General features: G+C 63.5%; 53 protein-coding genes, 1 tRNA gene and 1 pseudogene (1 of these 55 cut by a window edge). 27 read left to right on the top strand and 28 right to left on the bottom strand.

Annotation, left to right across the window (positions count from 1 at the left end; genetic code table 11):
* From IB279_RS02240 to IB279_RS02210, 7 genes are all read right to left on the bottom strand, one after another.
* A protein-coding gene (locus IB279_RS02240; RefSeq protein ID WP_060607157.1) for a sensor histidine kinase KdpD crosses the window boundary here: on the bottom strand, positions 1–1,408 show its 5' portion. 1,289 nt of this gene lie to the left of the window's left edge; the window shows 1,408 of its 2,697 coding nt (coding positions 1–1,408); the start codon lies at positions 1,406–1,408; its stop codon lies beyond the left edge, outside the window.
* An 82-nt stretch (positions 1,409–1,490) separates the two neighbouring features.
* The gene (kdpC, locus tag IB279_RS02235) at positions 1,491–2,060 is read right to left on the bottom strand and encodes a potassium-transporting ATPase subunit KdpC (protein ID WP_060581843.1); all 570 of its coding nucleotides are present in this window, start codon (positions 2,058–2,060) and stop codon (positions 1,491–1,493) included.
* Between the two features lie 2 nt (positions 2,061–2,062).
* The gene (gene kdpB / locus IB279_RS02230; protein WP_113187513.1) at positions 2,063–4,180 is read right to left on the bottom strand and encodes a potassium-transporting ATPase subunit KdpB; all 2,118 of its coding nucleotides are present in this window, start codon (positions 4,178–4,180) and stop codon (positions 2,063–2,065) included.
* A 13-nt stretch (positions 4,181–4,193) separates the two neighbouring features.
* Positions 4,194–5,903: a potassium-transporting ATPase subunit KdpA gene (gene kdpA, locus IB279_RS02225; protein WP_089043221.1), complete on the bottom strand. Its 1,710-nt coding sequence runs from the start codon at positions 5,901–5,903 to the stop codon at positions 4,194–4,196.
* 86 nt (positions 5,904–5,989) lie between these two features.
* The gene (kdpF, locus tag IB279_RS38100; RefSeq protein WP_034797217.1) at positions 5,990–6,076 is read right to left on the bottom strand and encodes a K(+)-transporting ATPase subunit F; all 87 of its coding nucleotides are present in this window, start codon (positions 6,074–6,076) and stop codon (positions 5,990–5,992) included.
* A gap of 326 nt (positions 6,077–6,402) precedes the next feature.
* A complete protein-coding gene (locus IB279_RS02215; RefSeq protein WP_060522370.1) occupies positions 6,403–7,563 on the bottom strand; it encodes an AI-2E family transporter in 1,161 nt (386 codons plus the stop codon).
* Between the two features lie 188 nt (positions 7,564–7,751).
* Positions 7,752–8,987 (bottom strand): MFS transporter, encoded by a 1,236-nt coding sequence (locus tag IB279_RS02210; protein WP_060581841.1) that lies wholly within the window; start codon positions 8,985–8,987, stop codon positions 7,752–7,754.
* Positions 8,988–9,323: 336 nt separating this feature from the next.
* On the opposite strand from IB279_RS02210, the gene IB279_RS02205 reads away from it, so the two are divergent.
* From IB279_RS02205 to IB279_RS02190, 4 genes are all read left to right on the top strand, one after another.
* A complete protein-coding gene (locus tag IB279_RS02205; RefSeq protein WP_113187514.1) occupies positions 9,324–11,024 on the top strand; it encodes a long-chain fatty acid--CoA ligase in 1,701 nt (566 codons plus the stop codon).
* 139 nt (positions 11,025–11,163) lie between these two features.
* Positions 11,164–12,789: a glucose-6-phosphate isomerase gene (pgi, locus tag IB279_RS02200; RefSeq protein ID WP_113187515.1), complete on the top strand. Its 1,626-nt coding sequence runs from the start codon at positions 11,164–11,166 to the stop codon at positions 12,787–12,789.
* A gap of 559 nt (positions 12,790–13,348) precedes the next feature.
* Positions 13,349–13,903, top strand: a complete 555-nt coding sequence (locus tag IB279_RS02195; RefSeq protein ID WP_034797227.1) for a DUF2975 domain-containing protein — start codon at positions 13,349–13,351, stop codon at positions 13,901–13,903.
* Between the two features lie 3 nt (positions 13,904–13,906).
* Positions 13,907–14,119, top strand: coding sequence for a helix-turn-helix transcriptional regulator (locus IB279_RS02190; RefSeq protein ID WP_034797229.1), 213 nt, complete (start codon positions 13,907–13,909; stop codon positions 14,117–14,119).
* Positions 14,120–14,122: 3 nt separating this feature from the next.
* Here IB279_RS02190 and IB279_RS02185 read toward each other — a convergent pair whose 3' ends face one another.
* The 7 genes from IB279_RS02185 to IB279_RS02155 all read right to left on the bottom strand — a co-directional run bounded on the left by IB279_RS02185 (position 14,123) and on the right by IB279_RS02155 (position 20,794).
* Complete coding sequence (locus IB279_RS02185) at positions 14,123–15,049, bottom strand: carbohydrate kinase (RefSeq protein ID WP_060581836.1); 927 nt, start codon at positions 15,047–15,049, stop codon at positions 14,123–14,125.
* A gap of 92 nt (positions 15,050–15,141) precedes the next feature.
* Entirely contained in the window at positions 15,142–15,834 is a 693-nt protein-coding gene (locus IB279_RS02180; RefSeq protein ID WP_113187516.1) for an orotate phosphoribosyltransferase, read from the bottom strand.
* A gap of 27 nt (positions 15,835–15,861) precedes the next feature.
* On the bottom strand, positions 15,862–16,899 hold the full coding sequence (pyrC, locus tag IB279_RS02175; RefSeq protein ID WP_034797236.1) for a dihydroorotase: 1,038 nt from the start codon (positions 16,897–16,899) through the stop codon (positions 15,862–15,864).
* Positions 16,900–17,085: 186 nt separating this feature from the next.
* The gene (locus tag IB279_RS02170) at positions 17,086–17,706 is read right to left on the bottom strand and encodes a nucleoside triphosphate hydrolase (protein WP_112770599.1); all 621 of its coding nucleotides are present in this window, start codon (positions 17,704–17,706) and stop codon (positions 17,086–17,088) included.
* The gene (locus tag IB279_RS02165) at positions 17,703–18,485 is read right to left on the bottom strand and encodes an ATP-binding cassette domain-containing protein (RefSeq protein WP_034797240.1); all 783 of its coding nucleotides are present in this window, start codon (positions 18,483–18,485) and stop codon (positions 17,703–17,705) included. Before IB279_RS02165 ends, IB279_RS02170 begins: the two co-directional genes overlap by 4 nt.
* Positions 18,485–19,570, bottom strand: coding sequence for an ABC transporter permease (locus IB279_RS02160; RefSeq protein ID WP_113187517.1), 1,086 nt, complete (start codon positions 19,568–19,570; stop codon positions 18,485–18,487). The genes IB279_RS02165 and IB279_RS02160 overlap by 1 nt, the downstream gene beginning before the upstream one ends.
* A gap of 198 nt (positions 19,571–19,768) precedes the next feature.
* Positions 19,769–20,794: a sugar ABC transporter substrate-binding protein gene (locus IB279_RS02155; RefSeq protein ID WP_034797243.1), complete on the bottom strand. Its 1,026-nt coding sequence runs from the start codon at positions 20,792–20,794 to the stop codon at positions 19,769–19,771.
* 342 nt (positions 20,795–21,136) lie between these two features.
* Between IB279_RS02155 and IB279_RS02150 the strand changes: the two genes are divergently transcribed.
* Together IB279_RS02150 and IB279_RS02145 are read left to right on the top strand one after the other, a co-directional pair.
* Positions 21,137–22,369, top strand: coding sequence for an ROK family transcriptional regulator (locus tag IB279_RS02150; protein WP_060519843.1), 1,233 nt, complete (start codon positions 21,137–21,139; stop codon positions 22,367–22,369).
* Positions 22,369–22,797 carry an RbsD/FucU family protein gene (locus tag IB279_RS02145; protein WP_060519841.1) on the top strand — a complete coding sequence of 143 codons (429 nt, stop codon included), beginning with the start codon at positions 22,369–22,371 and terminating at the stop codon, positions 22,795–22,797. Before IB279_RS02150 ends, IB279_RS02145 begins: the two co-directional genes overlap by 1 nt.
* Before the next feature lie 72 nt (positions 22,798–22,869).
* On the opposite strand, the gene IB279_RS02140 is transcribed toward IB279_RS02145, so the two are convergent.
* Positions 22,870–23,292 (bottom strand): DoxX family protein, encoded by a 423-nt coding sequence (locus IB279_RS02140; RefSeq protein ID WP_034797251.1) that lies wholly within the window; start codon positions 23,290–23,292, stop codon positions 22,870–22,872.
* A 106-nt stretch (positions 23,293–23,398) separates the two neighbouring features.
* Between IB279_RS02140 and IB279_RS02135 the strand changes: the two genes are divergently transcribed.
* From IB279_RS02135 to IB279_RS02125, 3 genes are read left to right on the top strand one after another with little or no spacing between them, the layout of a single operon-like run.
* The gene (locus IB279_RS02135; protein ID WP_146749500.1) at positions 23,399–23,608 is read left to right on the top strand and encodes a hypothetical protein; all 210 of its coding nucleotides are present in this window, start codon (positions 23,399–23,401) and stop codon (positions 23,606–23,608) included.
* The gene (locus IB279_RS02130; RefSeq protein ID WP_034797255.1) at positions 23,556–24,260 is read left to right on the top strand and encodes a Crp/Fnr family transcriptional regulator; all 705 of its coding nucleotides are present in this window, start codon (positions 23,556–23,558) and stop codon (positions 24,258–24,260) included. The genes IB279_RS02135 and IB279_RS02130 overlap by 53 nt, the downstream gene beginning before the upstream one ends.
* A 5-nt stretch (positions 24,261–24,265) precedes the next feature.
* Positions 24,266–26,128 (top strand): CHASE2 domain-containing protein, encoded by a 1,863-nt coding sequence (locus IB279_RS02125; protein ID WP_113187518.1) that lies wholly within the window; start codon positions 24,266–24,268, stop codon positions 26,126–26,128.
* Positions 26,129–26,176: 48 nt separating this feature from the next.
* On the opposite strand, the gene IB279_RS02120 is transcribed toward IB279_RS02125, so the two are convergent.
* Positions 26,177–26,800: a FecR domain-containing protein gene (locus tag IB279_RS02120; RefSeq protein WP_113187540.1), complete on the bottom strand. Its 624-nt coding sequence runs from the start codon at positions 26,798–26,800 to the stop codon at positions 26,177–26,179.
* 210 nt (positions 26,801–27,010) lie between these two features.
* Between IB279_RS02120 and IB279_RS37915 the strand changes: the two are divergent.
* Positions 27,011–27,556: pseudogene (locus IB279_RS37915) on the top strand (sel1 repeat family protein); the annotation flags it as partial.
* Entirely contained in the window at positions 27,533–27,871 is a 339-nt protein-coding gene (locus IB279_RS37910) for a tetratricopeptide repeat protein (protein WP_309139233.1), read from the top strand. The pseudogene IB279_RS37915 and the gene IB279_RS37910, both read left to right, overlap by 24 nt.
* A gap of 92 nt (positions 27,872–27,963) precedes the next feature.
* Here the strand turns inward: IB279_RS37910 and IB279_RS02110 are convergent, their stop codons facing one another.
* Positions 27,964–28,998 carry a proline racemase family protein gene (locus IB279_RS02110; protein WP_034797259.1) on the bottom strand — a complete coding sequence of 345 codons (1,035 nt, stop codon included), beginning with the start codon at positions 28,996–28,998 and terminating at the stop codon, positions 27,964–27,966.
* Between the two features lie 200 nt (positions 28,999–29,198).
* Here IB279_RS02110 and IB279_RS02105 point away from each other — a divergent pair, with 200 nt between their 5' ends.
* The 8 genes from IB279_RS02105 to IB279_RS02070 all read left to right on the top strand — a co-directional run bounded on the left by IB279_RS02105 (position 29,199) and on the right by IB279_RS02070 (position 38,462).
* Positions 29,199–30,005, top strand: coding sequence for a phosphodiesterase (locus IB279_RS02105; RefSeq protein ID WP_113187519.1), 807 nt, complete (start codon positions 29,199–29,201; stop codon positions 30,003–30,005).
* A 40-nt stretch (positions 30,006–30,045) separates the two neighbouring features.
* On the top strand, positions 30,046–30,360 hold the full coding sequence (locus IB279_RS02100) for a YkgJ family cysteine cluster protein (RefSeq protein WP_034797263.1): 315 nt from the start codon (positions 30,046–30,048) through the stop codon (positions 30,358–30,360).
* Between the two features lie 186 nt (positions 30,361–30,546).
* Positions 30,547–34,254, top strand: coding sequence for a trifunctional transcriptional regulator/proline dehydrogenase/L-glutamate gamma-semialdehyde dehydrogenase (putA, locus tag IB279_RS02095; protein WP_089043211.1), 3,708 nt, complete (start codon positions 30,547–30,549; stop codon positions 34,252–34,254).
* Positions 34,255–34,474: 220 nt separating this feature from the next.
* Complete coding sequence (locus IB279_RS02090; RefSeq protein ID WP_113187520.1) at positions 34,475–35,059, top strand: YigZ family protein; 585 nt, start codon at positions 34,475–34,477, stop codon at positions 35,057–35,059.
* Positions 35,060–35,236: 177 nt separating this feature from the next.
* Positions 35,237–36,223: an aldo/keto reductase gene (locus tag IB279_RS02085; RefSeq protein WP_113187541.1), complete on the top strand. Its 987-nt coding sequence runs from the start codon at positions 35,237–35,239 to the stop codon at positions 36,221–36,223.
* 40 nt (positions 36,224–36,263) lie between these two features.
* Positions 36,264–36,695 (top strand): DUF1810 domain-containing protein, encoded by a 432-nt coding sequence (locus IB279_RS02080; protein WP_192338962.1) that lies wholly within the window; start codon positions 36,264–36,266, stop codon positions 36,693–36,695.
* A 492-nt stretch (positions 36,696–37,187) separates the two neighbouring features.
* Positions 37,188–37,565 (top strand): MerR family transcriptional regulator, encoded by a 378-nt coding sequence (locus IB279_RS02075; protein WP_060607201.1) that lies wholly within the window; start codon positions 37,188–37,190, stop codon positions 37,563–37,565.
* Positions 37,566–37,778: 213 nt separating this feature from the next.
* On the top strand, positions 37,779–38,462 hold the full coding sequence (locus tag IB279_RS02070) for a hypothetical protein (RefSeq protein WP_113187522.1): 684 nt from the start codon (positions 37,779–37,781) through the stop codon (positions 38,460–38,462).
* A 235-nt stretch (positions 38,463–38,697) separates the two neighbouring features.
* On the opposite strand, the gene IB279_RS02065 is transcribed toward IB279_RS02070, so the two are convergent.
* The 3 genes from IB279_RS02065 to IB279_RS02055 all read right to left on the bottom strand — a co-directional run bounded on the left by IB279_RS02065 (position 38,698) and on the right by IB279_RS02055 (position 43,025).
* A tRNA-Arg gene (locus IB279_RS02065) sits at positions 38,698–38,774 on the bottom strand.
* A gap of 321 nt (positions 38,775–39,095) precedes the next feature.
* Entirely contained in the window at positions 39,096–40,577 is a 1,482-nt protein-coding gene (locus IB279_RS02060; protein WP_034797295.1) for a HAMP domain-containing sensor histidine kinase, read from the bottom strand.
* Between the two features lie 444 nt (positions 40,578–41,021).
* Positions 41,022–43,025 carry a methyl-accepting chemotaxis protein gene (locus IB279_RS02055; RefSeq protein ID WP_034797297.1) on the bottom strand — a complete coding sequence of 668 codons (2,004 nt, stop codon included), beginning with the start codon at positions 43,023–43,025 and terminating at the stop codon, positions 41,022–41,024.
* A gap of 397 nt (positions 43,026–43,422) precedes the next feature.
* On the opposite strand from IB279_RS02055, the gene rpmH reads away from it, so the two are divergent.
* From rpmH to IB279_RS02025, 6 genes are all read left to right on the top strand, one after another.
* Complete coding sequence (gene rpmH / locus IB279_RS02050; protein ID WP_060519824.1) at positions 43,423–43,557, top strand: 50S ribosomal protein L34; 135 nt, start codon at positions 43,423–43,425, stop codon at positions 43,555–43,557.
* A gap of 20 nt (positions 43,558–43,577) precedes the next feature.
* Entirely contained in the window at positions 43,578–43,976 is a 399-nt protein-coding gene (rnpA, locus tag IB279_RS02045; protein ID WP_034797300.1) for a ribonuclease P protein component, read from the top strand.
* The gene (yidC, locus tag IB279_RS02040) at positions 43,976–45,763 is read left to right on the top strand and encodes a membrane protein insertase YidC (RefSeq protein WP_034797302.1); all 1,788 of its coding nucleotides are present in this window, start codon (positions 43,976–43,978) and stop codon (positions 45,761–45,763) included. The genes rnpA and yidC overlap by 1 nt, the downstream gene beginning before the upstream one ends.
* Before the next feature lie 158 nt (positions 45,764–45,921).
* Positions 45,922–46,854 carry a DMT family transporter gene (locus IB279_RS02035; protein WP_060519820.1) on the top strand — a complete coding sequence of 311 codons (933 nt, stop codon included), beginning with the start codon at positions 45,922–45,924 and terminating at the stop codon, positions 46,852–46,854.
* A gap of 56 nt (positions 46,855–46,910) precedes the next feature.
* Positions 46,911–47,564 carry a ribosome biogenesis GTP-binding protein YihA/YsxC gene (yihA, locus tag IB279_RS02030; protein ID WP_060607324.1) on the top strand — a complete coding sequence of 218 codons (654 nt, stop codon included), beginning with the start codon at positions 46,911–46,913 and terminating at the stop codon, positions 47,562–47,564.
* A gap of 149 nt (positions 47,565–47,713) precedes the next feature.
* Entirely contained in the window at positions 47,714–48,250 is a 537-nt protein-coding gene (locus IB279_RS02025) for a DUF1269 domain-containing protein (RefSeq protein WP_034797308.1), read from the top strand.
* 13 nt (positions 48,251–48,263) lie between these two features.
* Here IB279_RS02025 and msrB read toward each other — a convergent pair whose 3' ends face one another.
* The 4 genes from msrB to IB279_RS02005 all read right to left on the bottom strand — a co-directional run bounded on the left by msrB (position 48,264) and on the right by IB279_RS02005 (position 50,947).
* On the bottom strand, positions 48,264–48,755 hold the full coding sequence (gene msrB / locus IB279_RS02020; RefSeq protein WP_113187523.1) for a peptide-methionine (R)-S-oxide reductase MsrB: 492 nt from the start codon (positions 48,753–48,755) through the stop codon (positions 48,264–48,266).
* A gap of 212 nt (positions 48,756–48,967) precedes the next feature.
* Positions 48,968–49,525 carry a fasciclin domain-containing protein gene (locus IB279_RS02015; protein WP_113187524.1) on the bottom strand — a complete coding sequence of 186 codons (558 nt, stop codon included), beginning with the start codon at positions 49,523–49,525 and terminating at the stop codon, positions 48,968–48,970.
* A 166-nt stretch (positions 49,526–49,691) separates the two neighbouring features.
* Positions 49,692–50,411 carry an anti-sigma factor domain-containing protein gene (locus IB279_RS02010; protein ID WP_060607221.1) on the bottom strand — a complete coding sequence of 240 codons (720 nt, stop codon included), beginning with the start codon at positions 50,409–50,411 and terminating at the stop codon, positions 49,692–49,694.
* Positions 50,408–50,947, bottom strand: a complete 540-nt coding sequence (locus IB279_RS02005; RefSeq protein WP_192338961.1) for a sigma-70 family RNA polymerase sigma factor — start codon at positions 50,945–50,947, stop codon at positions 50,408–50,410. Before IB279_RS02005 ends, IB279_RS02010 begins: the two co-directional genes overlap by 4 nt.
* Positions 50,948–51,099: 152 nt before the next feature.
* Here IB279_RS02005 and argB point away from each other — a divergent pair, with 152 nt between their 5' ends.
* Complete coding sequence (gene argB / locus IB279_RS02000) at positions 51,100–51,987, top strand: acetylglutamate kinase (RefSeq protein WP_034797321.1); 888 nt, start codon at positions 51,100–51,102, stop codon at positions 51,985–51,987.
* 86 nt (positions 51,988–52,073) lie between these two features.
* On the opposite strand, the gene IB279_RS01995 is transcribed toward argB, so the two are convergent.
* Genes IB279_RS01995 through IB279_RS01980 form a run of 4 tightly spaced genes read right to left on the bottom strand, consistent with a single transcriptional unit; the run spans position 52,074 to position 55,739 of the window.
* Complete coding sequence (locus tag IB279_RS01995; RefSeq protein WP_192338959.1) at positions 52,074–52,841, bottom strand: isocitrate lyase/phosphoenolpyruvate mutase family protein; 768 nt, start codon at positions 52,839–52,841, stop codon at positions 52,074–52,076.
* Positions 52,838–53,917, bottom strand: coding sequence for a bifunctional transcriptional activator/DNA repair enzyme AdaA (locus IB279_RS01990; protein ID WP_112770608.1), 1,080 nt, complete (start codon positions 53,915–53,917; stop codon positions 52,838–52,840). Before IB279_RS01990 ends, IB279_RS01995 begins: the two co-directional genes overlap by 4 nt.
* A 57-nt stretch (positions 53,918–53,974) precedes the next feature.
* Complete coding sequence (locus tag IB279_RS01985) at positions 53,975–54,889, bottom strand: DMT family transporter (RefSeq protein ID WP_034797329.1); 915 nt, start codon at positions 54,887–54,889, stop codon at positions 53,975–53,977.
* 58 nt (positions 54,890–54,947) lie between these two features.
* A complete protein-coding gene (locus tag IB279_RS01980) occupies positions 54,948–55,739 on the bottom strand; it encodes a sterol desaturase family protein (RefSeq protein ID WP_162741142.1) in 792 nt (263 codons plus the stop codon).
* Between the two features lie 155 nt (positions 55,740–55,894).
* Between IB279_RS01980 and IB279_RS01975 the strand changes: the two genes are divergently transcribed.
* A complete protein-coding gene (locus IB279_RS01975; RefSeq protein WP_060519808.1) occupies positions 55,895–56,608 on the top strand; it encodes a pyrimidine 5'-nucleotidase in 714 nt (237 codons plus the stop codon).
* The last annotated feature ends 57 nt before the right edge of the window (positions 56,609–56,665 follow it).

Genomic DNA, 56,665 nt, shown 5'->3' with positions numbered 1-56,665 from the left:
CGGTCGGTTTGATGAAAAAGAAGTTATAGGCGAGCACCGAAAAAAGTGCTGCCGCGATTGCCGCGATGTGACCGGCATAGGTCGCCGAGGCCAGCACCGCGAGCAGATAAAGCAACGAGATGTTGGGCAGGACGACGAAACGGCCAAGCAGCAGGCCGACGGCGGTCGAGACGACGACCGACCCGGCGGCGATGCCGATCGCGCGCCCACTTCCCGGCGGCAGCGTCCGTTTCATCTTCGTTCGCCGTTTGACGGGCACCGTCTCGCGATCGGTCACAAGGTGAATGCCGATGCCGGACACGCGCTCGGCCAAGGCGTCGGGAAGCGACTGGCGAAACAGCCGCATCGGGAACGGCTGGCGGCGCGCGCCGATGACGATCTGCGTCGCGTGTTCCCGGCGCGCGAGCTTCAGGATTTCCTCGACGAAGTCGTTGCCGATAATACGGCGCGTCTCGGCGCCGAGCTGTTCGGCAAGACGGAAGGTTTCGTCGAGCCGGCGCACGTCTTCGCCGTCGCCGCTCTCGCGGTCGGCGCGCTCGATGAAGACGACGATCCAGGGGGCATTCAATCCCTCGGCGAGCCGGCTTGCCGTGCGCACGACCTTTTCGGACAACGGGTCCGAACCAATGCAGACGAGCAGCCGCTCGCCGCTTGCCCAGATGCCTTCGATGGCGTTCTGCTTGAGGTAGTCGACCATCTGGTCGTCGACCCGGTCGGCTGTCCGCCTGAGCGCCAGTTCGCGCAGTGCCGTCAGGTTGCCAAGGCGGAAGAAGCGGTCGACGGCGCGCTGTGCGCTGTCGGGCAGATAAACCTTGCCCTCCTTCAGCCGCTCGATCAGCTCGGCCGGCGACAGATCCACAAGTAGTACGTCGTCAGCGCGCTTCAATACGGTATCCGGCACCCGTTCGCGCACGGGTACACCGGTGATCTGGGCGACGATATCCGAGAGGCTTTCGAGATGCTGGATGTTGAGCGCCGTCCAGACATCGATGCCGGCGGCGATCAGTTCCTCAACATCCTGATAGCGCTTGGGGTGCCGGCTTTCGGCCGGATTGCTGTGGGCCAGTTCGTCGACGACGATGATCCGGGGACGCCGCGCGAGGGCCGCATCCAGGTCGAACTCGGAAAGCATTCGGCCGCGATGGTTCACATCGCGGCGCGGCAGTATCTCCAATCCGTCAATGAGCGCAGCGGTCTCGCTGCGCCCGTGTGTCTCGACCAGACCGACGACGATATCGACACCGTCGTCCTTCAGCCGGCGGGCCCGCGACAACATCGCATAGGTCTTGCCGACGCCGGGAGCGGCGCCGAGGAATACGGTCAGTTTTCCCCGGCGGTCCTGCGCGGCAAGCGCCAGCAGTGCGTCTGGGTCCGGGCGACCTTTGGCGTCGCGTTCACTGTCGGGCATGCATTGTCTCAGGCGTGATCGATTCTAATAGCTTAGAGCGGGATGCGGGCGGAAAACCGCAAGTACTTTTCCTCATCCCGCTCTAGGTTCGAGGCGCATCAAGGGCCAGGTTGAGTTCTAGCACATTGACGCGCGGCTCGCCTACGACCCCGAACAGCCGATCCTCCGTCGCCTTGGCGACCAGGGCGGCAACATCCGCTTGGCTCAAGCCCCGCGCCTTGGCGACGCGGGCGACCTGGGCTTCGGCGAAGGCCGGCGTGATATGCGGGTCGAGCCCGGAACCTGACGTGGTTGCCGCATCCGCCGGAATTTCCCCCGCAAGGCCGGCAGCTTTCAGGCGCTCGACATCGGCTGCGACACGATCCCTGAGCTTGACCGAGGTGGTACCGAGGTTGGAGCCGCTCGAAGCCCCCGCGTTATAGGCGTCCGGACCGGTCGCGGAGGGCCGCGGCCAGAAGTATTTGTCGGATGTGAAGTTCTGGCCGATGAGGGCGGAGCCGATGAGGGTGCCGTCCTTTTCGATCAGGCTGCCATTTGCCTGCGCGGGCATCAGCACCTGCGACGCGCCAGTGATGGCAAAGGGATAGGCAAGGCCGGTGATCGCAGTCAGGAGCACGATCATGACGATGGCGGGGCGAAGTTGGTTCAGCATGGTTACACCAGATTGAGTGCGTTGACGGCGAGGTCGACGAGCTTGATGCCGGCAAAGGGCAGCACAATGCCGCCGAGGCCGTAGACAGCCAAGTTGCGGCGCAGAAGGGCAGCCGCACCGACGGGCCGGTACTTGACGCCCTTCAGCGCCAGCGGGATCAAGGCGACGATGATGAGCGCGTTAAAGATCACCGCCGAGAGGATCGCCGATTGCGGCGAGGCGAGGCCCATGACGTTGAGCGCGGCAAGGGCCGGATAGGTGGTGATGAACAGCGCCGGGATGATGGCGAAGTACTTGGCCACGTCGTTGGCGATCGAAAACGTCGTCAGCGACCCGCGGGTCATCAGCAGCTGCTTGCCGATCTCGACGATCTCGATGAGCTTCGTCGGACTGGAATCGAGGTCCACCATGTTGGCGGCCTCGCGGGCGGCCTGGGTCCCCGTCTGCATGGCGACGCCGACATCAGCCTGGGCGAGTGCCGGCGCGTCGTTGGTGCCGTCGCCGCACATGGCGATCAGGCGGCCGCCCTGCTGCTCCTTGCGGATATAGCCAAGCTTGTCCTCCGGGGTGGCTTCGGCAAGGAAGTCGTCGACGCCGGCTTCGGACGCGATGGCGGCAGCGGTCACCGGGTTGTCGCCGGTGACCATCACCGTGCGGATGCCCATGGCGCGAAGAGCGGCGAAGCGCTCCTTGATGCCGGGCTTCACCACATCCTTCAGATGGATGACGCCGAGCAGGCGCGGGCCGTCGGCAACCGCAAGCGGCGTGCCGCCGGTGCGGGCCACCTGGTCGACAGCGCGGCGAAACTCGTTCGGCACGTTCTCGTCGCGGATACCAGTGAACTTCAGGACCGAGTCGACGGCACCCTTGCGCAGCCGGCGGCCGCCGAAGTCGACGCCCGAAAGCCTCGTTTCCGCAGCGAAGGGAATGACCGCGTCGATCCGGGTCGCGCCGGCCCGGCTTGCGCCGCCGCCGACGGCGAGCGCCAGGACCTCGCCCTTGTCGGACGCGGGCAGCGACACATCTGGCGTCTGGCGGCCAAATTCACCGGTGGCAAGCGCCGCGATCGAGCGGCCCTCAGGCGTTTCGTCGGCAAGGCTTGCAAGCAGTGCGGCATCGGCAAGCTCGGCCTCGGTAACGCCGGGCACCGGCATGAAGTCGGCCGCCATGCGGTTGCCGAAGGTGATGGTGCCTGTCTTGTCGAGCAGCAGCGTATCGACGTCGCCAGCAGCCTCGACAGCGCGGCCGGAGGTGGCGATGACATTGAAGCGCACCAGACGGTCCATGCCGGCGATGCCGATGGCTGAGAGCAGGCCACCGATCGTGGTCGGAATCAGGGTGACGAGCAGGGCTGCGAGCACGGTAACCGAGAGCACGGTACCGGAATAGCCGGCGAGCCCCCAGAGCGTGGCGACGGCCACCAGGAAGATCAGCGTCAGGCCCGAAAGCAGGATCGACAGGGCGATCTCGTTCGGGGTCTTCTGGCGCTGCGCGCCCTCGATCAGCGCGATCATGCGGTCGACGAAAGTGTCGCCGGGTGCCACGCCGATGCGGATCTTGATCCAGTCGGACAGCACCTGCGTGCCGCCTGTGACAGCCGAGCGGTCGCCACCGGATTCACGGATGACGGGCGCCGATTCACCGGTGATGGCGCTCTCGTTGACAGAGGCGACACCCTCGACGACTTCGCCATCGCCGGGGATCAGTTCGCCAGCCTCGACGAGCACGAGGTCGCCGACCTTCAGCGATGTCGCCGGGATCGTCTGGGTCTCGCGGCCTTCGTCGGCAACGAGCTTGCGCGCCGTCAGTTCGGACTTGGTGCGGCGCAGGCTGTCGGCCTGGGCCTTGCCGCGGCCTTCGGCGACGGCTTCGGCAAAGGTGGCAAAAAGCACTGTGAACCACAGCCAGGCGGCGATCTGGCCGGAGAACAGCGGGCTGCCTGTGCCGGTGGCGATGTCGCGCACGAAGAGACCGGTGACCACGGCTGCGACCACTTCGGTGACGAAGATCACCGGATTGCGCACGAGCTGGCGCGGGTCGAGCTTGATGAACGCCGCCTTGATCGCCGGCAGCAGGATCGCCGGGTCCAGAAGACTGGGTGCGATAGGTTTGGAAGACATGTGTCGAATTCCTTTAGAAGGTCTGACCGGCAAGCATCGAGAGATGCTCGACGATGGGACCGAGCGCGAGCGCCGGGAAGAATTGCAGCCCGCCGAGAATGAGGATGATGCCGACAAGCAGGCCGACGAAGAGCGGCGTGTCGGTCGGGAAGGTACCCTTGGACGCCGGCACGCGGGTCTTCACCGCGATCGAACCGGCGATCGCCATGACCGGAACCGCATAGGCGAAGCGGCCGAGCAGCATCGCGAACCCGAGCGTCGTGTTGTACCAGGGTGTGTTGCCGGTGAGCCCGCCGAAAGCCGAGCCGTTGTTGCCGGCCGCCGACGTGAAGGCATAGAGGATTTCGGACAGGCCGTGCGGGCCCGCCGTGCCGATGCTTGCGACGGCAAAAGGCAGCATCGCGGAGACGGCGGCAAAGCCGAGGATCGTCACCGGCAGAATGAGGACGGCGAACATCGCGTATTTCATCTCGCGGGATTCGATCTTCTTGCCGAGCAGTTCCGGCGTGCGGCCGACCATCAGGCCGGCAACGAAGACGGCGAGGATCGCAAAGACCACCATGCCGTAGAGACCGGACCCGACGCCACCCGGCAGGACTTCGCCAAGCTGCATCAGGAACATCGGCACGAGACCGCCGAGGCCCGTCAGCGAGCCGTGCATGCCGTTGACGCCGCCATCCGACAGACCGGTGGTGACAGCCGCATAGAGCGCCGTCATCGCCTGGCCGAAGCGGACTTCCTTGCCTTCCATGTTGCCCTGGGCGGCATCGAGACCAAGGGCGGTCAGGATCGGGTTGCCGTGGGCTTCCGCCCAGTAGACGACCGCAACGCCTGAGATCAGCAGGATCGCGGTGACGGCGATGAAGGCCCAACCCTGGCGGCGGTTACCGACCATCTGGCCAAACGTGTAGACGAGCGCCGCCGAGATCGACAACATGGCGAAAATGTTGAGATAGTTGGAGAAGGCCGTCGGGTTCTCGAAGGGATGGGCGGCATTGACGTTGAAGAAGCCGCCGCCATTGGTGCCGAGCTGCTTGATCGCTTCCTGACTGGCGACAGGGCCGAGCGAGATCGTCTGCTTGGCGCCTTCGAGCGTGGTTGCCGACAGATCGGCGTGGAAGGTCTGCGGCAAGCCGGTCCAGACCATGGCAAGGGCCATGACGACGGCGATCGGCAACAGCACGTAGAGCGTCGACCGGGTGAGATCGACCCAGAAGTTGCCGACGGTCGAGGCGTTCGAGCGGGCGAAGGCGCGGGTGACGGCAAGCGCCATGGCGATGCCGGTCGCGGCGGAGACGAAGTTATGCACCGTCAGGCCGGCCATCTGGCTGAAATGGCTGAGCGTGGTTTCGCCACCGTAGTTCTGCCAGTTGGTGTTGGTGACGAAGCTGACCGCCGTGTTGAAGGCGAGATCGGACGGCATGCCCGAGAAGCCCTGCGGGTTCATCGGCAGGTAGGCCTGCAGCCGGAGGATCGCATAGAGCGAGACAAAGCCGGCGAGGCTGAAGGCGAGCATCGACATCGTGTAGGCGAGCCAGCCCTGTTCCTTCTTCGGATCGACACCGGCCGCAAGATAAAGGCCGCGCTCGACGGGACCGAGGACGGGTGAAAAAACGTTGCGTTCACCGGAGAAGACCCGCGCCATATAAAGCCCCAGCGGCTTGATGACGATCAGGACGGCGATGAAGAGGAGGCTGATCTGCAGCCACCCGATGATAGACATGAGATTACTCCGCTAAGGGCGGCCGGACGGCGCAAAGGCGCCCGGCTGATGCGAACGGCCAACGGGTTCGATCCCCGTCAACCGGGTCAGAACCGTTCCGGGCGAACGAGGGTGACGACGAGGTAGGCCGCAAGACCGATGGCGACGGCAAGACCGAGCAGGGCTTCGAACATGACGCCCTCCTAAAGCCGGCTCAGCGCGCGCGCATAAAGCGCGAACACGACAAAGCCGCCGATTCCGGCGGCAAGAAAAAGAACATCGGACATGCAAATTCTCCGGACTGTTGAAGTCCGGATCTTGCGCCCGCAGCGGGTCAATTATCGATTGCGATGGTCGGAAGGAGGCATAAGGAAAAGATAAAGACGCCCGCAAAGATCCGTTCGGGAGCGCGGGAGGCGACCTTCATAGGCGCAGGACCAGTCCGGTACGGCCTATCTGCCACAAGCTGAAGAGATCCCGAGGCCGCCCACATGCGACCGCCGGTTCGGCAAAAGAGCACCTAGCCCTTGATAATCTCGTTCACGCTCGTTTCGGTGGGCGTGGTGGCTTCGCGCATCCATTCGCGCCAGATGGCCACCAGCAGCGCCATCAGCACCGGACCGACGAAGAGGCCGAGGAAACCCATGGTCTTCACGCCGCCGACGAGGCCGAAGAAGGTCGGCAGGAAGGGAAGCTTGATCGGGCCGCCGACGAGGCGCGGACGCAGCGTCTTGTCGACGATGAAGAGTTCGGTCGTGCCCCAGGTGAACAGCGCCAGGCCGTGAATGGGCGAACCGCTGGCGACGAGATAGACCGAGACCAGCGTGAAGCAGAGCGGCGCGCCACCGGGGATCAGCGCCATCAGGCCGGTGATGATGCCGAGCGTGACCGGCGACGGCACGCCGGCAAGCCAATAGGCGACGCCAAGCACGATGCCTTCGCCGATGGCGATGATGCCCATGCCGGTGACCGTCGAGCTGATCGTCAGCGGCACGACGCGCGACAGCCGTTCCCAGCGCATCGGGAAGATGCGCTCGCCGAGCTTGTCGAGTTGGCCGGAGAAGGACTGCCCATCGCGATAGACGAAGAACAGCGTGATCAGCATGAACAGCAGCGTCAGGAAGGCATGGAACGTCGAGGCACCGACGACCAGAACGCCGCGGTAGATATTGCCGATGTTGGAGCCGCTGACGAGCTGGACCAATTCGCCGAGCGCGCCCGGATGGCCGATATGCTTGACCCATTGCTCGCCAAGCCAGACACCGGCGATCGGAATGCTCGACAGCCATGCGGGCACGACGGCACCGTTGGCATTGGTCTCGACGGCCCAGACGACCCAGTCGCGCACTTCGTCGACCGCATAGACGGCGGCAATCGAGATCGGCACGACGATGAAGGAGATGACGCAGACGATCGCGATGGTGGCGGCAAGCGTCCGGTTGCCGTTCACACCGGTGAGCAGCCGGCGATAGATCGGCCAGCTGGCAAACCCGATGACGACAGCGGCCAGAACCGGAACGACGAAACCATGGAAGAAATAGACGCCGGCGAGCAGAACGAAGACCAGCATCCAGCGGGCAGCGGTCATGGGGCCGACAAGGGCATGGCGCGAAATGGCAGTGTGCCCGAGGAGCCGTGGCTCCACGGCGAAATTCTCTCGTTCGCGATTACCCAATTGCACCAATGATCCTCCGTCTTCCGACGAGCTTACAGCAAACCCGCGGCCTTGCCAGCCACTCTGACACCGCGCGCCGCCCCATTGCCCCTGCTTTACGGTAGTTTCAGGGCCGTGGCCGACGCTAGCGGCGGGACATGACAGAAAAATTTAGGAGGGTTCAAGAGCCCCCGGCTTTCTTTCGATAAAGCCGGTCATTCCGCCGCAGGTTTTGCAGCCATACGCGCAGGCTGTGCGCGATCGACGAAGACTGAGGCGAGAAAGATACCGAAGCCGGCAACGCCGAGAACGGCACCGACGAGACCGGTGGAGGTCCAGCCATAACCCGCAGCGATCGAAACGCCGCCGAGCCAGGCGCCTAGCGCATTGGCGAGATTGAAGGCGGAGTGGCTAAGGGCAGCAGCCAGCGTCTGGGCTTCGCCGGCGACATCCATCAGCCGGGTCTGCACGCCCGGGACGACGGCAAAGCCACCGCCGATGAAGAGCACGTTGACGATGGCGATCCACGGATTGCCCATGGTGAAATAGAAAAGCACATAGGCGAAGATGTTGAAGACGATGGCAATACCGATCGCCGGCATCAGCGCCCAGTCGGCAAGCCGCGCCCCGACGATGTTGCCGAGGATCATGCCGGCACCGAAGACCGAAAGCATGATCGGCACATTACCAAGCGAAACACCTGCGACTTCGGTCAGCGCCGGTGTGATGTAGCTGAAGACGGCGAACATGCCGCCACAGCCGATGGCGCAGATGCCGAGCATCAGCCAGACCTGCAGCTTGCCGAGCGCACCCAGCTCGCGAAGCGGCGTCGCCTTCGGGTTGCCCTTGTCCCGCGGTACGTGGGCGAAGGTGAGCGCCATGGTCAGGAGGCTGATGGCGCCGACGATGGCAAACGCGGAGCGCCAGCCGAGCGCCTGGCCGAACCAGGCGACGAGCGGCGTGCCGAAGAGAGTGGCGATGGTCAGTCCCATCATCACCCGGCCGACGGCGCGGGCCCGCTGGTTCGGCGCGGCAAGGCCGGCCGCCACCAGGGCAGCCACGCCGAAATAGGCGCCATGCGGCAGACCGGCGAAGAAGCGCGCGGCAATCAGCGTGTAGAAATCCGGAGCGACGGCGCTCGCGAAGTTGCCGACGGCAAAAACCAGCATCAGGACCAAAAGCACCCGGAAGCGCGAGAAGCGGGCGGCAAGCACCGCGATCAGCGGCGCACCGACGACGACGCCGAGCGCATAGGCGCTGATGACCGCACCAGCCTGGGGCACCGATACCGATACGTCTTCGGCGACTTGCGGCAGGAGACCCATGATCGCAAACTCGCCGGTACCGATCCCGAAGCCGCCGACGGCGAGCGCCACTTCGGCGGCAGAAACACGGGCGCGGCGCGGATCGACGGCAGAGGAGAAGGCTTCGTCACACATGGGCTCACTCATGGGCAATGGCCAGTGTCGCCGTGCCTTGCGGCCGGAGAAAAATCTGGGGGATATGTCGGCGGATGTTGGATTGGACCAACAGGGATATGCTGCAATGCAATACAGGCTTTTCCTGCGGCAGGCAAAGCTTTTGCGGTTCTCGTCATACTTTTTCGCAAGGCTCGCAGAAGCCTGTTAACCGTAAGCTCAGTTGACGTTTACGTCAAAGTTATATAATTCCGAATCTCAGCTTGAAGAGGTGTCGCAAAAGCATCATCCTCATCGGCGTGAGAGGATCGGGAGGGATTTTCTCAGGCCGCATCAGGCCAGCCTGTGGCGACCAGAGGGAGAGAGGTCATGGCGGAAGTCAGCGCACAACAGACGGGTATCAGCCCAGGCAAGATCTGGCTGAAATCCTATCCACCCGGAATAGCCGCCGAAATTGGCCCCCTGCCCTACAAGTCGATCGGCGAATTCTTCGACCACGCCGTTGCCCGCTATTCGAGCCGTCCGGCCTTCACCTGCATGGGCAAGACGCTGACCTTTGCCGACCTCAACGCCCAGTCCGCCAGGATCGGCGCCTGGCTGCAATCGATCGGCCTTGCCAAGGGCGACCGCGTCGCGGTGATGATGCCGAACATCCTCCAGAACCCCGTGATCGTCTACGGCATCCTCAGGGCCGGCTTTACCGTCGTCAACGTCAACCCGCTCTACACGCCGCGCGAACTGCAGCACCAGCTCACCGATTCCGGCGCCAAGGCGATCTTCGTTCTGGAAAACTTCGCGCACACCGTGCAGCAGGTGGTCGACAAGACCGCAGTCAAGCACGTCGTTGTCGCGACCATGGGCGACATGCTGGGCCTGAAGGGTGCGATCGTCAATCTGGTGGTCCGCCGCGTCAAGAAGCTCGTTCCCGCCTGGTCGATCCCCGGCCATCTTTCGTTCAAGGACGTTCTTTCCAAGGGCGGGCGAGCCAAGATGACGAAGCCGAACGTCGCCGCGAGCGACGTCGCCTTCCTGCAATATACCGGCGGGACGACGGGCGTCTCGAAGGGCGCGACGCTCACCCATTCGAACCTCTTGTCGAACATGGCGCAGATGGAAATCTGGTTCCAGACGGCGTTCCGCTCGCGCACCCGGCCGGACAATCTCGTCTTCATGTGCGCGCTGCCGCTCTACCATATCTTCGCGCTGACCGTGAATTCGCTGATGGGCCTTGCCACCGGCGGCAACAACATCCTGATCCCCAATCCCCGCGACATCCCGGGCTTCGTCAAGGAACTCGGCAAGCACAACACCAATATCTTCCCGGGCCTCAATACGCTGTTCAACGCGCTGATGAACAATGCGGAGTTCCAGAAGCTCGATTTCTCGTCGCTGATGCTGACCTTCGGCGGCGGCATGGCGATCCAGCGCCCGGTCGCCGAACGCTGGAAGCAGATGACCGGCTGCTCGATCGCCGAAGGTTACGGCCTGTCGGAGACCTCGCCGGTGGCAACAGCCAACATCCTCGATGCAACCGAGTTCACCGGCACGATCGGCATGCCCATCCCATCCACCGATGTCGAGATCCGCGACGACCAGGGCAATACGCTGGCGATCGGCGAAGTCGGCGAGATCTGCATCCGCGGGCCGCAGGTGATGGCCGGCTACTGGCAGCGGCCGGACGAGACCGCCAAGGCGATCTCGCCGGATGGCTTCTTCCGCTCGGGCGACATCGGTTTCATGAACGCCGACGGCCTCGTCAAGATCGTCGACCGCAAGAAGGACATGATCCTGGTCTCCGGCTTCAACGTTTTCCCGAACGAGATCGAGGAAGTGGCGATGACCCATCCGGGCATCCTCGAATGCGCGGCGATCGGCATTCCGGACGAGCATTCCGGCGAAGCGGTCAAGCTCTTCGTCGTCAAGAGGGATGCAGCACTGACGGAGGAAGAGGTCAAGCGCCACTGCGCCGCCAACCTCACCAACTACAAGCGTCCGCGTTTCGTCGAATTCCGCACCGAACTGCCGAAGACCAATGTCGGCAAGATCCTGCGCAAGGATCTGCGCGGATAAACTACTCCGAAATTCAAACGATTTAAAAAATCCTGAAAACCGCCGCCTCGGCGGTTTTCCAGTCTTGATTTGGTCCACTTAAAGCGAATAGCTACGCAGGCGATTGTCCGACACCCCTGTCCGACCAAGGAGCCCCGCGATGAAAGCGCTTGTCGACCAACTCAAAGCCACCGCCGCTCAAACCAACGCAACCGATATCCGCGCGGCCTTCGCCGCCGACGCAGAACGTTTCGCGCGTTTCAGCACCACGCTCGGCGACCTGCTGCTCGACTATTCGAAATGCGCCGTCAACGACAAGGTGCTGGACGGATTGGAGGCGGTCGCCAGGGCCGCCAAGGTCGAGGAGAAGCGGGACGCCATGTTCCGCGGCGACATCATCAACATCACCGAGGAGCGCGCCGTGCTGCACACGGCGCTGCGCAACCGCGGCAACCGCCCGATCCTCGTCGACGGCAAGGACGTGATGCCCGATGTCAACGGCGTGCTTGCCGCCATGGGCGCCTTTGCCGACGGCATCCGCTCGGGCGCGCTGAAAGGTGCGACCGGCAAGAAGATCACCGACGTCGTCAACATCGGCATCGGCGGCTCGGACCTCGGTCCTGTCATGGCGACGTTGGCGCTTGCGCCCTTCCACGACGGCCCGCGCCTGCACTTCGTTTCCAACATCGATGGCGCCCATATCGCCGATACGCTGAAGCTGATCGATCCGGAAACCTCGCTCTTCATCATCGCCTCGAAGACCTTCACCACCATCGAGACGATGACCAACGCGGCGACCGCCCGCGCCTTCATCGCCGGCAAGCTCGGCGAGGCTGCCGTCGGCCATCACTTCGCAGCCGTTTCGACCGCGCTCGACAAGGTCGCCGCCTTTGGCATCGACCAGGCCCGCGTCTTCGGCTTCTGGGATTGGGTCGGCGGGCGCTACTCGATCTGGTCGGCGATCGGCCTGCCGCTGATGATCGCCGTCGGCAAGGAGAATTTCGGCCGCTTCCTCGATGGCGGCCACGCCATAGACGAACATTTCCGCACCGCACCGATCCGTCAGAACATACCGGTCCTGCTCGGCCTTCTCGGCTTCTACCATCGCAACGTGCTCGGCTACCCGTCGCGGGCGATCCTGCCCTATGACCAGCGCCTGTCGCGCTTCCCCGCCTATCTGCAGCAGCTCGATATGGAATCGAACGGCAAGGCGGTGACGCTTGAGAGCACGCCGGTCGAATACTCGACCGGCCCGGTCGTCTGGGGCGAGCCCGGCACCAACGGCCAGCACGCCTTCTACCAGCTGATCCACCAGGGCACGGACGTCATTCCTGCCGAGTTCATGATCGCCGCCAACGGCCACGAGAAGAACCTGCGTCACCAGCACGAGCTGCTGATCGCCAATTGCCTGGCCCAGTCGGAAGCGCTGATGAAGGGCCGCACGCTCGCGGAAGCCAAGGCGCAACTGACCGCCAAGGGTATGGCCGATTCCAAGGCCGACAAGATTGCGCCGCACCGCGTCTTCACCGGCAATCGCCCGTCGCTGACGATCGTCTATGACCAGCTCGATCCCTTCGCGCTCGGCCGCCTGATCGCGCTTTACGAGCACCGCGTCTTCGTCGAGGGCGCGCTCTTCAACATCAATTCCTTCGACCAGTGGGGCGTCGAGCTCGGCAAGGAGCTGGCGACCGGCCTGCTTCCCGTCGTCGAAGGTAAGGAAAGCGCCGATGGTCACGATTCGTCGACGGCGGGTCTGGTGGCAGCCTTGCTGAAAGCCGCCCATTAAACAAATCCGCACGGTGCTCCCCGGAACCGCAGCGCTCCAGACGATAGAGGCCTGAGGCGCTTGTCGCGCCTCGGGCCTCGTCATTTTGCACAACCCGGCAACGTCGTGGCGCCGGGTTTCAGCACCTCCATCAGATCGAGCTTCGACAGCAGCAGAAAATAGTCCGTGTCCGACCCCATCTGCATCCAGGCATTGACCATGACCTTTCGGCCTGACGGGAAGGCGCCACGCCAGCAACGTCCGGAGAACCGGCCGACAGGCTGCCGCGGTTAGGCTTGCCCCGTTTCGAGCGTGCGATCTTTTCCTGCAACAGCCGCAAGCGCGCAGCGTCCGCTTCGGCGGGAGCCAGGAGATAGAGCGTTTCTCCCGGTGGCACGCGGCTCGCGAGCGCCGCAGCCGGCCCACCGCCCGCGTGAACGTCGAGCGCGTAGCTCTGGCTTTCCGCAGGCGCGCTCCCCTCCTGCCAGGAAAGCTCCAGGGTCGCATCTAACATCACAATTGACGGCAATTATTTATTGTTTTACGATAAAAATACAAGTGAAACGATAAGGGACTTTGTATGACGAACTCCGCCGAGAGGCTGCGCAAGCTCAGCCGCTTCATGAAGCTCATGATCATATTGTGCGGAGCGTTGTTCTGTTCGGCGGTCGTCTACACGCATTGGCAGATCTTCTTCGACCGGCAAGGCTTCGAACAGGGCGTTCGCGACATCGTCTTCCCTCGGGTCGAGATCATCACTCTGTCCTATCGAGCCATCGGGACCGTCGCCTTTCTGGCCGCGATCAACAACGCGCTCGTCATTGCCGGCCTCGCATTCGCCTGGCAGCTTTTCGACAGCTTCCAGCGCGGCGAGATCCTGTCCGGCCGCAATGGCGTGCTGTTGCGGCGGGTGGGACTGACCGCCCTTTTCGGCTCGCTGTGCATGACCGTCAGCAATGGGATCGGCATCCTCGCTGTCACCTATGACAACCCGGGCACCACGGGACATGCGGTGATGTTCGACATCAATGGCGGCACGATGATCGTGCTTCTGATGGCCGGGCTCGTCGTCGGCCTCGGCCATGTCATGGTCATCGCATCGGGGGTCGAGGCGGAGAACAGGAGCTTCGTCTAGCGCATGCCGATTGTCGTCAATCTCGATGTGATGCTGGCGAAACGCAAGGTTCGTTCACGCGATCTTGCCGAACAGGTGGGGATCACCGAGCAGAACATCTCGCTGCTGAAATCCGGAAAAGTGAAGGGCGTGCGCTTCGACACGCTGGAAAAGATCTGCGCAGCACTCGACTGCCAGCCGGGCGATATCCTGGAATACCGCCCGGACCCGGACTAACGATCAAAGACCGATTTCATGCTTCCACGGCGGGTTGGCGCCGGCGCGCGAGACCGTGACGGCCGCCGCCTTGGCGCCGAGCGCCAGCGCGTTGCGAACGGCGGTTTCAGTGAGGCCGGCGACATCGGCCTTGCTCAGGAGACCGGCGAGCTTCAGCGATGCCAGCACGCCGGCATCGAAAGTGTCGCCGGCACCGACCGTATCGACCACGGTCACGCGCTCACCGGCAACCTCGACCTTGTGGCGGGCGGTATAACCGACGGCGCCATCGGCGCCCTTGGTAATCAGCACCAGCTTGGGGCCGCGCCTCAGCCATTCGGCGGCGAGATCGTCGTGGCTGCCCTCCATGCCGAACCAGGCAAGATCCTCGTCGGAGAACTTGATGATATCCGACATCGCCGCCATGCGGTTCATGCGGGCGAGATGCGCTTCCCGGTCCTTGATGAACCCGGGGCGGATATTCGGATCGAAAGAAATGACCCGCTTTTCATGCTCGCGCGTCATCAATGCTTCGTAGGTCGAGCCGCAGGGCTCAGGGATCAGGCTGATCGCGCCAAAATGCAGTGCCTCACAGAAATCGCCGAGCGTTGGCAGGTGCTCGCGGGTGATCATGCGGCCGGCGGTGTTTTCATCGAAGAAGGCGTAGCTGGCATGGCCGTTGACCAGCTTGACGAAGGCAAGCGTCGTGTGCAGCGACAGCGTCGCGCAGGGGCCGAAATCGACATTCGCCGCCTTCAGCGTGTCGCGCAGGATATCGCCGAACATGTCGTCGGAGAGACCCGTGAAAAAGCCGGTCTGGATGCCGAGGCGGCCAAGGGCGATCGCTGTGTTGAAAATCGCGCCGCCGGCATAGGGCGCAAAGGCACTCTCGCCCGCGGTCGTGTCCCGCGGCAGCATGTCGATCAGCGCTTCTCCGCAGCATACGATCATCGGCTTATCCTCCTCGACAGATTTTCAATCGATTTAAAAATTATGACTGAAGACGCTACGAGGCCCCGGCAGAACCGGGGCCTCGCCAGAGATTACGCCAAGGCGCTGACGCCGCCGTTGTGGCCCGACCAGGCGAGCGGCGCGTTGAGGAAGGCCTCGACCTCACCGAGCGTCTTTTCGTCGAACAGCTTCTGCTCGCGGGCGACCGCAAGCACGTTGCGCCATGTGGCGATCCAGTGCAGGTCGACGCCCTTGCCTTTCATCTCGCCGACCGCTTCCGGGAAGATGTCGTAGTAGAAGAGCGCAATGCCGTGGTCGACGATGCCACCGGCTGCGCGGATCGCGTCGATGAACTTGAACATCGAGCCACCAGCCGTCGTCAGGTCCTCGATGACGAGAACGCGGGCGCCTTCCGGCATATGGCCTTCGATCTGGGCGTTGCGGCCGTGGCCCTTGGGCGCCTTGCGCACATAGATCATCGGCAGGCCGAGACGTTCGGCAAGCATGGCGGCGAAGGGAATGCCGGCGGTTTCGCCGCCTGCAACCACGTCGAACTTCTCAAAACCGGCTTCGCGCAGGATCGACGCTGCAGCAAAATCCATCACCGCCGAACGGATGCGCGGATAGGAAATCAGCTTGCGGCAGTCGATATAGACGGGGCTTGCCATGCCGGACGACAGCTTGTAGGGCTTGTCGGCGCTGAAATGCACGGCCTTGATCTCCCAGAGCATCTTGGCGACCAGCTCGGCCATGACGGCCTTGTCGGTGAACGCGTTGGAAAACATCAAACTCTCCTTCAAAACTTCAAGCGATCAAACGACGGCCCAGTGCAGCGGGAACATCGGATCGAAAACGGTGACCGGACCGGCACCGGTCTCGATCTTCTTGGGATAAGTGACAGCCTCTGCCTGTTTCCTGAGCGTGATCGTTTCCTCGTTCACCGGCAGCCCGTACCAGGCGGGACCGTTCAGCGAGGCGAAGGTTTCGAGCTTGTCGAGCGCGCCCTCCTCCTCGAACACATGCGCCAGGCAGCTCATGGTGTTGATCGAGGTGTAGATGCCGGCGCAGCCGCAGGCGCATTCCTTCAGCGGATCGACGTGCGGTGCGGAGTCCGTGCCGAGGAAGAAGCGCTTGTCGCCGGAGACGGCAGCCGCGCGCAATGCCAGGCGGTGGTTCTCGCGCTTGGCGACCGGCAGGCAGTAATAGTGTGGCTTGATCCCACCGACGAGAATGGCGTTGCGGTTGATGATCAGGTGATGGGTGGTGATCGAACCCGCAAGGTTCGCCTTCGACGCCTTGATGTAGTCGATGCCGTCCTTGGTGGTGACGTGCTCCATCGTCACCTTCAGTTCCGGCAGGCGCTTGCGCAAGGGATCGAGCACGGTCTCGATGAACACGGCCTCGCGGTCGAAGATGTCGACGTCCGAGCTGGTGACTTCGCCATGCACGCAGAGCGGCAGGCCGATCTTGGCCATGCGCTCCAGCACCGGCATCGCCTCGTCGATGTTGCGCACGCCGCTGTGCGAGTTGGTCGTCGCACCTGCCGGATAGAGCTTGACCGCCTTGACGAGACCGCTCTTGTGGCCGGCTTCGACGTCGTCGGGATTGGTGCCTGCGGTCAGGTAGAGCGTCATCAGCGGCTCGAACCGGTCCCCGGCCGGGATCGCCGAGACGATCCGTTCGCGATAGGCGGAGGCGTCTGCGGTCGTGACGACAGGCGGCACCAGGTTGGGCATGATGATCGCGCGGGCGAAATGGCGGCTGGTATCGGCGATAACGCCCTTCAGCATGTCGCCGTCGCGCAAATGAAGGTGCCAATCATCCGGGCGGCGGATAACGAGGTCTTGCATGGTCAGCGTTCTCCTAGGTCAGAGCAGGCGCAGACGGAAAACCGCAGCCCCGGGCTCGCGCCCGATCCGCGCGCGCAGCTTTGCGAGCCGGCGGGTACGCGGGTGGCGGGCGGTTTCTCATGTGGTGGAACCGCGTCTCGATATCACCAATGCGCCCGCAAACACAATCCGCAATCCGACCATCGCTCAGAAATCCGCAAGCACCAGATCCGCCGCCCGCTGATGGTCGACCACACGATGCGCGTTCGGGATATCGTTACCGAGAGCCTTGCGCTTCGCCGCCTCCTCGTCATAGCCGTGATCGGACCAGCGCTGCAAAAGCCGCCGCTCCAGTTCTGCCACGCCGGGATTGATGAAGATCGAGAAATCGAAGGCGCCTTCGAGCCTGTCCCACGGCGCCTCGTCGAGCAGCAGGTAGTTGCCCTCAACCAGGATGATGCGGGTCTCGGGCGCAACGATCCTGGCAGAGGCGATCGCGATCTCGCGCGAGCGGTCGAAGACCGGAACCAGCACCTCGCCGTCATTGGCGCGCACCGCGGCGACCGTCGAAAGAAAAGCCCTGACGTCGAATGTCTCCGGCGACCCCTTCCGTGGGAGGAGACCTTTTTCCTCAAGAACGGCATTGTCCATGTGAAAGCCGTCCATCGGCAGAACCGCCGCCCTTTCGCCGCCGGCAACCAAGGTTTCGGCCAGCGCCTCGGCCAGCGTCGACTTCCCGGCACCGGGCGGCCCGGCGATGGCGACGACGAAGCGGGCGGCACCGGCCGCCCGTTTCAGGATTTCGTTTGCAATCGGCTCGACATTCATGCCGCAAGCGCCTCGCGCGGCGGCTCCTTCGCCCCGGTCATGAAGGCAACCGCATCCGACATCGTATGCTCCTTCGGATTGATGACGCAGAGCCGCTTGCCGAGACGGTGAACGTGGATGCGGTCGGCCACCTCGAACACATGCGGCATGTTGTGCGAGATCAAGACGATCGGCAGGCCGCGCGAGCGCACGTCGAGGATCAGCTCCAGCACCCGCCGGCTTTCCTTGACGCCGAGTGCCGCCGTCGGCTCGTCCATAATCACCACCTTGGAGCCGAAGGCCGCGGCCCGCGCCACGGCCACGCCCTGGCGCTGGCCGCCCGAGAGCGTTTCCACCGCCTGGTTGATGTTCTGGATCGTCATCAGCCCGAGCTCGGACAGTTTCGCCCGCGCCCGCTTTTCCATTTCCGCGCGATCGAGGGTGCGGAAGAGCTTGCCCATGATGCCAGGTTTGCGGATTTCGCGGCCGAGGAACATGTTGTCGGCGATCGACAGCGCCGGCGACAGCGCCAGGTTCTGATAGACCGTTTCGATGCCGGCCGTTCGCGCTTCCATCGGCGAACGGAAGTTGATCAGTTGGCCCTCAAGCCGGATCTCGCCCTCATCCGGCGTGATGGCGCCGGAGATCGCCTTGATCATCGAGGACTTGCCGGCACCGTTGTCGCCAATCACGGCGAGGATCTCGCCGGGATAGAGATCGAAATCGGCATGATCGAGAGCGGTGACGCGACCGTAACGCTTGACCAGGCCGCGCGCGGTGAGAATGGGTTCCTGAGCCATCAGCCTGCTACCTTTCTGATCCATTGGTCGATTGCGACGGCGGTGATGATCAAGACGCCGGTGAGGAAGACTTTCCACTGCGGATCGGCGCCGAGCATGTTGAGCCCCATGGAGACGACGCCGACGATCATCGCGCCGATCAGTGTGCCGAGGATCGAGCCGCGGCCGCCGAAGAGCGAGATGCCGCCGATCACGGCTGCGGTGATGGCCTGCAGATTGTAGTCGGTGACGGCTGCAGACGGCGAGATCGAGCCATTGCGGCCGATCGAGACCCAGGCGGCAAGTGCCGCGATCAGGCCGGCCAGCGTATAGGCACTCAGGAGCACGCGGCTGGTGCGGATACCCGAGAGTTTCGCCGCTTCCGGATCGTCGCCGACGGCATAGAGGTGGCGGCCCCAGGCGGTGTGATTGAGCGCGTACCAGAGGCCGACGACCAGCACGACCATCATCACCACGCCGAGCGTGAAGACGGCGGAGCCCACCTTGAAGCTGACGCCGAAGAGGTGGAGCATCTGGGTGACGGCCGTCACGTCGGCCTCGCGGATCGTCGCGTTGGCCGAATAGATGAAGTTCGTCGACATAGTGACATACCAGGTGCCGAGCGTGACGATGAACGGCGGAAGCTTGACCCTGGAGACGAGGAAGCCGTTGAGGAAGCCGCAGGCGCCGCCGACGACGAAGCCGATGAAGATCGCGATCGGTGCCGGAAGGCCGTAGGTGACGGCGCAATTGCCCATGATCACAGCCGACAGCACCATGATGACACCGATCGAAAGATCGATGCCGGCGGTCAGGATCACCAGCGTCTGTGCGGCACCAAGAATGCCGACGATGGCGATCTGCTGAAGGATCAGGGTCAGGGTGTAGGACGAGAAGAACTTACCCCCGATGGCGATGCCGAAGATCAGGATCGCTGCAATCAGCACGATGAACGGCACAGCGGCCGGCGTCGAATGCAGGAAATGCTGGATCTTCTGGACCGCTGTCTTGTCATGCGTATCGAACGACGCGACCTGCGTCGAACTGTTGACCAGGACTTTCTCGAATTCCTGGGATGGCTGCGCGGCTGTGTTGGGCTCGCCCATGGACCTTCCTCCCGTGAACCCCACTCCCAAGGGGTTGCGATGGTGTCGTGCACAGCCCGCCCACAATGACGCGGGCAATAGCACTCTTTAAAAGCTGCGCGGTTTTCGTCGCCTTGTCAAAGACATCGGCGCTTACGCGAAGGGCGGCCGGGGCCGCCCTTCCGTTGCCTTTGCATGGTGACAGTAGAAGGCGGGCAATCAGCCCCAGCACTTCTCCGTGCCGACCTTGGTATCGATCGATTCGACGCCGGCTGCCGGCTTGTCGGTGACGAGCGAGACGCCGGTATCGAAGAAGTCCTTGCCTTCGGTCGGCTTCGGCTTCTCACCGGTGTCGGCGAACTTCTTGATCGCCTCGATGCCGAGAGCCGCCATCATCAGCGGGTACTGCTGCGAGGTTGCGCCGATGACACCTTCGGCGACCGACTTGACGCCCGGGCAACCGCCGTCGACCGAAACGATCAGCACGTCCTTTTCCTTGCCGACGGCCTTCAGCGCCTGATAGGCGCCGACGGCGGCCGGCTCGTTGATGGTGTGGATGACGTTGATATCAGGATCCTTCTGCAGAAGGTTCTCCATCGCCTTGCGGCCGCCTTCCTCGTTGCCGTTGGTGACGTCGTGGCCGACGATGCGCGGATCGTCCTCGTCGCCGATCTTGTTCGGATCCTTCGTGTCGATGCCGAAGCCCATCATGAAGCCCTGGTCGCGCAGAACGTCGACTGTCGGCTGCGACGGCGTCAGGTCAAGGAAGCCGATCTTGGCGGTCTTGGCACCATCACCCATGGTGGCGGCTGCCCACTGGCCGATCAGCTTGCCGGCGAGCAGGTTGTCGGTGGCAAAGGTCGCATCGGCAGCGGTTGCCGGATCAAGCGGCGTGTCGAGCGCGATCACGAGCAGACCGGCTTCCTGCGCCTTCTTGACCTGATCGACGATCGCCTTGGTGTCGGAGGCGGCGATCAGGATGCCTTTGGCACCGTCTGCAATGCAGGATTCGACCGCAGCCACCTGGCTGTCATGGTCGCCGTCGATCTTGCCGGCATAGGACTTCAGCGTCACGCCGAGTTCCTTGGCCTTGGCAGTCGCGCCCTCCTTCATCTTGACGAAGAAGGGATTGGTGTCGGTCTTGGTAATCAGGCAGGCGCCGACATCGGCGGCTTGCGCGGGCATGGCGAAGACAACGCCAAGCGACAGCGCGCCAAAAGCAGCGGAAAGAACAGTCTTCTTCATGAAATCCTCCCAAGGATTGAAAATCGTGCCGGCGGACCGGCCCTGGCTACACCACCGCAGCATTCTCCTCCGCTGCAACTGGCGCTTCCGAGACAAAAACAAACACTAAATTTCCGGGGTGTCAATAAATAAATCAAATTGAATTATTATTTCGATGTGGCATTCTTGGGATGACAGCGCTCCACCGGAGGATTGGCGCGCCGACCAAATTGACAGAGCCGCGACAAGTGGAAACAAGAGACCTGCGCCAAGCGGGCGGCAGAACGGGATGAGGAACTATGCAGGCGGCTTGCGCCCGTATCCCGCTCACATAATCCAATGCCAACGGGAGGAGACGGTGGCATGTCACTGACAGACGGCCCCGACCGGGGACCGACGCAACCTGAAGTCATCGACCCGAGCGGCGGCGCCAACCAGACGCGCGTGCGCGCCTATAACGAACGGCTGGTCATGTCGCTTGTCCGGCGCCACGGCGGCCTCTCCAAGGCCGACATCGCCCGGCGCTCCGGCCTGTCGGCGCAGACCGTTTCGGTGATCATGCGCGCGCTCGAAAGCGACGGCCTTCTGGTCAAAGGCGATCCCGTCAGAGGCAAGGTCGGCCAGCCCTCGACGCCGATGCGGCTCAACCCAGACGCGGTCTATTCCTTTGGCGTCAAGATCGGCCGGCGCAGCGCCGATCTGGTGCTGATGGATTTCGTCGGCAACATCCGGCTGCATCTGCACCACGTGCATCCCTATCCGTTGCCCGGCGATCTCGTCGATTTCATCATTTCCGGCATGGCGAAGCTCGAACAGCAGCTTGGCCCCGACCAGCGCAAGCGCATCGCCGGCATCGGCATCGCCACCCCCTTCGAGCTCTGGAACTGGGCCGAAGAAGTGGGCGCGCCGCGCGAAGAGATGAACAGGTGGCGCGACGTCGACCTGCAGGCGGCGGTCGCTGCCCGTACCACCTATCCGGTGTTTCTGCAGAACGACGGCACCAGCGCCTGCGGTGCCGAGCTCGCCTTCGGCGTCGGCGCCAGCTATCCGGATTTCGTCTATTTCTATATCGGCTCGTTCATCGGCGGCGGCGTTGTGCTGAACTCCGCACTCTTCTCCGGGCGAACAGGAACGGCTGGCGCCGTCGGTCCGCTGCCGGTCTCGGGCAAGGACGGCAAAACCATCCAGCTGCTCAAGATCGCCTCGGTCTTCGTGCTCGAAAACCTCTTGCGCGAACGCGGCATCGATCCGCGGCCGCTCTGGTACTCGGCCGACGACTGGATCGACTTCGGCGAACCGCTCGACATCTGGATCGACGACTGCGGCGCAGCCCTCGCCCAGGCCGTCGTCTCCGCCGTTTCGATCGTCGACTTCTCGGCCGTCGTCATCGACGGCGGCTTCCCGCCCTGGGTGCGGGCGCGGTTGCTTTCCGCCACGCGCAAGGCGCTCTACGACCTCGACCTTCAGGGTGTAACCATTCCCGAACTGGTGGAAGGCATGGTCGGCAGCCATGCGCGCGCCATCGGCGGCGCGAGCCTGCCGCTCTTTTCCCGCTACCTGCTCGACACCAATGTCCTCTTCAAGGAGCTCGGCTGATGCTGAAAGGCCTAAACCCGATCCTCAGTCCCGAACTGCTCGCAACGCTGCGAGCGATGGGCCACGGCGACGAGATCGCGCTGGTGGATGGCAACTACCCCGGCCAGGAACATGCGCGCCGTCTCATCCGGCTCGACGGGCACCCGCTGATCCCCGTGCTCGACGCTATCTTGAGCGTCTTGCCGATCGACGATTTTGTGCCCGAGGCGATCTTCCGGGCCACTGTCAAACAGGACAAGGACACGCTCGACCCTGTCCACCAAGAGATCGTCGCGTGCTGCGGCAAGCACGAACCGAACCGCCGCGTCGTGCCTCTGCTCGGCGCCGATTTCTATCCGCGCGTCAGGGCCGCCCACACGGTGGTCCAGACGAGCGAGCCCCGGCTTTACGGCAACGTCATCCTGCGCAAGGGCGTGATTTATCCCTGAGACTTCGCACACAACGAAAAAAGCCCGCCGGCGAACCGGCGGGCTTGCATTTCATCAAGTGAAATCCGTGCCTCAGGCGCCGCGCTTGTCGATCGACAGCGCGCCCGGGCCAAAGGCGGCGAGCACGAGGAAACCACCGGCGACCGAGATGTTCTTCATCATCATCAGGCTGTTGAAGACGCTCAGCAGGCCGTTGGCTTCCGGCGGGAAGGTCGGAATGTTGATCGCACCGCTATGGAAGACGAAGGCAGTCACGAGCGTGAAGGCCGCCAGCAGGTAGGCCGCAATCTTCGTCTGGAAACCGACGAGAACGGCAAGACCGGCAACCAGTTCGAAGGCGCCGGCGAGATAGGCAAGCAGCGTCGGCGCGGGCCAGCCGGCACCGGTGATCATTCCGGCGGTCGCCGACGGATCGGTGAGCTTGCCGAAGCCGGCCGTGATAAACATGATCGAAAGCAGGATGCGTCCGACGAGGACGACAACATTCTGAGACATGGAAGACTCCTGTGAGAAACGGTTCGTTGGCAACAGAAGTATCAGTATTTTCAAAATCATCTAGCCGTTGCGCGGGCGACAGATCGTTCACAAAAATGAAACGCCGATGACGCATCGTCAACCTTCTATCGGCCACTTCTCGACGCAGGACTGCAAGGCAATGCGGAACTACAACGACGACGCCTCGTTCTTTTATGTTGCAACGACGGAGCGGCTGGGCGAAGAATTTCGGCGCGGCAGGGGACGCCGCGCGGGGGAATGTCATGAACGAAATCAACAGGAGCCCGGCATTCTGGCGCTCGTTTCCGATCTTTGAAGAATTCGACAAGGACGCTATCGCCGAACTTGCCAATATCGCAACCTATCGGAAATGGCCGGCCGGCACCGTGATCTTCCAGCGCGGCGACGAAGGCAACTACATGATTGTCGTCATCTCCGGGCGCATCAAGCTGTCGCTGATCACGCCGCAGGGCCGCGAACTGATGCTGCGCCAGCACGAAGCCGGCGCGATCTTCGGCGAGATGGCGGTGCTCGACGGTCAGACCCGTTCGGCCGATGCGACCGCCACGACCGCCTCCGAGGGCTATGTAATCGGCAAGAAGGCCTTTCTCGACATCGTCACCAATCGACGGGAGGCGGCCGAAGCGGTCATCCGCTTTCTCTGCGCCCAGCTTCGCGACACGACGGAGCGGCTGGAAACCATCGCGCTTTACGACCTCAACGCCCGGGTGGCGCGCTTCTTCCTCGCGACCCTCCGGCAGATCCACGGCAACGAATTGCCGGAAAGTGCCAATCTCAGGCTGACCATGAGCCAGACGGACATCGCCGGCGTGCTCGGCGCCAGCCGACCCAAGGTCAACCGCGCCATCCAGTGGCTTGAGGAGAGCGGCGCGATCAAGCGCAACGAAGGCATCATCGCCTGCAAGGTCGGTCGCCTGCAGAGCATCGCTGACCCCGAGGAGGACTAGACCGCATGGTCGTTGAGCCGCGCCGGCGTTTGCGTTTCACGCCGCTCGCCGGCGGTTGCCTCACGAGCCTGCTTGCGGCCATAGCACTCTATCTCTACGCCGGACCGCTGTTCGAAACCCAGCGCGAGTTGTTCTTCGACAGTCTGACGCAATGGGTTCCTGCCCCCCAGTCGCCCGACCTCGTCGTCGTCGACATCGACCGGCAGGCCCACCAGTCGCGCCCTTCGGGTGAATGGGACCGGACAGCGACCGCCGAGCTTCTGTCGCGACTCGCGACCGCGGGCGCCAAGGTGATTGCAGTCGATTTCGTCTTCAGCGCCGATTGCGACCCCAGCTCCGACGGCAACCCGGCGCTTGCCGCAGCACTTTCGAAGACCGCCGTCGTTCTCGGTTTTCTCGTCGCCGATACGGTGCAGGAGCGGCCGCGTCCCGTGCCGCCGCTGGCGCTCAGCCGACCCTTCACCGCGCCCGAACTGTGGTTTCTCGACGGCGCGGAAACGTCATGCCGGGCCTTCATGGATCAGGCGAGTGCGGCGGCGGCCTCGTTTCTCGTCGGCGACGAGGATGCGCGCATACGCCGGGTTCAGGCCTATGCCATCCTCGGCAACGACGCCTATCCGACGCTGGCGATCGAAGCGGCCCGGCAGATGCGGGGCGGCGGCACGCCCATCCTCGGCGGCCAGCCGGCCTGGATGCGCATCGACGGGCAAACGATCTTGCTCGACGACACCGGAAGCCTGCGTTTCGTCGCAAGTCCCCAGGAACGGCTCAGCGAACGTACGGTTTCGGCGGCCGACGTCTTGTCCGGCAAGGCTTTGCCCGAGCGCTTCGCCGGCAAACTCGTGCTGATCGGCAGCAGCCTGCCAAGCCTCGGAGGCCTCAGACCGAGCGCCTCGATGCCGCTCGAACCCTCGGTGCAGATCCACGCCGACATCGCCAACGCGATCATGACCGGCTTCGTGCCGCAGCGCGACGGCCGATTGCCGCTTGCCGAAGCCGTGGCCGCACTTGTCGCCGGCCTCGGCATCGCCTTTGCCGCCACCCGCCTGCGGCCGCTGACATCGGCGGCGCTCGGCCTTTGCACCGTCGCCGCCGCGGTCGCTGCATCTGCCGTCGTCTACGATGCCAGCGGCTGGCTCATCGATGCCGTCAGCGTCTCGGTCGCGCTTATTGCCGTCCTCGCGGTGACCAGCGTCCTGCAATTTGCCCAGGTCCGGCGCGCGGAAGCGACGGCCCGGCAGAAGTTTTCGCAATATCTGCCGCAGTCGGTGGTCGCCCGCTACATCGACAATCCCGGACTTGCCCGCATGGCTGGCGAGGAGCGCCAGGTGACCGCGCTCTTTACCGACATCGAGAGCTTTTCCACCCTGTCGCAGAGGCTCAAGCCGCGGGAGCTCATCGCCTTGCTCGACATCTATTTTGCCGAAGTCAACGCGCTGGTGGCCGACCATGGCGGCATGGTCGACAAGGTGGTGGGCGATGCGGTGCACGCGTTCTTCAACGCCCCGGAGGATCTGGCTGATCATGTCGACAGGGCCATCGATTGCGCCAAGGCGATCCATGCGCTGACGGAAGAGATGCGCAGGCGTCCGCAGTTCGCCTCCAACGGTTTCGGCCGGACGCGGATCGGGATCGAGACCGGACCGGCCGTCGTCGGTGAGGTCGGCGCCGGCGGCAAGCTCGACTACACGGCCCACGGCGATGCGATCAATCTGGCGGCACGCCTTCAGGAGGCAAACAAGTTTCTCGGCACGGCGATCTGCGTCGGGCCCGCTGCCGCTCAGGAAAGCAAAAGGCCGCTTCGCCCGCTTGGCAGCCACGAGATCCGCGGGTTCTCGACGATGGAACTGTTCACGGTCGCCGACTGAGGCGGCGCGCCGTCTGCACCCGCCGCTTCGGATAATGTCGGCGTCAGCTCAGCGCGTCAGGCCGACGCTGGCATAGGCCTCCTTGATGCGCGCCTCGCTCCAGTTGGCGGGCTCGCTCGGGGCGTCCCCGCGATGATGAAACTCCACCCCCTGCCCCGCAGCGACGATCTTGGTTACGCCGCCGCGCGCGACCGAAACGCTTCCATGTTCGACGAAGACGGCAAAGGCGGCCCGGCTCGGACCACAGAAGAACTTGGTGCCGCGCACGCCGATCATGCCGAAGGCCGTGCGGACGGCGACATCGACCTTCGGCAACCCCTCAGGCCGGTCGAAGACCATGCGGCCCGTTCCAAGCTCGAGCGTGCCGCCCTGCCCGGCAATGAAGCTATCGACGAGCAGTTCGGTTTCGGCGCCCAGAAGCACGCGCGTATCCGTGCCCAGATTCAAGGTTGCAAAACTCTCGGCGTTCGTGTGCACGCGGTCGTTCTCGAACAGCTGACCGCCGACGGCGAGTGGCTTATCCATTTTTGCCTGCCTCAGCCGGACATCGCCGCGGATCTCCGTTGCCTCGCCAAGGGCTGAGCCTGCCCAGGCGGGCGTAGCACCACCGCCGACCGCCGTCAGCAACAGACCGCCGACGACGACGCGCCGGCTCACCAGCATCTTGCGCATCGACGCTGCCAGATCTTCCATCGCTTATCTCCCGTATCGCTGCCGCCTTGCGAGGATAGCCCCGGCGCTCCCGGATGCAAGCGGGCGCAGGGCCGGCCCGCAGCAGTCCCTCCCCACTTCGCCCGAGCTTTCGTTGCCGGGCTGTTCCCGCCGGAACAGCCGTCTCCAACGAGCAGGGATAAGTTCGCTGTCAAGAGAAGGGAGAGCTTCATGGAAAATCGCAGCGCATCCGGCACCCGCATCATCAACGCCGTATTCCTGGCTGTCGTCAGCTTGCTGGCGGTTGCTGCGATCGCACTTCCTTCAGCCCGCGCCGCCGAGCTTTCCGCAGCCGACGTCTGCGACCGCGAGGCAGGCAGCATTTTCGACCTGCAACGCAATATGGTCTTCCCGGCCGTTGCCACTGAGGACATCAAGATCGGCGTCGCGCTGTCGGCCTGCCGCGAGGCCTATAACCAGAAGAGTGGCGCCCGCACCGAGTTTCAGCTGGCCCGCGTTCTCGACAAGGCCGGCCAGAAGATCCAGTCGCAACGCATTCTCGGCGAAGCCGCCGAACATGGCCACGCGCTGGCCATGACCAACTATGCCGTTCTCGTCGGCGAAGAAGGCGATACCGCCACCGAATTCGCGCTGAACCAGAAGGCCGCCGCCGCCGGCAACATTCTCGCCGCCTACAATCTCGGCGTCTCCTATCGCGACGGCATGGGAACCTCGGTCAACGGCGAACTCGCGATCGCATGGTTCGAGCGGGCATCCCTCGCCGGCGACGACGTCGCCGCCTTCAATCTCGCGGTCATCCTGGATGAAGGAAAGCTGGTCGCTGAGGACAACGCGAAGGCCGCCAAGTTCTACCGGCTTGCCGCCGACAGGGGCAATGTCGATGCCATGGTCAATCTCGGCCTGATGCTCGAGAACGGCGAAGGCATCAACAAGGACATCCCCGCGGCACGGGAAATCTTCCGCAAGGCCGCCAATGAAGGCGATGCGTTTGCCGGCCAGAAGCTGGCCGCACTCAGCGTAAGCGATGGGTTTGAGACAGCCATGCTCCCCAAGGCAAGCCGCATCAAGTAATCGAACACGCCTCCCAAGGGCCACGCGGGTCGGAGATCCCATGATCTTCGGCCCGCGTTTTCGTTTAGAACACCCCCTAAGAACGCGGCCGACTAGCGGATTTCGCCTGCCTGCGGCCCCCAGGTATCGGTGAGTGCGAAGCCATCGGCCAGCGGATCGAACGGGTCGAGCGCCACCTGGTGCAGACCGAAGGTCCAGCCGCGACCGGCAATGGTCGGGATGATCGCCTCGCGACCGGCAACAGTCGTGACCCCTTCGAGGCCCACTTCGAATTCCGAACCGATGATCGAGCGGGACTTCAGGACGTCACCGACCTTGACCTTGCCGCGCGCATGCAGCGTCGCAAGGTTGGCGGAGCTGCCCGTGCCGCAAGGCGAGCGGTCGACGCGGCCCGGCCACATCGTGGTGCAGGTGCGGATCGTGCCGTCAGCCTCGACATCGCGGAACATCACATAGGCGACGCCCTTGATCTCCGGGATTTCCGGATGAACGACGGGGATGGTGCGGTTGACGATATCCTTCAGGATCATGCCGGCTTCGACGATCTCGCGGGCGTTCGCCTTGTCGATCGTGGTACCGATCTGGCCGACATCGACCAGGGCGTAGAAGATGCCGCCATAGCAGAGATCGAGCTTGATCTTGCCCCACTTCGGCGTGTCGACCTCGACGTCGAGCTCATGCACGAAGGACGGCACCATCGTCAGCTTCACCTTTTCGCAGCGGCCGTCGCGGCAGGTGGCGGTCGCCTTGACGAGGCCGGAGGCAGTGTCGAGCATGACGACGGTCTCGGGTTCCTTCATCTCGATGATGCCGGATTCCAAGAGCGCGGTCGTGACGCAGATCGAGTTCGAGCCGGACATGGCATGGGCCTGGTCGGCCTGCAGGATGATGAAGCCGGCATCAGCTTCCGGCCGCTTCGGCGGCACCAGAAGGTTGACCGACCCGATCGAGCCGGAGCGCGGCTCCAGGCACAGGAACCGGCGCAGGCTGTCATCGACCGTGTTGATGTGGTTGAGCTGCTCGGCGATCGAGTTGCCCGGGATCTTCGGCACGCCGCCGATCGCGACCTTGCCGATTTCACCCTCGCAATGAACGTCCAGCAACTGGATCGTGCGCTTCCACCGCATGCCGTTTCTCCAACGCGCTTGCCATAGCCTTAGCGGCAGCCATGGCTGATATATCAGATGCGCCTGCATTACCGCTTTCCGCGCGCGCCCGCAAGAAAAACCGCGGGCCGCAGTTCGTCTGTCGAGCCCAAAGATGCGGCTTGACGCAGGCCCGTCGGCGCGACAGCTTGGGCCAATCGGACGCAACCCTCTGGAACTCCATGACAAAGCTGATCATCTTCACCGACCTGCATATGGTGCCCGAGGGTACGACAATCATCGGCCTTGACCCCCATCAGCGGCTGGCCAACGGCATCGCGCATGTCAACCGCTACCATGCGGACGCAGACCGGGTGGTCTTCATGGGCGACCTCACCCACTACGCGGACCGCGCGTCCTACGAGCGCCTGAAGCGGCTGATCGATCAGCTTACGCCGCCGGTCGCCATCACCATCGGCAATCATGACCGGCGCGAGGTGTTCCGCGACGTCTTTGCCGATGCCGAGACCGACGAGAACGGCTTCGTGCAGCAGGCGATCGATTTTGCCGACTGCCGCGTCCTCCTGCTCGATACGCTGTTTGCCCCGCCCTATGATTATCCGACCAGCCATGCCGGCGTACTTTGCGCCAAGCGGCTCGCCTGGCTCGACCGGCAATTGGCCGATGCCGGCGAGCGGCCGGTGCTCATCTTCATGCATCACCCGCCGCACAGGACCGGCTTTAGTGGCATGGACATGATCCGGCTCGCCAACGAGGCGGAGTTTTATGATCTCGTCAAACGGCACGGCAATGTCCGACACATCTTCGCCGGCCATGTGCACCGCACGATCAGTGGTTCTTCCCGCGGCATTCCCTTCTCGGTCTTCAAGAGCCCGGTGCACCAGCAGCCGATGCCCTTCGACGCACCGGACGCGTCGCTGTCGGTCGACGAGCCGGCGGCCTATGGCATCGCTGTCGTGACCGCCGATGGCGTGCTGGTGCATACGGAGGACTACGAGATCGCTCGCCGGGATGCCGCCATCGCGTAAGGCCATTTCGAACGCACGGCCTTCATGCTAGTTTGACGGCATGACCGAACCCGTATCCCTCGACGAAAGCTTCGATTGCCAGAGCTGCGGCGCCTGCTGCGCCTATTCGGCCGACTGGCCGCGTTTCTCGCTGGAGACGGACGAGGAGCTCGACCTGATCCCGGCGGAGTACGTGTCCGCCGATCTCGGCGGCATGCGTTGCGAGGACGATCGCTGCTTGGCGCTCAACGGCAAGCTCGGCGACCATGTCGGCTGCAAGATCTACGCGATCCGACCGATCGTCTGTCGCACCTGCATGCCGGGCGATGACGAGTGCCTGATGGCCCGCGAGAAGCATTTCGGCAAGGCCGCATAACACCGGATCATCCGGCGATATTGCGAACATTCCGCATCCTCTGCGGCGCCGCGCGCGTGGGACGGTGAAACATTCCGCTAAAGATCAAATTTGCCGGATGGATGTACGGCGAAAGGAAGCGTATTTTCCGCCCACGATCGAGGGCGCGCCGCGCCTTCAAAACCGCTTCCCGGAGGATAGCGCTCGATGAGCCAGACACCGCTTCACAAGACCACTGCAGAGACCGGCGCGCCTCAGGCTCCGTTTGCCGAGTTCGCCCCGCCAGTCCGACCGCAGAGCACGCTGCGCCAGGCGATCACCGCCGCCTACCGCCGGCCGGAAACGGAAGCGCTGCCGGCACTGGTCGAAGCCGCAACGCTCGACGCCACCACCCGTGCGGCCGCCGCCAAGACGGCGCGCAAGCTGATCGAGGCGCTACGCGCCAAGCACAAGGGTTCGGGCGTCGAAGGCCTCGTGCAGGAATATTCGCTCTCCAGCCAGGAAGGCGTGGCGCTGATGTGCCTGGCCGAAGCGCTGCTGCGCATTCCGGACACCGCAACCCGTGACGCGCTGATCCGCGACAAGATCGCCGACGGCGACTGGAAGTCGCACATCGGCGGTGGCCGCTCGCTGTTCGTCAACGCCGCCACCTGGGGTCTCGTCGTCACCGGCAAGCTGACCTCAACCGTCAACGACCGCAGCCTTTCCGCCGCGCTCACCCGCCTGATCGCCCGCTGCGGCGAGCCGGTCATCCGCCGCGGCGTCGACATGGCAATGCGCATGATGGGCGAACAGTTCGTCACCGGCGAAACCATCGACGAGGCGCTGCGCCGTTCGCGCGCACTCGAGCAGAAGGGCTTCCGCTATTCCTACGACATGCTCGGCGAAGCGGCGACGACGGCTGCCGACGCGGAGCGTTACTACCGCGACTACGAGCAGGCGATCCATGCCATCGGCAAGGCATCGGCCGGCCGCGGCATTTATGAAGGCCCCGGCATCTCGATCAAGCTTTCGGCGCTGCACCCGCGCTACGCCCGTTCGCAGGCGTCGCGTGTCATGGAAGAGCTTCTGCCGAAGGTGAAGGCGCTCGCCGTTATCGCCAAGAAATACGACATCGGCCTCAACATCGACGCCGAGGAAGCCGACCGTCTCGAACTTTCGCTCGACCTGCTCGAAGAACTCTGCCTCGACAAGGATCTCGCCGGCTGGGCCGGCATGGGCTTCGTCGTCCAGGCCTATGGCAAGCGCTGCCCCTACGTGCTCGACTTCATCATCGACCTTGCGCGCCGCGCCGGCCGCCGCGTCATGGTGCGCCTCGTCAAGGGCGCCTACTGGGACGCCGAGATCAAGCGCGCGCAGCTCGACGGTCTCGAAGACTTTCCGGTCTATACCCGCAAGATCTACACCGACGTCTCCTACATCGCCTGCGCCAAGAAGCTGCTGGCCGCAACCGACGTGATCTTCCCGCAGTTCGCGACCCACAACGCCCAGTCGCTGGCGACCATCTACGAAATGGCCGGCAAGGACTTCAAGGTCGGCAAGTACGAGTTCCAGTGCCTGCACGGCATGGGCGAGCCGCTCTATGACGAGGTGGTCGGCAAGGGCAATCTCGACCGTCCCTGCCGGATCTACGCGCCGGTCGGCACCCATGAGACGCTGCTGGCTTACCTCGTTCGCCGCCTGCTCGAAAACGGTGCGAACTCCTCCTTCGTCAACCGCATCGCCGACCCGAAGGTCTCGGTCGACGAACTGATTGCCGATCCGGTCGAGATCGTGCGCGCGATGCCGGTCGTTGGCGCACCGCACGACCAGATCGCGCTGCCCGACAACCTCTTCGGCGACACGCGCCGCAACTCCGCCGGTCTCGACCTTTCGAACGAAGCCGGCCTGACCTCGCTGACCGCAGCGCTCCAGGCAAGTGCGACGGTTAACTGGAAGGCCGTTCCGCAGCTGGCAACGGGGCCTGCCTCCGGCGAAACCCGCGCCGTCGTCAACCCCGGCGACCACCGCGACGTGGTCGGCTCCGTCACCGAGGCATCGGAAGCCGACGCCCGCCAGGCAGCGACGCTTGCCGCCAAGGCCGCCGCGAGCTGGGCCGCCGTCTCGCCCGCCGAGCGCGCCGCCTGCCTTACCCGCGCTGCCGACCTGATGCAGGCGCGCATGCCAACCCTGCTCGGCCTCATCGCCCGCGAAGCCGGCAAGTCGCTGCCGAACGCCATTGCCGAAGTGCGCGAAGCGATCGACTTCCTACGCTACTACGCCGAACAGACGCGTCGCACGCTCGGCCCGGCTCACAAGGCGCTTGGTCCCATCGTCTGCATCAGCCCATGGAACTTCCCGCTGGCGATCTTCGCCGGCCAGATTGCCGCCGCGCTCGTCGCCGGCAACCCGGTGCTGGCGAAGCCCGCTGAAGAAACCCCGCTGATCGCCGCCGAAGGCGTGCGCATTCTGCACGAGGCCGGCATTCCCGCCGACGCGCTGCAGCTGCTCCCCGGCGACGGCCGCATCGGTGCGGCGCTCGTTGCCGCGCCTGAGATCGCCGGCGTGATGTTCACCGGCTCGACCGAAGTCGCCCGCCTGATCCAGGCGCAGCTTGCCGATCGACTGTCGCCGGCCGGCCGGCCGATCCCGCTGATTGCCGAAACCGGCGGCCAGAACGCCATGATCGTCGACAGCTCGGCACTTGCCGAACAGGTCGTCGGCGACGTCATCGCCTCGGCCTTCGACAGCGCCGGCCAGCGCTGCTCGGCGCTGCGTGTACTCTGCCTGCAGGAAGACGTTGCCGACCGCACGCTTTCGATGCTGAAGGGTGCGCTGCATGAGCTCAAGATCGGCCGCACCGACCGGCTCTCGGTCGATGTCGGCCCTGTTATCACCGCTGAGGCCAAGGGCATCATCGAGAAGCACATCGATGCCATGCGCGGCCTCGGCCGCAAGGTCGAGCAGATCGGCCTTGCTTCCGGCACCGAACAGGGCACCTTCGTGCCACCGACGATCGTCGAGCTCGACAAGCTCTCAGACCTCAAGCGCGAAGTCTTCGGTCCGGTTCTGCACGTCATCCGCTACCGCCGCGACGATCTCGACCGGTTGATCGACGACATCAACGCCACCGGCTACGGCCTCACCTTCGGTCTGCACACGCGCCTCGACGAGACCATCGCCCACGTCACCTCGCGGGTGAAGGCGGGCAACCTCTACGTCAACCGCAACGTCATCGGCGCCGTCGTCGGCGTTCAGCCCTTCGGCGGACGTGGCCTCTCCGGCACCGGCCCGAAGGCTGGCGGCCCGCTCTATCTCGGCCGCCTCGTCGCCACCGCCCCGGTCCCGCCGCAGCACAGCTCGGTTCACACCGATCCTGTTCTGCTCGACTTTGCCAAGTGGCTCGACGGCAAGGGTAAAAAGGCGGAAGCCGAAGCCGCCCGCACCGCCGGCAGCAACTCGGCCCTCGGGCTCCACTCCGAGCTTCCGGGCCCGGTCGGCGAGCGCAACCTCTATGCGCTGCATCCGCGTGGCCGCGTGCTGCTGGTTCCGACCACCGAAACCGGCCTCTACCACCAGCTGGGTGCCGCCCTTGCGACCGGCAATACCGTCGTCGTCGACGCGGCTTCCGGTCTGCAGGCTTCGCTGAAGGATCTGCCGGCGAGCATCGCCGCACGCCTTTCCTGGTCGAAGGATTGGGCCGCCGACGGTCCGTTCGCAGGCGCGCTCGTCGAAGGTGACGGCGCCCGCGTGCGCGAAGTCAGCAAGACGATCGCCGGCCTTCCCGGCCCGCTCGTTCTCGTCCAGGCGGCTTCGAGCGAAGAGATCGTCAAGAACCCCGACGCCTATTGCCTGAACTGGCTGCTCGAGGAGGTCTCGACCTCGATCAACACCGCAGCGGCCGGCGGCAATGCCAGCCTGATGGCGATCGGCTGATCGGTTCCATATCTTGCAAAGCGCCCTCTCCCCGTCGTGGGAGGGGGCTAAACTGACTGACATTCCACCAATAGGGCGTCCTCGCCCCTGCACTCGTTCCGGGACAATGGCGAAGTGTGTGCGGTCTCCATCGTGACCGCATCTACCAGAGCACAAGCTGCATCCACCGTGGCGCCGCCCCCAACAATCCGTTATCAGCGTCTGAGAAACGGAAGCAGCCATGTTCACCCTCAAGCGCATCGAAACGGCAAACCAGGACGTCAAGAAGAGCCGGTTTCTGGCCTTTGCCGCGCCCATTACCGATGAACAGGCGGCAAAAGACTTCCTCGCCGCCCATTCCGATCCTACCGCCAACCACAATTGCTGGGCTTGGCGCATCGGCCAGGCCTATCGCTTCAGTGACGACGGCGAGCCGAGCGGCACGGCCGGAAAACCGATCCTCGCGGCCATAGACGGCCAGGAGCTCGACCGCGTCGCGGTCGTGGTCACCCGCTGGTTCGGCGGCATCCTGCTCGGCAGCGGCGGCCTGGTGCGCGCCTATGGCGGCACGGCGGCGCTGTGCCTCAGGGCGGCGGAAAAGATCGAGATGATCGAGACCGTGCGCGCCACCGTCGCCCTCGACTTTTCCGACATGGCGCTGATCAAGGCGCGGCTTCTCGCGCGCGATGTGGCGATCATCAATGAGAGCTTCACCGACAAGGGGCCCGTGCTGACGGTGGAGCTTCGCAAGGACGAGGCGGAGGCGATCCTCGCCATGGTCGTTGACCTCAGCCGCGGCAAGGCCGTGGTTTCGCTGGACGACTAGCCCCTTAGGTCCGAGAAACCCCACGGCGCAGCACCGACCGTAACGAACGGGTCACTGCCGAAAAATGTGCGCGGTATCCTGCGCCACGTCCCGCGCTAACTTACTCGATCCGAACAGTCATATTAGAAGCGCCCCGGCCAGCGTATGATCCGCGACGCACAAACAGGAGACAGCACGATGAAGACAAGAGTTCTTGGCAAGACCGGCGCAACCATATCCGAAATCGGCTTCGGCGCCTGGCAAATTGGCGGCTCCTGGGGCGATGTCAGCGAGGCAGACGGCAAGCGCGCGCTCAATGCCGCGCTCGATGCTGGCGTCACCTTCGTTGACACCGCCGATGTCTATGGCGACGGCCGCTCTGAAAAGATCATTGCAGCGGTGTTGAAGGAGCGCGGGGGCGACAAGCCCTTCGTCGCAACCAAAGCCGGTCGCCGGCTGAGCCCGCATGTGACCGAAGGCTATACCGGCGAAAACATCGAGGCCTTCATTGACCGCAGCCTTTCAAATCTCGGGGTCGAGATGCTCGATCTGGTGCAGCTGCATTGCCCGCCGACCGAGGTCTACTATCGGCCGGAACTGTTCGGCGCGCTCGACCGGCTCGTTGCCAAGGGCAAGATCCGCCACTATGGCGTCTCGGTCGAAAAGGTAGAGGAAGCGCTGAAGGCGATCGAATATCCCGGCGTTGCGACCGTGCAGATCATCTACAACATCTTCCGCCAGCGTCCGCACGAGCTGTTCTTCGCGGAAGCGCAGAAAAAGAATGTTGGCGTCATCGTGCGCGTGCCGCTCGCCTCGGGGCTGCTTTCCGGCAAGATCAGCAAGGATACCGCATTCGCAGCCGACGACCACCGCAACTTCAACCGCCATGGCGAAGCCTTCGATGTCGGCGAGACTTTTGCCGGTGTGCCGTTTGAGGCGGCGCTGGAAGCCGTCGAGCAGCTTCGCCCGCTGGTGCCCGACGGCGTGCCGATGGCGCAGTTTGCGCTCCGCTGGATCCTCGAGCAGCAGGCGGTCTCCGTGGTGATCCCGGGCGCCCGCAATGAGGCTCAGGCGCAATCCAACGCCGCTGCCAGCGCGCTTGCCGCCATCGACGACGAGACCAAGGCGGCGATTGCCGCGGTTTACGCGCGGCTGGTGAAGGTTCATGTTCATGATCGCTGGTAACTGACGCCTCACCGACGGGGCGACCAAGGGGGGCAGCGACATGAGCGATCCCTTCGATCTGCAGCGGTTCGTCACCGCACAGGACCGCGTCTATGCCGCGGTCCTCGATGAACTCGCGCACGGCCAAAAGCGAACGCACTGGATGTGGTTCGTCTTTCCGCAGCTTGCTGGCCTTGGCCATTCGGCAATGGCAGAGCGCTATGCGATATCCGGGCTCGGCGAAGCGTCGGCCTATCTCGCCCATCCGGTGCTCGGCCCCAGGCTGCGCGAATGCACCGAGCGGACCAATGCGGTTACGGGCAGATTGGCCCACGACATTTTCTCCAGCCCCGATGACATGAAGTTCCGGTCATCGATGACCCTGTTTGGCGAGGTCGAGAAAGACGGGGGGCCGTTCGGAGCGGCGCTTGCGCGCTATTTCGCGGGAGAGAAGGATCGGCGCACTATGGAAATCCTGGCGCAACGGCATTGATGCCGGCGTTCAAGCGCTCAAGATGCGCGTTTCGGCGACCGTCAGAGGTTGGGCGTCGAATGGATCAGGAAGAACAGGATCATGAAGGCACAAACCGAAAGGCCAGCAACAATCACCAGCAGTTCTTTCATCATATAGCGATACATCGGCACCTCCTTTCTTCAGCGGCCCCTTCCTCCTTCATATAGGAAGCCGAGGGACCGATTTTCACACTTCGGCGTCAAAAGATCGTGAACCCGCCCGCGCTTTCGTGATCGGATTCTTGATCGTTGCAGCCCGGCCCATTGCCGCCGCGACACCGCGCGCGAGCAGTGTAAATCATTATATACTAACATATATTATTGTCTCCTAATCCTTTCGAGGGTCAGCGTTGCCGGAGCTCCCGCTGACGCGCGCGAAACAAGCGGCACGACAACCATTGACGAATGGCAGATTGCCTTCTAAATCTACACCCAACGTCAGGTTTAGATAGGTGCCGGATTGTCGTCGCTCATGCAAATTGGGGAACTGTCGGAACGGGCCGGCGTCAGCCACCGCACGATCCATTACTACGAGCGGCTGGGCCTGGTGAAGCCGGCCGAGCGCGAAGGGGCCGGCTACCGATACTATGACGAGACCGCCGCGAAACGACTGGAGAAGATCGCGGCGCTGAAACGTCTCGGTCTCAGCCTCGACGAGATCGCCGCTGTCATCGACCTCTATTTCGAGGATGCAAGCGGCATCCGGGGAAAGGAGCGCGTGCTGGAAATCCTGCAAGCCCAACTCGACAAGACGAATGCCCAACTCGACGAGCTCTCGACATTCAAACGGGACCTCGAAAACAACATCGCCCGCATGCACGGGCTGATCTCCGAGGCGCGGCAAAAGTAAGCGCGCCAATGGGATTTGGCATATGCCTAATCTACACTTGACGTCAGGTTACGCTAATGGGTTCACTTGCCCTACTGGCTCGGCCCGCGCGGACTCCGCTTCCGTTGTCGGCAGCGTCAGCTTCTTGAGCGCTCTCCTTGGCGATCCGCGATCGCAGGGCTCGATCTCATGACCACCTTCCGCCCCCCAAACCAGACAAAAGGAGCTCTGGACATGCCGCATAGATGCCCTCTCGCGGTCCTTGCCGCCCTCGGCCTTGTCGCCGTCACGGCAACCGCAAACATGGCCCTGGCAGAGACCAAGGCAACGCCAGCCGCGACCGGCAGTGCCCACCCCGCAGCCGCCACCATCGGCGCCTTCATGCCCGCCGGTTACCGCGAGGCAGGCCGCCGAACCGCCGTCGTCGATGGTGAAGCTGCGGAACTCGTCCGCTACGAGCGCGCCGACGGACGCAATGCCGACCTCGGCGGCGAGCACTTCAGCACCGTCATCGCCGACGACGGCCGCCTCAAGGGGTTTGCCCGGATCGATCTGGACCTAGTCCGCCACCCGTTGCCGACACGCGAGGAAGCGCAGGCAATCGCCATGGACTTCCTGCGTGAAGCGGCGCCGGACCTTCTGCCGGGAATGAGGATCAGCTGGATCGACCCGCATGACGAACCGCTGCGGGTTACCCGCAAGGGACGCACCGAGGACCTGACCCTCACGGGCATGAAGGTCAAGATGCGCAACCAGGCCGACGGCCTCTGGATGTGGGTCATCGTCGGCGCGGACCGCAAGGTCATGGTCTTCGAGCGCGACATTCACTGGATCAGCTTTCCCGGACGCCGCGGAACGGAAAAGTGGCTTCACGATGCCTGGCTCGTCGAGAAGGGTTACAGCCTGGGCCAGTCCTGATCCGCCTACCGGATTGAGGGAACGCGAGCCCTCAGGGCCGCTGACTGCTCGATTCGGATCCGGTGAAGGAGCGGCACCGCGATTCACCAGCCGCAAGCCTGGCCCGCGGAACGCTGCAAACGAAGACACTTGAAGGATGTGAGAGGCGCGTCGCGAAACGCAAGGTCGCGACGCGCGACCCAGGTGGCGATCCGGAAGAACCGGATCTAGACATCATCTATGTCTTTGAAAAGAATGGCGCACCCGAAGAGATTCGAACTCCTGACCCCCAGATTCGTAGTCTGGTGCTCTATCCAGCTGAGCTACGGGTGCTTTTGCCTGAAGCGGTCGAACCGCTTGCGTGAGCGGTTCTCTAAAGGGTCCTTTCGGGGATTGCAAGCGCCGTTCTGTAAAAAATTTCATTTTTACGACGGCACGCCCGCTTTGCTGTGGACCGAGGCAACCGCGCCGGCGCTGAACCCGCTGGAAAGCAAGGGGTGCCGCCGCAGGACCTGGCTGCGAAAAATAATTGAAGGGTGCCACCTCCGCCGCCCATGCGCCAGACGAGCCGCGCGCGGTGGTCGGTCAGACCCCGCCCAAGTATGGAATCACCAACGGTTCCGGCTCGACACTCAAGAGGGTGAATGTGCGGCGCTAATGGCGGAACTTCGAACGGAAGGCGTCGAGCGGCACCGGCCGGTCGGGCAGCTCGATGCGAAACAGCGTGCCCGGCGTCGGCTTTTCGACGAGCGCGATCGTGCCGCCATGGGCCAACACCAGTTCGCGCGCGATCGCCAGCCCAAGCCCCGTACCTCCGGAGCGCGCCGAGCCGCGGAAAGCGGCGAACAGGTTTTCCCGCGCCTTGGGCGGCATGCCGGGCCCGGTATCATCCACGGAAATGGTGACGACGCTGCCGATGCGCATGGCGGAAACGGCAACGGTGCGTGGGCGACCATCCTCCGGCTCGTGATTGGTCAGCGCCTGCACGGCGTTGCGGCAGATGTTGTGCACCACCCGGAAGAGCTGCTCGCTGTCGGCGTCGACCTCGAGGTCGTCCTGCATCTGGATCTGGAAATCGATGCCGGATTGCGGATCGATCGCCAGCAATTCGGCGACATCGGAGACCAGCGGTTTCAGCGCAACGAAGCGCCGATGCGGCTCGGCCTCGGTCGTGCGACCGTAGGACAGGACCTCGCGGGTGTAGCCGACGGCGCGGTCGATGGTGCGCAGCAGGGTCGGCGCGAAGCGCTTGACCACCGGGTCGTCCACGTCGGCCAGGCGGTCGGAAATCAACTGCGCCGAGGACAGGATGTTGCGCATGTCGTGGTTGATCTTCGACACGGCGAGCCCGAGTTCGGCCAGGCTCTTCTGCTGCTTCAGCGTCTTTTGCAGCTCGCGCTGCATGCTGGCGAGATGCTGCCCGGCGACGGCGAGTTCGTCGTGCCCCTGCGGCGGCACGAGCACGCGGGCCGGATCGGCCGGATCGTTGGAAAACTCCTGCATGTTGGCCGTCATGCGCCGGATCGGCGCAATCAGCATGCGGTTGATGGCCAGGAAGATCAGCGCCGCGGTGATCAGCGAAATGATCAGCGACAGGACAAAGACGTTGCGCGAGTAGACGAGCATGGCCTTGCGCAGGCTCGCATCCTTCATCAGGAGCTCGATCGTCGCATCGCTTTCGCCGAGCGGCCCATAGACGCGGATCACGCGGTCGCCGCCGAAGAGCAGCGTATCGAAAGCATCGCGGATGGCTGCGACGGCTGTGGAATTGGCGACGTCGTACTCGCCCTGGATCTCAAGCGGCATGTCGGTGAGCGCAATCATGCGCGAGGCGTCCTTGCGCCGGATGACGATCGCCTTCGTGCCGGTCGCCATAAGCGTGTCCTTCTGGACGCTGCGCGGCAGTTCGACATTCTGCAGACCATCGACGACGACGGCAGCAGCGGCTGCCGTATTCAGCCGATCCTCGAGCCAGCGAATGCGCATGGTGGCAACCGACGGCGCGAAGATCAGCACTTCCGCCAGCATGACGAAGACAATGGTCAAGAGCAGCAGCTTGCCGGATAGGCCGCGGAAAAACCCGGCACTGGTTCTCAATGCCTCGCCTGCCATCGCCGGACGTGTTTCTTCCGCCATGCCTTACAAACTTTCCTGCCCGTCAACCAAAACGCCTGGGACCCCGTATGAACATCCGGGCCATGGGGCATCGCGCCTGCGGCGCATAATAGGAGATGGCCGCCGTTTTTCCAATCGAAGACGGACTTTAGAGGGTGCGGCATAGGCGCGGCTGTCTCTTCGTCTCGTGCCGTCGATCATGACAAAGGATCGCGTCCCGCCCATTTTTCTCCCCTTGCATCGCCGAAACAAATTTCGGCGCGCCGCCGCCTCGGCTCGACCTACCTGCACAGAATTGGCATCGGTGTAAGTCACCCAGGGAACAGTTCGAGTGGCGGTCCTTGCCGACGACAAGGACAGCCGTGCGGCCTGATCGAGGGCAAGTCTGGAAGGCTCACGAAACAGAAAGCCCGCGGCACCTTTTGGCACCGCGGGCTCCAATCACTTGGCGAGGCAATTCGCCGATCAGAACTCTTCCCAATCGTCCTTGGCAACCGCCGCAGCGGAGCCGCCGCCGCCAAACGCGCGGGCGACGTTGCCCATCATGCGCCGGGCGGGCGATGCGACCGGCTGGGCCGTCTCCCGAGCCACGGCGATCGGCCGGGCGGCAACGTTGTCGACCTTGAAGTAGGCGATCAGGCTCGCGAGATTGTTGGCTTCGCCGGAGAGCTTGTGGGTTGCGGCATTCGCCTCTTCCACCATGGCGGCGTTCTGCTGGGTCACCTGGTCCATCTGGTTGACGGCAGTGCTGACTTCGCTGAGGCCCGTCGACTGTTCGCGCGCGGCCGTCGCGATCGAGTGGATGTGGTCGTTGATTTTCAGGACCCGTTCCTCGATCTCGCCAAGTGCCGAACCGGTCTCCTGTACCAGGCGGACGCCGGTTGCCACTTCGCTGCCCGACTTCGAGATCAGCGACTTGATGTCCTTGGCGGCACTTGCGGCACGCTGGGCGAGCTCACGCACTTCCTGTGCGACGACCGCGAAGCCCTTGCCCGCATCGCCGGCACGGGCTGCCTCGACGCCGGCGTTCAGCGCCAGCAGGTTGGTCTGGAAGGCGATTTCGTCGATCACGTTGGTGATCTGACCGATTTCGCTCGAGGCCTGCTCGATGCGGCCCATGGCGTCGACGGCGTTGCGCACGACGGCCGCCGACTGCGCGGCACTGTGCTTGGCTTCGTTGACCATGACGGTCGCTTCCTGCGCCCGCTCGGTGGAGCTCTTGACCGCAACCGTGATCTGGTCGAGCGCTGCAGACGTTTCCTCAAGGGCTGCGGCCTGCTGCTCCGTCCGCTTCGACAGATCGTCGGCGGCCGAACGCAGCTCGGACGAATTGCCGTTGATCGAGTCGGTGGTCACACGGACCTCGCGCAGCGTCTTTTGCAGCGTGGAAAGGGTTTCGTTGACGTTCTTCTGCAGCTCGGCGAAGGCACCCTGATAATGGCCGTTCATGCTCTGGGTCAGGTCGCCGGCCGCAAGGCTCGCAATCACCCGGCGGGTTTCGGCGATGCCGGCATCGACGCTGCCGACCAGCTCGTTGACGCTGCCAGCAAAGCGGTTGAGGTCGTCGTTCTCGTAGTCCTTGCCGATGCGCTTGGTGAAATCACCGGCGGCAGCGGCCGCAACAACGACGCCGATGCTCGACTGCAGGTCGGCGCTCTTTTCACGCAGTACCGCTTCCTGCGCGTTGAGGTCGCGTACGGCCAGGCCGTTCTGCTTGAAGACCTGAACGGCTTCTGCCATTTCGCCAATCTCGTCCTTGCGGCCCACGAAGGGCACGTCCGCGGTGAGATCGCCGCCAGCCAGTTGCTTCATCTTGCCGGTCAACTCGAGGATCGGACGGCTCAAATGGTTCGTGGCGATGTAGAAGGCCGCTCCAATGCCGGCGATGAGGCCAAGGCCGGCGATAGCAAGAATCGTGATGATCACGCTGCGCTCGAAGGTGGCAACGTCAGCCGTCACGACTTCAAGCGTCTTCAGGTTGATGTCGACGACGCCGTCGATCTGCTCCTGGAACGCCTTGCGGTTGGCGCGATTGGCGTCGGTATTGCCCTGCTCGTTGCCAGCCTGCGGTGAAACTTCTTCGCCAAGCCGCGCCGTCTCGACGCGGAAGGTCCTGAATTCCGCGGCGCGGGCGACCAGCGTGTCGAAGGACGCTTTGGTGTCGGCGGGGATCAGCGGGCGCCAATCGGCGAGCAGCGTGTCGATCTTGTCGAGATTCTTGCGAATGCCCTCGGCAAAGGGCTTGGCCTTCTCGATGGTCGGGGCGGCATAGATGCCACGCGATTCCATGACGACCGCGGTCACCAGACGATTGAGGCGTTCCGCGTAGAAGGCGCGCTTCGCCACGTTCTCGTACTGGTGGAACTTTTCGTTGTATTTACTGACAGCAACCAGCGACATGCCGGTCACCGCAACCGCCAGCACGCTCATGATGCCGACGATTAGATTGATCTTACCGCGTATTTTCATCCCGACCTCCACGGAGTGACGAGAGCTTCCGATTATCGGACATGCCGCCGCCCCATATGCACCGGAGGGACCCTAAAATAGGCGTGGTTAATAAAGCCCGTCGCCCTCGACCGGCATTCTGGGGAGATCCAGTTAGGGCTCCATTTACCAATCTCGGCTAGTTGGCCTTCCTTTTCGCGGCCCGACGGATCGCCTTTGGCGGGTGCGCCGGCGCTTTTTGCGGTGCTGTCGCCACTGAATCGCCGCCCGCAATTGACTTTCCGGGAAAATTCCCCTTATAAGCCGCGCACGTCCGGTCAAGCCCTCCTGCCCGAAATGGCGGAGCCATGTCCGATAACGTAAACGCTCCTTGCTACACGCAAACCCAAGAAGGGCCGCACACCGCGGTATTAAATAAATGAAGCGTACCTACCAACCGTCCAAGCTTGTCCGCAAGCGTCGCCACGGCTTCCGTTCGCGTATGGCTACCAAGGGTGGCCAGAAGGTCCTCTCGGCCCGCCGGGCCCGTGGCCGCAAGCGTCTTTCGGCTTAAGCCGAAGTTGCCCGAAACCAGTGTCCGGGCACATGACGTCAGATAAAGACAAAACGACTGTCGGGCGGCTGAAAAGCCGTCCGCAGTTTTTGGCCGTTCGGGCAGGAGAAGGCCGCAGAGGCCCCTTGTTTCTCCTCGAAGTGCTCGACCGCAACGATCCGGAAGGCGAAGCCCGCGTCGGCTTCACCGTCACCAAGAAACACGGCAATGCCGTCGAGCGAAACCGGATGCGCCGACGCCTGAAAGAGGCGGTGCGGCTTTCCGCCGGGTTTGCAATGAAACCCGGACACGACTATGTGATTGTCGCCCGACGCGAACTCCTGAATGCTCCCTTCGACGCCTTGACCCGGGGCCTTCACGAGCGCATCGAAAACAAGCCGAAACAGAAGCGGCCGCCGGCCGGTTCCAGGAAACTATGATGGAAAAAAACCGCAACTATTTCGTGGCGATTGGCCTGTCCGTGCTGATCCTCATTGCCTGGCAGTTCCTTTACGTCAATCCGAAGATGGAAAAGGAACGCATCGCTGCGGAAGCGCTGCAGGCCCAGCAGGCGCAATCGCAGTCGGCAACGCCGACTCAAGCGACGCCGGGCCAGGCTCTGCCGGGCGGCGGCGCGATCCCGGGCGCCGGTGAAAACCGCGACCAGGCGATTGCCAAATCGGCCCGCGTTGCGATCGACACGCCGGCGCTTTCCGGCTCCATCAACCTGACCGGTGCCCGCTTCGACGACCTGAAGCTCAAGGAATACCGCGAGACGGTCGATCCGAAGAGCCCGGTCATCACCCTCTTCAGCCCGGCCGAAACGGTCGACGGCTACTTCGCCGAAATTGGCTATGTCGGCAGCGACGCAACCGGCACCGTGCCCGGCCCGCAGACCGTCTGGACGCTTTCGGGCGGCGACAAGCTGACCGCGGCGACCCCGGTGACGCTGACCTTCACCAACGAGAAGGGCATCACCTTCAACCGCACCATCTCGGTTGACGAACATTACATGTTCCAGGTGGTCGACAGCATCAAGAACGGTGCAGCCGAGCCGCTCAGCCTTTCCTCCTACGGCCGCGTGACCCGCTTCAACAAGCCGACGACGCCGAGCGTCTACGTACTTCATGAAGGCTTCATCGGCGTGCTCGGCGAGCATGGCCTGCAGGAACTGAAGTACGGCAAGATCGAGGACGAAAAGTCGGTCGAGCCGGGCAAGGCAACCGGCGGCTGGCTCGGCATTACTGACAAGTACTGGGCAGCGGCGATCGTTCCGCCGCAGGCAACCCCCTACGACACGCGCTTCACGCACTTCACCGACGGTCGCGCGCGCTACCAGAGCGACTACAAGAGCGACGCGATCACGGTCGCGCCCGGTCAGTCCTCGGAAATCAAGAACCTCGTCTTTGCCGGCGCCAAGGAAGTTCCTGTCGTCGACAACTATGAAGTGGCCTACTCGATCCCCAACTTCGACAAGCTGATCGACTGGGGCTGGTTCTACTTCATCACCAAGCCGATGTTCAAAATGATGGATTTCTTCTTCCGTCTGTTCGGCAACTTCGGCATCGCGATCCTGATTACCACGATCGTCGTCAAGGGTCTGTTCTTCCCGCTTGCCAACAAGCAGTACGCATCGATGGCGAACATGAAGAAGGTTCAGCCGAAGATGGAGGAACTGAAGAAGAAGTTCGGCGACGACCGCATGGGGCTGCAGCAGGCGATGATGCAGCTCTACAAGGAAGAGAAGATCAATCCGCTCGCCGGCTGCTGGCCGATCCTCATCCAGATCCCGGTGTTCTTCGCGCTCTACAAGGTGATCTACATCACCATCGAGATGCGCCACGCGCCGTTCTTCGGCTGGATCCACGATCTGTCGGCGCCGGATCCGACGACGATCGTCAACCTCTTCGGCCTCTTGCCGTTCGACGGTCCGGCCTTCCTGCACCTCGGCGTCTGGCCGCTGATCATGGGCGTTACCATGTTCGTGCAGATGCGCATGAACCCGACGCCGCCGGATCCGACCCAGGCGATGCTGTTCACCTGGATGCCCGTGGTCTTCACCTTCATGCTGGCCTCCTTCCCGGCCGGTCTCGTGATCTACTGGGCCTGGAACAACACGCTGTCGGTGCTGCAGCAGTCGATCATCATGAAGCGCCAGGGCGTGAAGATCGAGCTCTTCGACAATCTGAAGGGCCTGTTCTCGAAGAAGCCCAAACCGGCGGAATAACGCCAGCCGGTACCACAATCGCAGAGCCCTGGACTTCGGTCCGGGGCTTTTTTGTTTCCACGCCGCGGCGCGACACGCGGATGGCGTTGACGCGGACGTGCGGTCCGGGCATCTGGCGTTATTGAAATCAGCGCGCCCCTGCTCCAGGACAATTTGTCATGACCGATCCGTCGGCCACCTCCGCCCCGTTCGCCGCCAGCGAGAAGCTTGGCGCCCTGCTCGTCTTCGGCTCGGCCTTCTTCTGGAGCTTTGGCGGCGCGATTGCGCGGTTCCTGCACATTTCCGACAGCTGGACGATCGTCTTCTGGCGCTGCCTGTTTGCCGGCCTGTTCCTGCTCGCCTTCATGCTGGTGCGTGACGGACCGCGCGGCACGGTGGCCCTGTTCAAGGGCATGGGCTGGCCGGGCATCGCCGTCGGGCTCTGTTTCACCATCGCCTCGACCTCCTTCATCATTGCGATCTCCTACACGACGATCGCCAATGTCGTTCTGCTCGGCGCCGGGGTGCCGCTGTTTGCGGCGCTGATGAGCTGGGTGCTGTTTCGCGAGCGGGTATCGCGCTTCACCTGGGGCGCGATCACCGCCGTCATCTTCGGCGTCGGGATCATGGTTTCGGAAAGCCTGACGGGAACAATGTCACCGGTCGGCGATGCGCTGGCGCTGCTGATCCCCGTCGTCTTCGCGCTGGCAACCGTCATTACCCGCCGATACCCGCATGTGCGCATGACGCCGGCGACCTGCTTCGGCTGCTTTGCCGCAAGCGGCATTGCCGCCAGTCAGTCCTCGGGCCTGGCGGTAACTGGAGGCGAGCTCGCGCTGCTCTTCGTCTTCGGCGCCTTCAACCTCGGGCTTGGCATGGCGCTCTTCGTGACCGGCGCCCGGCTGGTGCCCTCGGCGCTGGCCGCGCTGCTCGGGACGGCGGAAACCGTGCTGGGGCCGCTCTGGGTCGCGATCATCCATGGCGAGGTGCCGAGCAGCCGGACGATCGTCGGCGGCACCTTCATTCTTCTGGCGTTGCTGGCCTACCTGCTCAACGAATTCCGGCGGACGCAAACCATCCCCACACGGCCGGTCCGCACGCCGACGCCTTGACATCCACGGCCAAAACCTTGAAGCCAAGGACTTTCTCGATGAAGGACCGACCGCCGATGGCCGATACCAGACCCAAAGACGACAAGCCGTTGTTCGGCCGGCCGTGGATTTTCATTCGCGGCGTCCCCGCCATGAAATTCCTGCCGCCGGAGGGACCGGCCGAGATTGCCTTTGCCGGTCGCTCGAACGTCGGCAAGTCGTCGTTGATCAACGCGCTGGTCGGCCACAAGGGTCTGGCAAGAACCTCCAACACCCCGGGCCGCACGCAGGAACTCAACTACTTCGTACCGGATGGATTTTCCGGCGAGGCCGACGACCTGCCGCCGATGGCGCTCGTCGACATGCCCGGTTACGGCTATGCCCAGGCGCCGAAGGAACAGGTCGATGCCTGGACAAAACTGGTCTTCGACTACCTGCGCGGCCGCTCGACGCTGAAGCGCGTCTATGTGCTGATCGACAGCCGCCACGGCATCAAGAAGAACGACGACGAGGTGCTCGACCTGCTCGACAAGGCAGCCGTCTCCTATCAGCTCGTGCTGACCAAGACCGACAAGATCAAGGCCGCCGGCGTGCCGCGGCTGATCGCCGAGACGCTCGAAAAGATCAAGAAGCATCCCGCCGCCTTCCCGGAAGTCCTTGCGACTTCCTCTGAGAAGGGCGAAGGGCTCGACGAGCTGCGGGCGGCAATCGGCATCGCGATCGCGCGCTAAGGGGGGCTTCAGGGCGTCCGGCATCGCGCTGCAAGCACCCGCCCATGCGAAATCGATGTCTTTGATCTCTGTCACTACCCCGACATGCAATCCGCTCTATCTCTGCGTTGCGTCCAGAACGGTGGCGCGGCCAGAGATAGGAGTGAGACATGTCCGATTTGATCGTTGTCGGGTTCGATTCCCCCGAGGAGGCTGACAGGGTTCTGGTCCGGCTCGCCGGGCTGAAGAAGGAATATCTGATCGACCTCGAGGATGCGGTGGTCGTCGTGCGCGACACCGAAGGCAAGGTCCACCTCAAGCAGAGCCTCAACCTGACCGCCGTCGGCGCCACCTCGGGCCTGCTCTCCGGCTCGCTCTGGGGCGGCCTGGTCGGCCTCCTGTTCCTCAATCCGCTGGCAGGCTTTGCAATCGGCGGTGCGCTCGGCGCGGGTGCCGGCGCCCTCTCGGGCTCGCTCAGCGACTACGGTATCGACGACGAATTCATCAAGTCGCTCGGCAACACCATCCCGAACAATTCCTCCGCTCTGTTCATCCTGGTGCGCAAGGTTCAGCCGGAAAAGGTTCTCGCCGAATTCCCCGACCTGCGCGGCCGCGTGCTGAAAACGTCGCTTTCGCCCGAACAGGAGCAGAAGCTGCAGGCAGCGCTCTCCGGCACAACAGCGGCTGCACCGCCCGCCGGCGCCTAATCGTCCGGCTGGCTTATCGAGACAGCACGAAGGCGAGCGCCAGGCCATTGATGCAATGGCGCTTGCCGGTCGGTGGCGGGCCATCGTCGAAGATGTGACCGAGGTGGCCGCCGCAACGGCGGCAATGGCATTCCGTACGGGTCATGAGCAGCGAATTGTCTTCCCGTGTCGCCACGGCATTGGGGAGCGATTGCCAGAAGCTCGGCCAGCCCGTGCCACTGTCATACTTCGCCTCGGACGAATAGAGCGGCAATGCACAACCGGCGCATTGGAAGGTGCCCTTGCGCTTCTCGTGGTTAAGCGCGCTTGTAAAGGGACGCTCCGTGTCCTCGTGCCGAAGGATCCGGTACTGGTCGTCGGTGAGGGCTGCCCGCCATTCGGCATCAGATTTGACGACCTCGAAGGGCTCCATTGCCGCTGCCCATGCAAGCGGCGTGAGCCCGCGCAACGCGAATGCTGCGGCCAATCCCGTGCCTGCCATCAGGAAGACGCGCCGGCTGATCATGCTAACCTCCCACTTGGCCTAAAGCGCGTCACGATCATTCGCGCGGTGCGCTGTAAGTTGTCGATTTGTCGGATGTCGCGATAGACGATACCGCCCGGACACACCCGCTGCAAAACAATGCCGTTCAAAGCATCGTGACGCGGTGAAAGGCCATCGGTCATACGACCGATGGCAAGCGCCAGGCCGCCGACAGCGGCCAGGCGCCGCCGAACTCAGCCTTTCGGCAGGAGCACCTTGTCGATCACATGGATGACGCCGTTCGACTGCTTGACGTCGGCGATCGTTACCGTCGCCGTACCGCCGGTTTCATCGGTCAGCATCAGCTTGCCGCCGTCTTCCCTGGCTTTCAGCACACAGCCGCCGACCGTTTTGACGTCATGCCCGCCACCGTCCTTCTTGATCATCTCGGCAATCGTCGCCGACATCGCGTCGGCGGCAACGACATGGCATGTCAGGACCTTGGCGAGCTTGTCCTTATTCTCCGGCTTCAGAAGCGTGTCGACGGTACCGGCCGGCAGTGCGTCAAAGGCGGCATTGGTCGGCGCAAAGACCGTGAACGGCCCCTTGCCCTCCAGCGTCTTCACCAGCCCGGCTGCCTTGACCGCGGCGACCAGCGTGGTGTGATCCTTGGAATTAACGGCATTCTCGACGATGTTTTTCTCCGCATACATCGGCGCGCCGCCGACCATCGGATTTTCGGCATGGGCGACGAAGGCACTTGCTGCGAGGACGGACGCTGTTGCGACCAAGCGGATGGCAGACGTGAACATCTTCTCTTCCTTCCTGTTGAGGGAGGCGGCGCATGGGCCGCCTGCCGAAGCTGCCGTTCCCTGCGGGGGAACAAGACAAGCAACGGAAGGACGAGAGAAAGAGTTTCAGGAATTTTCAGGGAAGTTAGTCGATTGATAAATAAGGATATTTATCGATATCACGCGCTCAGAGGTTTCGCGCCTTGCCGAGCGCGATGATCGGTCCGGTGGCCACGCCGGTCGGCGAACCGCCGAGCGGCTCGACGCTGACGGCAAGAACCGAGCCGGCGGAGATCCGCGAGCGGAAGGTCGACGGCACGGCGATTTCGCCCTCCCCGGTCTGCGGCAGGACACCGAGCGAGATTGCCGGATTGCTGCCGTTGATCAGCCAAAGTTCGAGGGATTTCTGTTCCGCCTGGCTGGCGGCCACCGGCGTTACCTGCAAGCGGCCCGATGCCCGGTCGAAGCGGGCGACGAGATCGATGGCGCTGCCTTTCCCCGAGAGCTCGGCAACAAGCGAGGCACCGGTCGACCGCGTCTCGAACAGGCCGGCCATGGAGGCGCCCATCACCAGCAACGCGGCGAACGAGGCAAGCGCCAGTCCTCGCCAGAGCGCCAGCGAGTGCCAGAGCCCGCGGGACCGTACAGGTTCCGACCGCAACGTATCGAAAAGCTGCCGTTCGATCGCGGAGAACGTCCTGGGTGGGGGCACCACCGGATCATAGGCGTCGTCGAAGGAGGAAAGGTTGCTCTGCCAGCGGTCGACCATGGCGGCAAAGTTGCGATCGGAAGCAAGCCGGGCCTCGACCTTGCGGCGATCGTCGGCAGACAACACGCCGAGCACATACTCGCCCGCGATCACCTCGTCGCGGCGAAAGTCCCGGCCCTCTGGGGTTGGTGTCGTCATCGCTCCATACACTCTCGCAACTTCAGGAGACTGCGCCTCAACCAAGTCCGCATAGTGTTCAGCGGCACCGCGAAGACGTCAGCCAGTTCCTGGTAGCTCAGGCCTTCGACGTAGGCGCGCCGCACCGCTTCCGCGCGGTCTTCTTCAAGCTCCTCCATGCACGCGTCGATCCGCCTGCCTTCTGCTCTCACGACTGCCAACTTTTCCGGATCGGCAGCAGGATCAGCCAAATCGTAGGCTTCGTCAATCACATTGGCAGCCGGTTTGCGCGCCCGGATGAAGTCGATGGGCTGATTACGCGCTATTGCCGCCAGCCAGGAACCCGCAGCCGCCTGTCCTTGCGAAAACCGGCCAGCTCGCTGCCAAATCTTGACGTAGATTTCCTGCAGCGCTTCTTCCGCCTCGCCCCGATTGCCAAGAATACGCAGGCAGATGCCGAAGAGTTTCGGACTGGTCTGCCGATACAGTTCGGCGAAGGCGTCGCGATCGCCGAGCGAAACGCGGCCAAGCAGGCCGGCTATATCCTCATCGATCATAGAACGCGCCCCGAAGCCTCATCTCTCCAGAGATAGGGCGCAGTTCACTTTGAACCAGCCGTATCGTCATTCAGCCTTTATGTTGCTCTCCGATCATTCCATCGATCCGGAACTTGCGCTAAACAGCAGCCGGTATTTTTCGAGGGTCCGCCATGTCCGCCAATGAAAGTGAAATCCAGGCACGCCTGCTCACCCAGGCCCTGCCCTACATGCAGCGCTACGAGAACAAGACGATCGTCGTCAAATATGGCGGCCACGCCATGGGTAACAGCGAGCTCGGTCGCGCTTTTGCAAGCGACATCGCGCTTTTGAAGCAGTCGGGCGTCAACCCGATCGTCGTGCATGGCGGCGGCCCGCAGATCGGCGCCATGCTGACGAAGATGGGCATCGAATCGAAGTTCGAAGGCGGCCTGCGCGTCACCGACGAAAAGACGGTCGAGATCGTCGAGATGGTGCTCGCCGGCTCGATCAACAAGGAGATCGTCGCGCTCATCAACCAGACGGGTGAATGGGCGATCGGCCTTTGCGGCAAGGACGGCAACATGGTCTTCGCCGAAAAGGCACGCAAGACCGTCAAGGATCCGGATAGCAATATCGAGCGCGTGCTCGATCTCGGTTTCGTCGGCGAAGTGGTCGAAGTCGACCGCACGCTGATCGACCTGCTCGCCCGCTCGGAAATGATCCCGGTCATCGCGCCGGTCGCGCCCGGCCGTGACGGCCACACCTACAACATCAACGCCGACACCTTCGCCGGCGCCATCGCCGGTGCGCTGAACGCCACGCGCCTGCTGTTCCTGACGGACGTTCCCGGCGTGCTCGACAAGCAGGGCAACCTGATCAAGGAACTCTCTGTATCCCAGGCCCGCGCGCTGATCGCCGACGGCACGATTTCCGGCGGGATGATCCCGAAGGTCGAGACCTGCATCGACGCAATCAAGGCGGGCGTTCAGGGCGTCGTCATCCTCAACGGCAAGACGGCCCATTCGGTGCTGCTCGAAATCTTCACCGAGCGCGGCGCCGGCACGCTGATCGTGCCCTGATCGGACTGAACTCGTTCGCAACCAACAAGAAAGCGGGAGAAGGCCTCGGCCCTCTCCCGCTTTTCGTTTTAGCGGGCGAAATCCGATCAGCCGTTGTAAACCTCGGTCGCCGCGGCTTTCAGTTTTTCCATCATCACGCGGTATGGGCCCGGGCCGTAGCTGACGCGTGACACGCCGGCGCGGGCGAGCGTCTTCAGGTCGGGTGCGGCCGGGCGCATCATGATGTTGACGGGCAGGATCGAGGCGGCGCAGACCTTGGCGATCAGCGCCTCGTCCACCAGCCACGGTACGAAGAAGCCGCTGGCGCCCGCTTCGGCATAGGCGTTGCCGCGGGCGATCGCCTCGTCGACGAGGCCGGCATGCCGGCTCTCGTCACCCTCCTGCAGGAAGAGATCGGTGCGGGCATTGATGAACAGGGGGATGCCGCGCCGGTCAGCCATCTCCCGGATGGCGCGGATGCGCTCCGCCTGCTTTTCGACCGGGTGCACGCCGCCCTTGCCGACGATCTGGTCCTCGAAGTTGATCCCGATGGCGCCGACGTCGAGGATGCGCGAGACATTGGCGGCACCGGTCGCCGCGTCGTCGGCGTAGGCGCCTTCGAAATCGATGCTGACGGGCAGGTCGGTGCTCGCCACGATCAGGCGTGCGATATCGGCAAGCCAGGCCAGAGGCACCTTCTCGCCGTCCCCGAAGCCGTGGGCGGCCGCCACCGACCAGCTTCCGGTCGCAAGCGCCTTGGCACCGGCCTCTGCCACGGCCTTGGCGCTGCCGGTGTCCCAGATGTTGTAGAGCACCACTGGGTTACCCTTCTTATGCAGGGCGGCGAAGGCGAGCGCCTTTTCCTTCTGGTTCATTGTGTTTCCTCCACCAACAGGCTGACTGGTTTCATTTTCGCCTCGTGCCGAAGCAGCCACTGTTTCCGCCAGAGCCCGCCACCGTAACCGGTCAATGAGCCATCCGCGCCGATGCAACGGTGGCACGGAATGACGATGGCGATCCGGTTGGAACCGTTGGCCTTGGCGACCGCACGTGCGGACTGGATCGTAGCGACCTCGCGGGCAATGTCACCATAGGAACGCGTCCCGCCGGCGGGAATCTTCACGAGCTTCGCCCACACGTTGCGCTCGAAGGGCGTTCCCCCGGGCGCAAGCGGAGTTTGAAATCCGCCCGCCTCGCCGGCGAAATAGCTCTTCAACTCGCCTTCGATCTGATCGATCGGCGCCGTCCGGCCGGGGACGATGGCCGAGCGCGTCGCGCGCTTCAACGCCTCCAGCTCCGTCGGCAGCGCCTTGCGTTCGTGGAACTCCAGCAAATGGAGGTGCGTCGCATCGGCAACCGCGACCATCGGCCCGATCGGCGTTTCGATCCAGTCGGACGAGAGCAGCGCCCTCCCCTGCGCTGCCGCCGGCGCATCGCCGAGCAGGCGCTGGAAGGCTGCGCGAAACCCGCTCGGTGACTCGTAGCCGGCCTCGAGCTGGGCGTCGATCACCCGACCACCGTCGGCAAGCTGGCGGGCGGCGAGCCCCAGGCGACGATGGCGCGCGAGATCGAGGAAGGTGATGCCGAGCGCGCGCTTGAAGGCACGCCGGACGGTCGAGGGATCAAGCCCGCGGCGCACGATGTCGTCCTCGCTCCAACGGCGCTCCGGTGCTGCTTCCAGCGCCTGCAGAAGCTCCTGGACGAGCGGATCCTTGGCGCCGAACGTGGCAAGCGGCCGGCAGCGCTGGCAGGGACGGAACCCCGTCTCCAGGCAGGTGCCGATCGAGCTGACGAAGATCGTATTTTCCCGCTTCGGCTTGCGGGCCGGGCAGGACAGGCGGCAGAAGACGCCTGTTGTCTTGACGCAGACGAAGGCCGAACCTTCGTATTCGCTGCTGCGAGCCATCAAGGCGTCGTAGAGCGTTTCATCGGAGGGAAGATCGAACAACATGCCGCGGTTCTAGCATGACCACGACTCGGGAGACGCCGGTTTTCGGGCGTCTATTTTTCAGATCAGCACCAGCATGACGACACCGAGCACGATCAGCAGGCAACCCAATAGCTCCAGTCTGTTGATCCATTCGCGGAAGATGAAAAAGGACGAGGCGAAGGTGAAGAGCATTTCCACCTGGGCGACGACCTTGACGACGGCCGCCTGCTGCAGGGTCATCGCCATGAACCAGCCGAAGGAGGCAGACGCGCCGACGAAACCGACGACAAAGGCCGGCTTCCAGGCAGCCGCGATGCGCGGCAGCTCGTCGCGTTCGCGCAGCACGATCCAGATCAGCATGACCACGGTCTGCAAGAGGATGACGAAGCCGAGCGTGAAGCTTGCCTGCATCATGTAGTCGGGTGCCGGCAGGCTCGGCGCCAGAGCCAGCGACGCCGAACGGTAGGCGACGGCCGAAAGGCCGAAGAAGGTGCCGGACAGCAAGCCGATGCCGGCCGTGCGCGAGAATACCGAGGTCACCAGCGTGCGCGCACTCAGGGTCGTGCGCGCCACCGAAATCAGCATCACGCCGACGACCGAGATGGCGATTGCCACCAGCGTGCCCTCGCTCGCCTTTTCGCCGAGGAAAATCAGGCCGAAGAGCGCTGCCTGCGCCGGTTCCGTGCGCGAATAGGCGGTGCCGACGGCGAAGTTGCGGAAGGAGAAGAGATGGACGAGCAGGAAGGTTGCGGCGATCTGCGCCAGCCCCCCGATCACCGCCCAGAGGAAGAAAGTACCGTTCGGCACCGGAAGCGGACGGCCCACCACCTGCCAGAGCACAACGAGATAGAGGAAGGCGAACGGCAGGCCGAAGCCGAAGCGCACGAAGGTCGCGCCCGTCGTGCCCATGACGCCTTTCAAGTGTTTCTGCATTGCGGAGCGGACGTTCTGAAGGAAGGCCGCGGCGATGGTGATGAGGACCCAGGTTTCCATCGTTTCGAGCTAGCATGCAGGCCGGCTCGTTGCCAAGGACCACCTAACGGACCGGTTGCTACTCCGCCCTTTCCCGCGCCTCTGCGAGCTCCGTGCCCTCGCTGATCGTGATCCGGGGCGCCTCGTCCTCGAAGGTCTTTACCCGCTGATCGTAGTTCGGCGCGAGCGTTCCGAGCACACGGTCCCAGAAGGAGAAGTAGTTGGCGTAATTGTACCTGAAGCCCGAATGGTGCTGATCATGGAACGTCGTGCACAGCAGTGGAGACGGGTAGCGCGCGGTGGAGGCGGCAAAATACTCGAAGCCGCAATGGCCGATCATGCCGTTGAAATGTTCGAACAGCCGATGGGCGATGAGCACCAGCGGCGGAAACGGCACGACGAAAACGACGACGGCCGAAAAGCTCTGAAGCAGGAAGTTGTCGAAGACGTCCTCGGAATAGGTGCTCCAGATCGTCGGCGCGACGCTTTTATGATGCAGGGCATGCAGTGGATAGAGCCACTTGGTGTGCAGCAGCCGGTGCATGAAATAGAACCAGGCATCGTAGAGGATCATGCTGAGCACGAAGAGTGGCAGGGCGTTCCACCAGGTGAGCGTCCAGGGCGCCGGCGCCCAGCCCTTCTGCTGAGCGTAAAGACCGATCGTCAGCGGCAGGCAGGCGCTGAACATCGATTTGAGGCTCTGGCGGATCTCGGCGCTGCGGCGCTTGTCGGAACCGCGTCCCTTCTGGATCTTTCGCTCGGGATTGCGCTCGTTGAGCCATGTGATGCCATAGCCAAGCGCGAAATAGGTAACGACGGTGAACGTGTAAAATCCGAACAGAAAGAGCAGATAGAATACTTCGTCCGACATTGGCATCCGCATCCCCGAGCCAAAAACCGCGCGAGCCGGAAGATGCCACGCACAACCGCCAATTCAAAGCGCTAATCTATGCGACAGCATTACGCCCGGCCCCGCATCGCCATTTTCCCGTTTGCCGCCACGGTCGGTCGTGTCATAAGGCGGTCATGAAAAAGCTCGCACGCCTGCCGACCCGCTCCGAGTTCGCCCATGTCACCGACTGGGTCTTCGACCTCGACAACACGCTCTATCCCCACCACGTCAACCTGTTTGCGCAGATCGACCGCAACATGACGGCCTATGTGGCGAAGCTTTTGTCGCTCGATCCGGCCGACGCCAAGAAGCTGCAGAAGGACTATTACCGCGACCACGGCACGACGCTCAAAGGCCTGATGGTCCATCACGGCATCGACCCGAACGAGTTCCTCGAGCAGGCCCATGCGATCGACTATTCGATCGTTCCGGCCGACCCGGCGCTTGGCGAAGCGATCAAGTCGCTTCCCGGCCGCAAGTTCATCTTCACCAATGGCAGCGTTGCCCATGCGCAGATGACGGCCCGGGCGCTCGGGATCCTCGACCATTTCGACGACATCTTCGATATCGTCGCCGCCGACTTCGTGCCGAAGCCCGCGGGCGAGACCTATGACAAGTTCATGAGCCTGCACCGGGTCGATACCCGCAATGCCGTGATGTTCGAGGACCTGCCGCGCAATCTCCTCGTGCCGAAGGCGCTGGGCATGAAGACGGTGCTGCTGGTGCCGCAGAACCTCGAATACACCTTTGCGGAATCGTGGGAAAAGTCGAACGACACCGACGAGCAGATCGACTACGTGACGGAAGACCTCACCGGCTTCCTGCGGAGCCTCCTCACAGATCTCTAGAGTGGCGCTGGCGGACGCCGCAAAGACGGCGTCCCGCCCGCTGCGACACAATTTTGC

The sequence above is a fragment of the Ensifer sp. ENS06 genome (assembly GCF_014852205.1).
Taxonomy (GTDB): Bacteria; Pseudomonadota; Alphaproteobacteria; order Rhizobiales; family Rhizobiaceae; genus Ensifer; species Ensifer adhaerens.
This window is presented reverse-complemented; position numbering and strand designations above follow the sequence as displayed.

Coding starts and splice junctions, on each gene's coding strand:
- IB279_RS02015 (WP_113187524.1), bottom strand. CDS start 49,525: ATGTTCACGTCTGCCATCCGCTTGGTCGCAACAGCGTCCGTCCTCGCA.
- IB279_RS02105 (WP_113187519.1), top strand. CDS start 29,199: ATGACAAAGCTGATCATCTTCACCGACCTGCATATGGTGCCCGAGGGT.
- rpmH (WP_060519824.1), top strand. CDS start 43,423: ATGAAGCGTACCTACCAACCGTCCAAGCTTGTCCGCAAGCGTCGCCAC.
- IB279_RS02080 (WP_192338962.1), top strand. CDS start 36,264: ATGAGCGATCCCTTCGATCTGCAGCGGTTCGTCACCGCACAGGACCGC.
- IB279_RS02005 (WP_192338961.1), bottom strand. CDS start 50,947: ATGATCGATGAGGATATAGCCGGCCTGCTTGGCCGCGTTTCGCTCGGC.
- IB279_RS01995 (WP_192338959.1), bottom strand. CDS start 52,841: ATGAACCAGAAGGAAAAGGCGCTCGCCTTCGCCGCCCTGCATAAGAAG.
- IB279_RS02090 (WP_113187520.1), top strand. CDS start 34,475: ATGTTCACCCTCAAGCGCATCGAAACGGCAAACCAGGACGTCAAGAAG.
- IB279_RS02135 (WP_146749500.1), top strand. CDS start 23,399: ATGACGCATCGTCAACCTTCTATCGGCCACTTCTCGACGCAGGACTGC.
- kdpB (WP_113187513.1), bottom strand. CDS start 4,180: ATGTCTTCCAAACCTATCGCACCCAGTCTTCTGGACCCGGCGATCCTG.
- IB279_RS02010 (WP_060607221.1), bottom strand. CDS start 50,411: ATGACGACACCAACCCCAGAGGGCCGGGACTTTCGCCGCGACGAGGTG.
- IB279_RS02150 (WP_060519843.1), top strand. CDS start 21,137: ATGTCACTGACAGACGGCCCCGACCGGGGACCGACGCAACCTGAAGTC.
- IB279_RS02185 (WP_060581836.1), bottom strand. CDS start 15,049: ATGATCGTATGCTGCGGAGAAGCGCTGATCGACATGCTGCCGCGGGAC.
- IB279_RS02035 (WP_060519820.1), top strand. CDS start 45,922: ATGACCGATCCGTCGGCCACCTCCGCCCCGTTCGCCGCCAGCGAGAAG.
- pgi (WP_113187515.1), top strand. CDS start 11,164: ATGAAAGCGCTTGTCGACCAACTCAAAGCCACCGCCGCTCAAACCAAC.
- kdpA (WP_089043221.1), bottom strand. CDS start 5,903: ATGTCTATCATCGGGTGGCTGCAGATCAGCCTCCTCTTCATCGCCGTC.
- IB279_RS02210 (WP_060581841.1), bottom strand. CDS start 8,987: ATGAGTGAGCCCATGTGTGACGAAGCCTTCTCCTCTGCCGTCGATCCG.
- yihA (WP_060607324.1), top strand. CDS start 46,911: ATGGCCGATACCAGACCCAAAGACGACAAGCCGTTGTTCGGCCGGCCG.
- pyrC (WP_034797236.1), bottom strand. CDS start 16,899: ATGCAAGACCTCGTTATCCGCCGCCCGGATGATTGGCACCTTCATTTG.
- kdpC (WP_060581843.1), bottom strand. CDS start 2,060: ATGCTGAACCAACTTCGCCCCGCCATCGTCATGATCGTGCTCCTGACT.
- IB279_RS02085 (WP_113187541.1), top strand. CDS start 35,237: ATGAAGACAAGAGTTCTTGGCAAGACCGGCGCAACCATATCCGAAATC.
- IB279_RS02130 (WP_034797255.1), top strand. CDS start 23,556: ATGAACGAAATCAACAGGAGCCCGGCATTCTGGCGCTCGTTTCCGATC.
- IB279_RS02120 (WP_113187540.1), bottom strand. CDS start 26,800: ATGCGCAAGATGCTGGTGAGCCGGCGCGTCGTCGTCGGCGGTCTGTTG.
- argB (WP_034797321.1), top strand. CDS start 51,100: ATGTCCGCCAATGAAAGTGAAATCCAGGCACGCCTGCTCACCCAGGCC.
- putA (WP_089043211.1), top strand. CDS start 30,547: ATGAGCCAGACACCGCTTCACAAGACCACTGCAGAGACCGGCGCGCCT.
- IB279_RS01975 (WP_060519808.1), top strand. CDS start 55,895: ATGAAAAAGCTCGCACGCCTGCCGACCCGCTCCGAGTTCGCCCATGTC.
- kdpF (WP_034797217.1), bottom strand. CDS start 6,076: ATGTTCGAAGCCCTGCTCGGTCTTGCCGTCGCCATCGGTCTTGCGGCC.
- IB279_RS02195 (WP_034797227.1), top strand. CDS start 13,349: ATGACGAACTCCGCCGAGAGGCTGCGCAAGCTCAGCCGCTTCATGAAG.
- IB279_RS01990 (WP_112770608.1), bottom strand. CDS start 53,917: ATGTTGTTCGATCTTCCCTCCGATGAAACGCTCTACGACGCCTTGATG.
- IB279_RS02075 (WP_060607201.1), top strand. CDS start 37,188: ATGCAAATTGGGGAACTGTCGGAACGGGCCGGCGTCAGCCACCGCACG.
- IB279_RS02055 (WP_034797297.1), bottom strand. CDS start 43,025: ATGAAAATACGCGGTAAGATCAATCTAATCGTCGGCATCATGAGCGTG.
- yidC (WP_034797302.1), top strand. CDS start 43,976: ATGGAAAAAAACCGCAACTATTTCGTGGCGATTGGCCTGTCCGTGCTG.
- IB279_RS02155 (WP_034797243.1), bottom strand. CDS start 20,794: ATGAAGAAGACTGTTCTTTCCGCTGCTTTTGGCGCGCTGTCGCTTGGC.
- IB279_RS01985 (WP_034797329.1), bottom strand. CDS start 54,889: ATGGAAACCTGGGTCCTCATCACCATCGCCGCGGCCTTCCTTCAGAAC.
- IB279_RS02025 (WP_034797308.1), top strand. CDS start 47,714: ATGTCCGATTTGATCGTTGTCGGGTTCGATTCCCCCGAGGAGGCTGAC.
- IB279_RS02070 (WP_113187522.1), top strand. CDS start 37,779: ATGCCGCATAGATGCCCTCTCGCGGTCCTTGCCGCCCTCGGCCTTGTC.
- IB279_RS02060 (WP_034797295.1), bottom strand. CDS start 40,577: ATGGCGGAAGAAACACGTCCGGCGATGGCAGGCGAGGCATTGAGAACC.
- IB279_RS02190 (WP_034797229.1), top strand. CDS start 13,907: ATGCCGATTGTCGTCAATCTCGATGTGATGCTGGCGAAACGCAAGGTT.
- IB279_RS02205 (WP_113187514.1), top strand. CDS start 9,324: ATGGCGGAAGTCAGCGCACAACAGACGGGTATCAGCCCAGGCAAGATC.
- IB279_RS02160 (WP_113187517.1), bottom strand. CDS start 19,570: ATGGGCGAGCCCAACACAGCCGCGCAGCCATCCCAGGAATTCGAGAAA.
- IB279_RS02180 (WP_113187516.1), bottom strand. CDS start 15,834: ATGTTTTCCAACGCGTTCACCGACAAGGCCGTCATGGCCGAGCTGGTC.
- IB279_RS02110 (WP_034797259.1), bottom strand. CDS start 28,998: ATGCGGTGGAAGCGCACGATCCAGTTGCTGGACGTTCATTGCGAGGGT.
- IB279_RS02165 (WP_034797240.1), bottom strand. CDS start 18,485: ATGGCTCAGGAACCCATTCTCACCGCGCGCGGCCTGGTCAAGCGTTAC.
- IB279_RS02145 (WP_060519841.1), top strand. CDS start 22,369: ATGCTGAAAGGCCTAAACCCGATCCTCAGTCCCGAACTGCTCGCAACG.
- IB279_RS02140 (WP_034797251.1), bottom strand. CDS start 23,292: ATGTCTCAGAATGTTGTCGTCCTCGTCGGACGCATCCTGCTTTCGATC.
- IB279_RS02170 (WP_112770599.1), bottom strand. CDS start 17,706: ATGAATGTCGAGCCGATTGCAAACGAAATCCTGAAACGGGCGGCCGGT.
- IB279_RS01980 (WP_162741142.1), bottom strand. CDS start 55,739: ATGTCGGACGAAGTATTCTATCTGCTCTTTCTGTTCGGATTTTACACG.
- msrB (WP_113187523.1), bottom strand. CDS start 48,755: ATGATCAGCCGGCGCGTCTTCCTGATGGCAGGCACGGGATTGGCCGCA.
- IB279_RS02100 (WP_034797263.1), top strand. CDS start 30,046: ATGACCGAACCCGTATCCCTCGACGAAAGCTTCGATTGCCAGAGCTGC.
- IB279_RS02125 (WP_113187518.1), top strand. CDS start 24,266: ATGGTCGTTGAGCCGCGCCGGCGTTTGCGTTTCACGCCGCTCGCCGGC.